We start from the raw sequence: 41,414 nt of genomic DNA on the forward strand, positions 1-41,414 counted from the left end.
ATTGGGTATTTATCAGAAGACCGTAAACGCTTTGGATTAATGGTCGATATGGATGTGAAATCCAACATTGCAATCGCGACAATGGATTCCTTTTTAGGCGCGATTGGTTGGATGAAGGATAAAAAGATTAAAACTGTTTCTGAGGAAATGGTTGAAAAGCTAAAGGTTAAAACACCGAGTGTGCATCAAAATGTTCGAAACCTTTCTGGTGGGAATCAGCAAAAGGTGGTTATCGCCAAATGGTTAACTCGAGATTGTGACATTTTAATCTTTGACGAGCCTACAAGAGGGATTGATGTTGGGGCAAAGGGTGAAATTTATAAGCTGTTAAATGAGCTAGCTGCGGAAGGAAAGTCGATCATCATGATTTCATCGGAGCTACCAGAGGTACTTCGGATGAGTCATCGGGTGATGGTGATGTGTGAAGGAAGAATTACTGGTGAGCTTTCCGCTGAAAACGCTTCCCAGGAATCAATAATGACATATGCAACGCAACGAATTGGATAGACGAAATAGAGGGGGTTAAACGAATGAAACCAGAAGTAAACAATCCTGAAATCGGGGAAAAACGAAAATCACCGTTCAAATCTGGTGCATTACAACAAATTTTAGCTTTTGCGAGTTTAATTGTTTTATTACTATTTTTCTCAATCGCTTCACCGAACTTCTTTGAATGGTCCAACCTAATGAACATCTTGCTTTCCACTTCTGTCATTGGAATTCTAGCATTAGGTACAACCTTTGTCATTATTACTGGCGGGATTGACTTATCTGTTGGTACGGCGATGACATTAACTTCTGTTATGACTGGTGTATTTATTACCTTCTGGGGTGTACCAACATTGCTTGGTGTATTCTTAGGGATTTTATCAGGTGGGGTTGCTGGGCTATTAGTAGGTTCAGCCGTTGCCAAGATGAAAATTCCACCGTTTATTGCAACACTTGCGATGATGATGATAGCGAAAGGTTTAGCGCTTGTCATCTCTGGAACGAAACCAATTTACTTTACGGACTCACCAGGTTTTACAGATATTGCATTAGGCACCATGATCCCAGGAGTAGACATTCCAAATGCGGTCCTAATCTTCTTCTTAATGGCGATTGTCGGCTACATCATTTTGAACAAAACAGCTGTAGGTCGTTACACATTCGCTATTGGAAGTAATGAGGAAGCAACAAGACTTTCAGGAGTAAACGTCGATCGTTGGAAAATCATTATTTACTCGATTGCTGGTTTATTTACAGGTATTGCAGGGGTGCTAATGGCTGCTCGCCTAAATTCCGCACAGCCTGCACTTGGTATGGGGTATGAGTTAGAAGCAATTGCGGCAGTTGTAATTGGTGGAACGAGCTTAAGTGGTGGTAAAGGTACGATGGTAGGTACTGTGATTGGGGCACTAATTATGAGTGTTTTAACAAACGGTCTTCGTATTCTTTCCGTACCGCAGGAGTGGCAAACAGTTGTTGTAGGCTTTGTTGTAATTCTAGCGGTTTACGCAGACATTTTACGCCGTAGTAAAGCGAAATAAAGCGAGCTACATCATTTTCGAATGGTATTAACTCCAATAATAGGAGTCTTATACAAACAAAATAAAGGGGAGATCAATGTGAAAAAGTTCTTAATGTCATTGGTTGTATTGTTTTTCGCTTCCGTCGTACTAGCTGCATGTGGGGATGACGAAGCAGGCGGTTCCAACGAAGGAGGCGGCGATAGCGGTAAGCCGTATATCGCGATCGTATCGAAAGGATTCCAGCACCAATTCTGGCAAGCTGTTAAATCTGGTGCAGAACAAGCTGCTGAAGAATTTGACGTGGAAATTACATTTGAAGGTCCTGAAACAGAGCAGCAAGTAGATAAACAAATCGAAATGCTTCAATCGGCTCTAGATAAAAAGCCGGATGCAATCGGATTTGCTGCCCTAGATAGTCAAGCTTCTATTCCTTTACTACAGCAAGCAGATTCTGCAGGAATTCCTATCATTGCCTTTGACTCAGGGGTTGAAAGTGACATTCCATTAGCAACAGCATCTACAGATAACTATGCGGCGGCTGCATTAGCTGCTGACAAGATGGCAGAGCTAATTGGAGAAGAAGGAAAAGTTGCCTTAGTGGTGCATGACCAAACAAGTGTTACTGGTATTGATCGTCGTGATGGTTTTGTTGAGACAATTGAAGAAAAATATCCAAATATTGAAATTGTAGACATTCAGTATGGTGGTGGGGACCATCTTAAATCGACAGATGCGGCAAAAGCAATTATGCAAGCACATCCAGATTTAAAAGGTATTTATGGCTCGAACGAAGGATCTGCAATTGGTGTTGTGAACGCCGTTAAAGAAATGGGGAAAGAAGGCGAGCTTACCATCATCGGTTTTGACTCTAGTAAACCACAAATTGACGCGATTAAAGACGGCACAATGGCTGGAGCAATTACTCAGAACCCAGTTGGAATTGGGTATGAAACAGTAAAAGCTGCTGTTGCGGCAATGAATGGCGAAGAGGTTGAAGAAGTAATCGATACTGGATTCTATTGGTACGACAAAAACAATATTGAAGACGAAGAGATACAAGCAGTCATTTACGAATAAGAAGATGTTGGAGGCATATGCCTCCAACCATTCTATTGTTTTTTCTTCTTTCATTTGAATCAAGGAAAAATAATAGAATGGTGCACATGCACATTTCATAGCATGACTGTTAAAGAAAGGGGACTACAAAATGGGGCTTAATGGTCAAGTAGCTGTTGTTACCGGTGCAGGTAAAGGTGTTGGGAAAGAGACAGTAAAAGCATTTTTAAAAGAAAGCGTACATGTTATTGCTGTTACGAGAAATGGGGATGACTTAGAGCAGCTAACGGAAGAAACGAAGGAAATCCAGGAAACCAATCAAGTCAAACTGATTCCTGTTGCAGGAGATGTTTCCAAGGAGGAAACTGTGGAGAAAGTGATTGCCATTGTGAAGGAATCCTTTACCAAAGTAGATATGTTAATTAATAACGCTGGCATCGGCCGTTATGGCAAGCTCGATGATTTAACGATTGACGATTATGATGCCATGATGAATAGCAATATGCGAAGTACCTTCCTCTTTACGAAAGCGATTCTTCCTTTCATGAAGGAACAAAAGTACGGTCATATTGTAAACATTGCTTCAGTTGCTGGGAAGAAGGGGTTACCGAATGAGACGATTTATTGTGCCACGAAATTTGCTCAAGTCGGTTTTGCTCAAGCGTTGGACGCAGAGGTGCGAGAGTTTGGAATAAAAGTAAGCAGCTTATGTCCTGGGGGAATTCATACAAACTTTGCGATGGGTACTGGTAGAACACCAGAGGATCCTAGCCTAGAAAACTTCTTAGACGCTAGTGATGTGGTGGATGCCATTCTGTTTATCGTGAACCAGTCCCCTAAGAGCAGAGTGATTGAAATCTTTATGCGACCAATTTCAGAACCAATTTAAGGATAGGAGGGATACCGTTGTCACAGGTAATAGAACAGTTAAAGCAATATGCGAACAAGATAGTCGATACGGGTCTAGTCGTAGGAGCAGGTGGAAACCTCAGTATGCGAGATGGAAACATTATGTACCTGTCTCCAAGCGGTTTCGACTTAAAAGAAATAGAAGATCATCAATGGGTTCGAGTCCATATTGAGACTGGTGAAGTGTTGGATGACTTAAAACCATCCTCGGAAATTTTGATGCACCTGGAATGCTTTCGAAAAAGACCGGACATAACAGCAGTACTTCATGCTCACCCTAGCTACTCTGTAGGGGTGTCCTCAACAGGTCAAACCATTCCACCATTATTTCCAGATTATCCGGCGATGGTGAAGAGTGTTGCGTATTTAGAATATATGATTCCAACCACACACGTCCTAGCAGATGCAGTGGCAGAGGTTATTGAAGAGAACGATGTGGTCGTGATGCGCAATCATGGGGTATTAACAGTCGGGAAAACAATGAAGGAAGCCTTCTTCTTTATGCAGCTAGTCGAAGAGTCTGCCAAAGTATTCACGATTAGTCGTACAGTTGGAAATCCACGGATATTAACAGATGAAGAAGTGGAGGATTTGCGTAATCTATCATCCGAAAAGTATCGCCAAAAGCTTTTAAAGGATGCAAAATAACGGGGTGTGTGAAGCATGAAAAAAGTATGGGCCTTTGACTTAGGGGCATCGAATGGACGATTGATGTTAAGTACCTTTGATGGTGAAAAATTACATATTGAAGAAACCCATCGTTTTTCGAATCACCCAGTATTTTTAACGAACCACTTTTACTGGGATCTATTACGTATTTTTCAAGAGATGAAGGTTGGAATTGCGAAAAGTATAAAAAGTGGTCACACCGATGTAGCAAGTCTAGCGGTTGATACATGGGGAGTAGATTTTGGTCTGCTGTCCAAGAGTGGTGAGTTGCTTAGTAATCCGTATTCCTATCGTGACAATCAAACCTTTCGAGGAATGGAGCTTGTTTTAGAAAAAACAACCAAACAAGATTGGTTTCGACGCTCTGGAGTGGAGCCGTCTCCGATCAATACCATCTGCCAGCTGCTTGCTATACAAGAAAGACAGCCTGAGCTACTAGAAAAAGCCGAGTCCTTACTTTTGACACCAAATCTAGTAAGCTACTTATTTTCAGGCGTCAAGGCAAATGAGTATACGATCAGCACCACGACATCCCTATTTAACGTAGAAAAGCAAGATTGGGATAAGGAGCTAATGGAGCTTTATCCGTTACCTACGAACCTAATGGCACCAGTAGTAAAGCCAAGAACGATTCTTGGACCAACAGTAGGTGCTATTAATAAAGAATTGAATATGAATCCGGTTCAAGTGATTGCAAGTGCTGGGCATGATACAGCGTGTGCATTAGCAGCCCTACCAATCAAGCAGGAAAACGCAGCATTTATGAGCTGTGGAACATGGATTTTAGTAGGCGTACAAGTGAAGGAGCCGGTTGTTTCGGAGGAAGCGTTCGAATGGGGCTTTACCAATGAAGGCACCATGGACGGGGAATATCGACTGTTGAAAAATAGTATGGGATTATGGCTCATTCAACAATGTAAACAAATTTGGGAGCGCGAGGGTAGAGCCATTACCTATGCGGAGGAAGCGGAGCTGGTTCAAGGAGCAAAACCGTTCCAAAGCTTTATCGACCCAGACAAAAAGGAGTTTTTAAATCCAGAAAACATGCCCCAGCAAATCCAGTCCTATTGTGACCGTACTGGCCAAACGATTCCAGAAACAAAAGGGGCCATACTCCGAACGATTTTGGAAAGCTTAGCCTTGAAATATCGTTGGGTGATGGAGCGATTAGAGCATTTAACCAATAAGCCAATTGAAGTAATCAACATGGGCGGTGGGGGCATCCAAAATGAATGGTTATGCCAATTCACTGCGAATGCTACACAGCGGACAGTAGTAGCCGGCCCGATTGAAGTGAGCTCGATTGGAAATGCAATTGGACAGTTCATGGCTTTAGGAGAAATAAAAGATTTACAAGAGGCAAGACAAATTGTGGAGCATTCCTTTACTACGAAAATTTACGAGCCACAAAGCCAATCCGAATGGGAAGCGGCTTATGAACGGTTCGTGAAATACATTTAAAACATGATACTATAGGAGGAATAAATGATGACAAAAGAAAACAGATATTATAGCGAGTATCCGAAAATAGGTATCCGCCCTGCAATTGATGGAAGAAGAAGAGGGGTACGGGAATCCTTAGAGGAAACAACAATGGGACTTGCAAAATTAACTGCAGAATTTTTAACGAAAAACTTACGTTATAACAATGGCGAACCTGTGGAATGCGTCATTGCGGATACAACAATTGGTGGTGTGGCAGAAGCTGCAAAAGCTGCAGAAAAGTTTAAACGAGAAGGCGTTGGCGTATCGATTACAGTAACTCCTTGCTGGTGCTATGGATCTGAAACGATGGATATGGATCCTACAACACCAAAAGCAGTATGGGGATTCAACGGTACAGACCGTCCTGGAGCAGTATACTTAGCAGCTGTACTTGCGGCGCATAACCAAAAAGGAATTCCTGCCTTTGGCATTTACGGAGAAGATGTTCAAGATTTAGACGATTTAACCATTCCAAGCGATGTTCAAGAAAAGCTATTACGCTTTGCTAAGGCTGGTATTGCTGCCGCAACGATGAAGGATAAATCCTATTTAGCAATGGGGAACATTTCAATGGGGATCGTCGGAAGCTTATCGGATGTGGATTTCTTCCAAGAATATTTAGGCATGCGTAACGAATTTGTCGATATGACGGAATTTGTTCGCCGAATGAATGAAGAAATTTACGATAAAGAAGAATTCGAAAAAGCATTAAAATGGGTAAAGGAAAACTGTAAAGAAGGATCAGATAACAACCCTGAAGGCTTTGTTCGTACAAGAGAACAAAAGGATCAAGACTGGGAAACAAGTGTAAAAATGACCTTAATTGCTCGTGATCTAATGGTGGGCAATCCGAAGCTTGCAGAAATGGGCTATGAAGAGGAAGCTGGTGGTCGCAATGCAATCGTTGGCGGATTCCAAGGTCAACGTCAATGGACGGACCACTTCCCGAACGGAGACTTTATGGAAACGATTTTAAATAGCTCCTTTGACTGGAACGGCATTCGTGCACCATACATTGTCGCAACAGAAAACGATACACTGAACGGTGTCTCCATGTTATTTGGACATTTGCTTACAAACACTGCTCAAGTATTCGCAGATGTTCGTACATTCTGGAGCCCGAATGCGGTGAAGCGCGTAACAGGACATACGTTAACAGGTAAAGCAGAGCACGGCATCATCCATCTATTAAACTCTGGTGCAGCTGCACTAGACGGAACTGGGGAGCAAACGAAGGATGGCAAGCCAGTAATGAAACCATTCTGGGAAATAACAGAAGAAGAAGTAGGAAAGATGCTAGATTCAACCCTATTCCGACCAGCTTCTACTGAGTACTTCCGTGGAGGCGGCTGGTCTACGGATATGCTCACAAAAGGAGATATGCCTGTTACCATAGCACGACTAAATCTAGTAAAAGGTCTAGGGCCAGTTTTACAAATCGCAGAAGGCTATACAGTAGAAATTCCTGAAGAAGTACATGACAAATTAGACCAACGCACAGACCCAACTTGGCCAACGACATGGTTTGCACCACGTGTTACAGGAGAAGGTGTATTTAAAGATACGTACTCAGTAATGAACGCTTGGGGCTCCAACCACTGCTCCATGAGCTACGGCCACATCGGTGCGGATTTGATTACCCTTGCATCCATTTTACGTATTCCAGTAAACATGCATAACGTTCCAGAAGATAAAATCTTCCGTCCAAGTGCATGGGATATGTTTGGTACCGCTGATTTGGAAAGCGCAGACTACCGCGCATGCCAAACGTTTGGACCTTTGTATAAATAAATGAAGAAACTTTAAAACTGCACCCCAATTGTCAAACAGTTGGGGTGCAATTTTTTTGATGTTAAGTTACATATAGTTAAATGGAGAAAAGCAAGGCCCGAGGGCGCACGTTGAAACTTTTTTGGCTTACCAAACGTAGAAAATAAAAAAAGGAGGAGATAGATATGGCAGAAAAACAATTCTGTAAAGCATGTGGTAGCGCGTCCTTTGTTCAAGGAGAAATCGGTCATGGCTACGCCAATGTTCGTCCAGTTGGGAAAGTATTTACAAACGGCATTCCATTACTACTTGAGATTTGTACGCAATGCGGAGAAGTTGCTTCCTTTAAAGTCAAAGACATAAACAAGCTAGAAAAGTTCAAATAAAAAAGGCTTCTTAAAGCGAACGGTTTGTTTTAAGAAGCTCTCTCAAGAATTAAGTTTTTACGTGGTATGTCGCCATCTCAAGAATTAAGTTTTTACGTGGTATGTCGCCATCTCAAGAATTAAGTTTTTACACAGAATATCGCCATCTCATGGATTAAGCCTTTTCGTTGAATGACGAATAATCATTTCTGGAGTATAAACAATGGTATTCGGTTTCGATGTTTTGCTGCCCTCAATTCGATCAATAAGAATTTCCATCCCCACATAACCATATTCATAAGGCTGCTGCCGAACTACGGTTAAAATGGAATCGGGCATTGGAATCGGTTGCGGGTCATCAAAACAAACGACCGATACATCCTCAGGCACCTTAATTCCAAACTCGTTGAGGCTGTTTAATAAATCGACCGCTAAAAAGTTGTTGTTGCTGAAAAAAGCTGTCGGTCGCTCTTCAGCAGGTAAGGCTAACAGCTGGGCGATATAGGCAGACGTACGTCTTTTCGTTAAATCCGTCCGGAATATCCACCGTTCATCGCTAGGCAACCCTTTTTCCTTAATAAAATTATTGTAGCCCTCGTCACGTTCTCGCGTTGTCGACACAACCGATGGACCAGTTACCAAACCAATTCGAGTATGACCTAATTCATAAAGGTGATTCATAAGCATTTTCGTTCCATTAATATTATCCCCAACAACCATATCAAGCTCCAAATCTAACCTTCTATCTACTAATACGACGGGAATATGATGTTTGGATAATAGATTGATATTTTGAACCGAACTATCTCCTGACGGGGTAAATAACATACCATCAATTCCCCTTGAAATGGCGGAGCGAATATAGGAAGACTCTTTATCAAAGCTTTCATCGGAATTGCTAAATACGAGCTGGTATCCTCTTTCGTGCGCTTTATCCTCTGCCCCTCTTGCAACACTCGTGTAAAAGGGATTCGCCACATCGGTAATCAGCAAGGATAACAGCTTCGAATCTTTCGATGTTAACGTTTGTGCCGATCGATTTGGAATATAGTCCAATTCTTCAATCGCTTTTAAAACCTTTTGCCTCGTTGCCTCTTTTATATTTGTTGCATTATTAATCACTCTAGAAACCGTCATTGCAGAAACATTCGCCCGTTTCGCAACGTCATAAATAGTTGCCAAATCCACTCGTCCTCTCCGTAACAATTCTAGGTAAATTGTATCACATATTTCATTCAAATCTTCGATGAAAAAGTATAGTAATATATGTTACTTCTATTTTATGTTATCGGTAACAATAAGTCCACTCAAATACGCTCGCTGTTTGGGTTTTTGGAGAAAACTTTATGTGATGGATTGGAGTTGTTGAATCATATGCTTTAAAGGGATGAATTTTGGTTTGAATTGTTGAATTATATGCTTTAGTTGAGGGAATCTCAAGGTTAGTTGTTGAATTAATTGCCTTAGTTGAGGAAATATTTATCCGAATTGTAGAATTCTCGCTCTGAGTTGAAGGAATATCCATCCCAATTGTGGAATTCCCGCCCCGTGTTGAGGAATTCACCAATCCAATTGAATTAACCCCACGCATTGAGGAATAAACGCTCCTAATTGAATGAATATCAGCACATATTGTTGAATTCTCAAGCGATCTTGGAGGAATATCACCTCAAGTTGTGGAATTATCTCCATAATTACTCGAATCCGCCGCACCCGCACTCGAATCCACTACGCCCACCCTCGAATCCGCCCCCACACCCTCCACCCACAAAAACCAAACACAAACAACAAAACAAAAATACAAAAACAAAAATAAAATAAAAGTATTCAAAAATAAACAAAACTGTGTTATCATGAAAACACAGAAGAAAAGGGAGGAATTTATGTGGTTCAAAATCGATGGAATGAAAATGACGCAAAGAATCTTGAAAGCGGTTTATCGGAATTAGTATACAGATCTAATCTCTTAGGTTCTGATCGTGCAGTTGCAAACTATGGTGGAGGAAATACGTCGACGAAAACGGTTATCAAAGATTTCAAAGGTGACGATGTTGAGGTAATGTGGGTGAAAGGAAGTGGTTCTGACCTTGCGACGATGAAGGCAGAAAACTTTACTGGCTTACGATTGGAAGATATTCGCCCTTTACTAGAAAGAGACGAAATGTCAGATGAAGAAATGGTGGAATACTTATCTCACACCATGATTGATTCGAAGCACCCTCGTTCTTCAATTGAAACGTTATTACACGCATTTTTACCATTCAAACATGTAGACCATACACATCCAGATGCAATTATTAGCATTGCATGTGCTGATAACGGTAAAGAAATTGCTGAAGAAATTTTTGGGGATCGTTTTGTTTGGGTTCCTTACATTCGTCCAGGATTTACATTGTCGAAAATGATTGCGGAAGGTGTTCAAAACCACCCAAATCCAGAACTTGTCATTATGGAAAAGCATGGTCTAGTTACTTGGGGGGAAACGTCTGAGGAAAGCTATCATAATACGATTTCCATTATTAATGAAGCAGAAGCATACATCGAAGAAAAAGCAAAAAGCGCTAAAGCCTTTGGTGGAGCAAAATATACGGCTTTATCAGCGGAAGAGCGTAAAGAGATTTTTGCAAAGGTACTACCAATTGTACGTGGTCAAGTAAGTCAGAATAAGAGAATGCTCACGACTTATGATGAGAGTGAAGCCGTGTTGGAATTTGTCAATAGTGTGGATGCGGAAGAGCTTGCTCAAGTTGGTGCCGCTTGCCCAGACCACTTAGTGCATACGAAGCGTGTTCCACTATTCATTAACTGGGACCCAAGCACAAAAGACGTAGATAGCCTTATAGAAGCAATTAAATCCGGGGTTCAAGATTATGAAAAAGAATACGAAGCATACTTCAATCGCAACAAATCGGAAGGCGACGAAATGAGTGAGCCTGCACCTCGTGTTATTTTAATTCCTGGTGTTGGGATGATTAATACAGGTAAGACTTGGTTCGCAGCAAAAATCAGTGAAGGCTTGTATCATCGTGCAATTTCTGTAATGAGAGGTTCTACGGCTCTAGGAAACTTTGTATCTCTTAATGAAGCAGAATCCTTTGCAGTAGAATATTGGCCACTTGAGCTTTACAAATTAAGCCTTGCACCAGCGGAAGCAGACTTCTCTCGTCAGGTTGCATTCGTAACTGGTGGTGCTGGCGGTATTGGTACAGCTACTGTTTATCGTCTTGTATCACAAGGTGCACACGTTGCCATTGCCGATATTAACTTAGAAGGCGCTCAAAAACTAGCAGAAGAAGTAAACGCAAAGTATGGTGAAAATCGTACCATTGCAGTAAAAGTAGACGTGACAAAAGAAGAAGCGGTTCAAGAAGCGATAAAAGAAACGGTATTAACGTATGGTGGTATCGATATTCTCGTGAATAACGCAGGTCTAGCAAGCTCTAGCCCATTTGAAGAAACAACAATGGATGCATGGAACTTAAACATCAACGTTCTAGTAACTGGTTATTTCCTAGTAGCTCGTGAGGCATTCAAGCTTATGAAGGAGCAAGAAATTGGCGGAAACATGGTGTTCGTTGGTTCGAAAAACTCTATCTATGCTGGGAAGAATGCAGCGGCATACTCCACTGCGAAAGCAGCAGAAACACACCTTGCACGTACAATCGCAGCAGATGGTGGACAATACGGAATCCGCGTAAACTCTGTATTGCCGGATGCAGTAATTCGTGGCTCTAAAATTTGGGATTCTAGCTGGAAGAAGGAAAGAGCTTCTTCTTACGGAATTGGAACAGATGATTTAGAAGCGCATTACCGTAAACGTACGATTTTAAATGTAAACATTTTACCAGAGGACATTGCGGAATCCATTGCGTTCTTAGCATCCTCTCGATCTGCAAAAACAACTGGATGTATGGTTACCGTTGACGGTGGGGTAGCAGCAGCGTTTACACGATAAGAGTTCTTATTCGGAAGCCCCGTTTTTCGGGGTTTCTTTATAAACAATACTCGTGTTTTAAAAAATATGAATCGGGCGGTGAATAAAATGACAGATCAACGTTACGTATTATTTGAACAAGACCAACAAGCACGTGGCATTAACCTAGAAGAAGTAAAGGCAAAATTAAAAGCATTAAAGGTAGAAACGCCATCATGGGGTTACGGAGATTCAGGAACACGCTTTAAAGTATTCCAACAAGAAGGAGTACCTCGTGATCCGTTCGAAAAACTAGAGGATGCAGCACAAGTACAAAAATATACTGGGGTTAGTCCAAGCGTAGCAATCCATATTCCGTGGGATAAAGTAGACGATTACGGGAAATTAAAGCAGCATGCAGAAGGCTTAGGCGTAAAACTAGGGGCAGTGAATCCAAACCTTTTCCAAGAAGATGACTACAAATTTGGAAGCGTTACAAATTCAGATCCAGCTGTTCGACGTAAAGCAACCGAACATTTAATTGAGTGTGTAAACATTGCAAAGGAAATCGGTTCAAAGGATTTAAGCCTTTGGTTTGCAGATGGTACGAACTATCCAGGCCAAGCAGATTTCCGCAAAAGAAAACGTTGGATGTATGAGTGTCTTCAAGAAATGTACGATGCATTAGATGACAATCAACGTATGCTAATTGAATACAAGTTCTTTGAGCCTGCCTTTTATCACACGGACTTAGCGGATTGGGGTATGTCCTTTAATATGGCACAAAAGCTTGGTCCAAAAGCAGAAGTGCTCGTTGATACAGGGCATCATCCACAAGGAACGAACATTGAACACATTGTAGCTTATCTATTAGATGAGAAACGCCTTGGTGGCTTTCACTTTAATAGTAGAAAATACGCAGATGATGACTTATTTGCTGGAGCATTAAATCCGTATGAGCTATTCTTAACATTCTTCCAAATCGTCTCTGCTCTTAACGATGAGGATGCAGGCGTACGTCAAAATGCAGAAAACATTGCGTACATGCTAGACCAATGTCATAATTTAGAACCAAAAATTCCAGCAATGATTCGCTCAATTACAAACGTACAAACGATGTATGCGAAAGCATTATTAATCAACTTAGATGAAGTTCAAAAAGCACAAGAAAAGCAAGACGTATTAGCTGCAGAGCATGCAGTACGTCAAGCATTTGAAATAGATGTAACACCACTACTTCATGTAGTTCGAGAAGAAATGGGCGTTCCACGTGATCCAATGGCGGCGTTTTTAAAGAGTGGTTATCAAGACAAGATCTTAGCTCGTGGAAAAGGTGGGGCGAGCTGGTGACCGTATTAGCTTTTGATCTAGGAGCAAGTAGCGGTAGAGCGGTTATTGGACAGCTAGAAAACGACCATTTAACGATCAAGGAAATTCACCGATTCAAAAATCAACCAGTGCAGGTGGGAAACCACATGCACTGGGATATTCTCCGATTATTTTATGAAATCAAGCAAGGAATTTTAAAAGCTCACAATGCTGGTTATGAAATCGAAAGCATAGCAATTGATTCATGGGCAGTGGATTTTGGATTGCTTGATAAAAATGGCGAGCTATTAGCGAACCCATATCATTACCGAGATCGTCACACTGAAAACATGATGGATGAAGTGTTTGCGAAAGTGAGTAAGGAAGAAATTTTTGCGAAAACAGGCATCCAGTTTATGGACATCAATACGATTTATCATTTATATGCGATGAAGAAGGCTGGAAGTGTGGCGTTAGAGCAAGCAGACACCTTTCTAATGATTCCAGATTTACTTCGTTACTTTTTAACAGGGAAGAAAACGAGTGAATTTACGAATGCGACTACAACGCAAGTGTTTAATACAAAAACGAAAACATGGGATGAAGAGATTCTAAATGCCTTAGGAATCCCTAGCCACATCTTTAACGAACCAGTAAAACCAGGTACAATAATAGGAGACTTGCTGCCATCCATTTGTGATGAGATTGGACTTGAAAAACCAATTCCCGTAATGGCAGTTGGGGATCATGATACGGCCTCTGCTGTAGCAGCCGTTCCAAATACAGAAAACCAACACTTTGCGTACCTTAGCTGTGGAACGTGGTCTCTCTTAGGAACAGAAGTTGAGGATGCCATCATTAATGAAAAAGCGTTACAATGGAATATGACGAATGAAGGTGGCGTTGGCGATACGTATCGTCTATTGAAAAATATAATGGGCTTATGGTTATTACAGGAGAGTAACCGTATTTGGGAAATGGAAGGCGAGGCATTAAGCTTTGAAGAACAACGAGCGCTTATTGAATCCGCAAAGCCTTTTCAAGCATTTGTAGATCCAGACCATCCAATGTTTATTAAACCAGCCCATATGCCAAAGCAAATTCAAGCGTACTGCAGACAAACAAACCAATTTGTTCCTGAAACAAAAGGGGAAATTTTGCGTTGTATTTTAGAGAGCCTTGCAATGAAATATCGCTATGTTTTAGAGAAGTTAGAACAATTAGTTGGTAGTTCTTTTTCTCGTTTGCACATGGTCGGTGGTGGTATCCAAAATAGTCTACTATGCCAATTTACTGCCGATGCGATTAAGCGACCTGTATATGCAGGGCCAATTGAAGCAAGCTCCATCGGAAACATCCTAATCCAATATCAAGGATTAGGAAAAATTGATAATGTAACAGAAGCAAGAGAGATTGTGAAGCAATCCTTCCCGATTCAAAAATACGAGCAACAAAATAGTGGAGAATGGGAAGAGGCGTATATCACCTTTCGTCAGTTGATTGGTGATTAGAAAGTGGGGAGTTAGGCATGCTGGTTGCTGAGCGACACCAGAAAATCGTTGAAATCGTAAATGAAAGAAAAAGCATACGTGTTTCCGAATTAAGTAAGCTATTCTCGGTCACCGAGGAAACCATTAGGCGCGACTTAGAGAAGCTCGAGTCTGAAAACAAGCTAGCACGAAGTCATGGTGGAGCGGTTCGGATTGATACGAAGCAGGATTCACCGGAGATTCCTTTTGGCGAAAGAGAAGCAAGAAACGTAAAAGAGAAGCGTGCCATCGCAACAGAAGCGGTAAAGCATGTCCGTGTAGGGGATAAAATCATCCTTGATGCTAGCACAACGGCATGGTATATGGCCAAAATATTACCGAATATGCAAATAACAGTATTAACGAACTCGGTAAAGGTTGCACTAGAATTAAGCGGAAAACCTGATATCACCGTCATCTCTACAGGTGGGATTTTATCCGCAAGATCGTATTCTTATGTGGGACCTTTAGCAGAGGATTCTTTAAAAACCTACCATGTACAAAAAGCTTTTATTTCGTGCAAAGGCTTTGACTTTGATTATGGAATTAGCGAATCCAATGAGGAGCAAGCACGAATCAAGAAAAAGATGTGTGACATTGCGGATAAAGTATATGTCATGATTGATTATGAAAAGTTCGGTGTACGAGCCTTTTCTCATATTAATTCAGTAGAGAAAGTAGATTGTGTCATCACCGATAACGCAGTCACAGATGAGCTGTTAGCTAAATTGCAGGATGTATCTGTTGAAGCCATACGAGTTTAAGAGAAGCATCACAAATGATAACCACATTATCATTTGTGATGCTTTTTTATGTTAGTATAATATTGTATGAGAAGACAAAATAATGTTTGGTATTGTTTCCAATGATAATATTCGATATGATAATGGTACATATGGAATGAAAACGCTTCAAACGGATTTGGACTTCCAAAAGACTACTTAAAACAAACAAAAAGTAAAGATAAAACAACAACAAAATAACAAATAATGTGGTATTACCCACACGTATAATTGGGGATATGCAGATGAATGTTGAAATTGGTTATCGGAAATGGGGAAGAACAAAATGAGTAAGGAATCGGGCCTCTTTTTAAATGATCGACAACGTAAAATCATTGATTTAGTTGAGAAAAACGGAAATGTTCGGGTTGCGGATTTAAGTAAAAGCTTTCGTGTTAGTGAAGAGACAATACGAAGAGACCTAGAAAAATTAGAAGCGGAAAGCTTTTTAAATCGTATTCATGGTGGAGCCGTTAAAATTCCACATAAAGAAGGTATGGAGATTCCAGTTTTAAAAAGACAAGCAACGAATATACAGGAAAAACAAATCATTGCGGAAAAGGCAGCGTCCTTTGTAGAAGATGGCGATATTATTGCAATTGATGCAAGTACAACAGGCTTGCAAATGGCGAAATTTTTAAAGGGAAAGAGCTTAACGATTATTACAAATTCCATCCCAGTGGCATTGGAGCTTGTCAATGAACCGGATATTCAAATTATTTTAATTGGTGGATATGTAATGGAGGAATCCATGTCGTTGGTTGGCAACTTTGCCGAACGAGTCATCTCTGATTATCACGTCGATAAATTCTTCTTCTCCTGTATGGGAGTAGACTTAACAAGAGGTATTAGTGAAATCCACGAAGCGCAGGCATTAGTAAAAAAACAGCTGTTAGGCATATCAGAAAGTCACTATTTACTTGCGGACCATAGTAAATTTGGTGAAAAATCATTAATTCGACTATGCGATCTAAAAGACATTCAATATTTAATTACCGACAATAAAGTATCCATTGAGAAACTAAATGAGTTGAAAAAACGTGGAATAAAGGCAGTTGTAGGAGATTAAATATAGAAGACACCTTTGCAAGAGGCAAAGGTGTCTTTTCTTATGCAGCTTTAGCGTATCTATCCATTAGATAGACATCCTTCTAAAGATATATCCTCATCTACTCCATAAACACAACACAAATCCCAAAGAAAACAACATAATGAAAATGTTGAAAGCATAAAATGAACAAAAAATAGGATAAACGGATTTCCAGCATATTCAAAACGCAGCTTTTATTTACTAGAATTTGGGAACAAAAGCTGTTAATTTGCGTTCATTTACGGTTTCTAGCTATTTCGACACAAAAACAACAAATTTTTGTTGAAAAACACAGATTATGTGTTAAACTATGAATTAAGAAAAGTTTTCAAATTTTTTTGAACGTCAATGATAACGATTTCAACTTGTTGAATTTTAAGAAAACTCTCGTAATCTAGAAAGCTTTTGTTTTGCAAATGAAAGAAAACTATATTTTTTTAAGTTATAAGAAAGCGGTACCAAAATTGTGTTTGTTTTGAAAAGTAAGGAGAGGTTATGCTATGGCAAAAATCGGGCCATCACTAATGTGTGCTGACATGGGGAATTTGGAGGATGCTGTAAAGCGATTGGATCAGGCTGGTGTTGATTTTTTTCATTTTGACATCATGGATGGTAGTTTCGTTCCAAACTTTACAATGGGGCCAGATATGGTAAAAGCATTAAGACCTCATACGAATAAGGTCTTTGATGTGCACTTAATGGTTAAAGAACCAGAACGATATATTGATTTATTTGTAGATGCAGGAGCAGATATGATTAGTGTTCATGCAGAAGCAACTACACATTTACAACGCACGCTGCAAACGATTCGAGCTCGCGGCATAAAGGCAGGAGTTGCTTTGAATCCAGCAACACCACTAAGCTATTTAGATTATGTGTGGGATGTTGTGGATTATGTTGTACTCATGACTGTAAATCCAGGGTTTGCCGGACAAAAATTCATCCCGCTAACCTATAACAAAATTGCAGAGTTGCATCGCATCATTCGCGAAAAACAATTAAATATCGAGATACAAGTAGATGGCAACATAAGCTATGAAACCATTCCGAATGTTTTAGAAAAGGGTGCAGAAATGCTTGTGTGTGGGACGTCTTCTTTATTTAAAAAGGACCGTAGCTTAGAACAAGCAATGGAAGAGCTGCATGCATTTTTGGAAGCGTTACCTTCCAGTAGATTAGTAGAAGCGGGTGATACGAAATGAGCATCACAGTCGTTGGAAGTATAAATATGGACGTTGTTGCTTTAACCGATAACTACCCGGAGCGTGGCCAAACCATTTTTGGTAAAAAGGTAGAGTATTTATCAGGAGGCAAGGGTGCTAACCAGGCTACAGCTGTTGCGAAGCTAGGCAGAGAGGTTCGTTTAATTGGTTCTGTCGGGAAAGATATTTATGGGGATCAATTGATTGCGAGTTTACAAGATGTGAAGGTTGATACACGTTTTGTGAAGCAGTCAACGGATTTTGCTACTGGCACAGCCATTATCACAATTGACCAGACAGCAGAAAATACGATGCTCGTTCTAAAGGGTGCAAATGATGACTTAACTCCAGCTGATGTGGAGAAAGCCTTTGAGCATATGTCGGATAGTAAAGTGCTTTTAGTACAAATGGAAGTGCCACAGGATACGGTCATCCGAGCAATGCAACTCGCAAAGCAAAAAGGAATGTACGTCATCTTAGACCCAGCACCTGCTGAGGGGATTACGGTAAAGGCATTGGATTATGCGGATGTCATCACACCAAACCGACAAGAGACCTATCATTTACTCGGTATTGATGTGCAGGATGTAGAAAGCGCTTTAGAAGCAGCAAAGGGCTTTGAAAAAATGGGTGTACGCAACTCCATTATAAAAATGGGTTCGAAAGGCTCGGTTGTATATCAAGAAGGTAAATGGGAATATGTTGCGTCTATCCCAGTAGAAGCAGTAGATACAGTTGGGGCAGGGGATTCCTTTGCTGGTGCGCTTGCTTGTGGCATTACCGATGGCTTTGACCTGGTGCAAGCAGCAAAATTTGCAACAGCAGTTGGAGCATTAAAGGTAACGAAGCTTGGTGCTCAAGCTGGAATTCCAACACTGGAAGAAGTGAATAGGTTTTGTGAAGAGCGTAAGTTAGCTCAATACGCGTTAGAAAAAATGGCGTGATCGAGGAGGGTCCAAAATGAGTGAATCGATTTTACAAATGACAAACATAAGTAAAACCTTTCCTGGTGTTAAAGCGTTAGACGATGTACAGCTCGATATAAGAAAAGGGGAAGTACATGCGCTAATTGGGGAAAACGGAGCAGGAAAATCAACATTAATTAAAATACTTGCTGGTGTTTATACTCCAGACCCAGGTGCGAAGTTTTTCTTTGAGGGTAAGGAAGCGGAAATTAAGAAACCGTTAGACGCAACGATGAAAGGGATTTCAATCATCTATCAGGATTTAAGCTTATTCCCGAATTTAACAGTTGCAGAAAATATCTACATTGGTCGAGATAGTGACAAAAAAGCTTGGACGAAAGTGAAATGGAAAGAAATTAAAAAAATAGCAGTAAAAGCATTACAAGACATGGAAGTGGACATTGATCCGAACGTTCCAGTTGAGCAATTAAGTATCGCACAACAACAGCTTGTAGAAATAGCACGTGCCATTGCATTCGATGCAAAATTAATCGTAATGGACGAGCCTACATCCTCTCTATCAGAAGGAGAAGTAGAAAAGCTTTATAAAATCATTGAAAAACTAAAAAGTCGCGGTATCTCTGTTATTTTTATCAGTCACAAGCTGAAGGAACTATTTAAAGTTTCCGATCGCTTTACGGTACTACGAGATGGGAAATATATTGGGACCTATGAAGCAGCGGATATGGATGAGCCTAAGCTAATCCAACTAATGGTTGGTCGTAACGTAACCTATGAGAAAAACGAATCCACAGTTCAGGTTGGCGAAACCATTTTTAAAGTAGACAGCCTATCGAAAAAAGGAAACTTCGCTGACATTTCTTTAGAAGTGAAAAAAGGCGAGGTGCTTGGTATTACAGGTCTTGTTGGTTCCGGTCGTACCGAGCTCGCTCAAGCGATTTTCGGTGTGAACAATCCAGATGAAGGCTCTCTAGAATTAAACGGCGAAAAAATCACGGTGAACTCTGCTAGTGATGCCGTGAAAAAAGGTATTGCCTACATTCCAGAAGCAAGACAAACACAAGGACTCGTTTTAGAGCAATCGGTAATCAACAACATGTCCTTACCTGTTTTGAAGAAGCTACGCAATAAACTAAAGCTAATAGATAGCAAGCTGGAAGTAAGTCTAGCAGAGCAATATGTGAAATCACTAGATATTCGCCCAGCATTACCAAAACTACCAGCTTCCAATCTATCAGGTGGTAACCAGCAAAAGATTGTCATTGGGAAATGGTTGGCAACACAGCCAAAGGTAATCATTTTTGATGAACCTACAAACGGGATTGATATTGGTGCGAAAACAGAGATTCACAAGCTTATTCGTAGACTAGCAAACGATGGAATTGGTGTGATAGTTATTTCATCGGAGCTACCAGAAATTTTAGCCGTTAGTGACCGTATTCTCGTAATGCGTCATGGAAGAATTTCCGGAGAGCTAAGTGTTCAAGAAGCGACACAAGAAAAGATTATGAGCTTTGCACTACAAGGCCAAGGCAGTGCGAAGACTCCAGTTGTGAACACAGAGTCTGGCCAAGTCAGTCAGGAGGTATAGGCCATGAAATCACTAATTAAACAAAAGGAATTTAGTATATTTGCGATTATCGTTCTATTATGTATTGTTCTATCCTTTGTAAGTCCGGTGTTTCTAACCGTTGGAAACTTCCTAGATATAATGGAAGGGAACGTTGTAATGGCGATTCTAGCAATTGGTATGACGCTGATCATCATTACAAGTGACATCGATGTATCGGTTGCTGCGGTTACAACTGCGGTGGCGGTTACAATTGGTAGCCTGTTTGGACATTTACCGAACAGCTGGGTTTCTGTATTGCTTATTTTCTTAATCGCACCACTTGTTGGATTAATTATTGGTTGTGTAAATGGTTTACTTGTATCGAGAATTAAGATTCCAGCCATCGTAGTAACACTTGGTACACTTAACATCATTAATGGACTTGTTCTTTACTTTACAAATGGACAATATTTAAACAGCTCGAATTTACCAGCAGCATTTATTTCCTTTGCAAACTACGAACTGCTAGGTATTCCGATCTTAATTTATTTACTAACAGTAGTAGCAGTATTAACTTGGTATATTTTAAAGCACACACTAATTGGTCGATCTGTATTAGCAATCGGTGGTAAGTCTCAGTCGGCTGTACGTGTAGGTATTGATGAAAAGAAAATTAAAATGTTCGTATTCGCATACATGGGCTTTCTTGCTGGTGTTGCTGCAATCGCTCAAACGGCTTATACAAAGGCGGTTGACCCGAATGGGATGTTAGGACTGGAAATGATGGTTATCGCAGCTGTTGTGTTAGGTGGAACGAACATTCAAGGTGGTCGAGGTACGATTCAAGGAACGTTACTTGGGGTGCTTTTACTAGCCATCATTGAAAACGGAATGATCTTGGCACATATTGATACATTCTGGCAAAAGGTTGTAACTGGTGCGATTATCGTATTCGCTATTTCCTACGACCGCATTAGCTATAAGCGTCAACAAGCAAAATTAACGAAAATAGAAGTGGAAGCATAGGGGGGAAAAGCAAATGAAACTATCAAAAGAAAGTCTACTAGGGCTAATCGCGGTAGGAACCATCATTTTGATGAGCTTTATTGCTCCAGGCTTCCTATCTTCAAACAACATTGATAACTTTTTATTCCAGCTTCCAGAATTCGGTCTGCTAGCACTTGGTATGATGGTTGTTATCATTACTGGAGGTATTGACCTCTCCATCACGTATACTGCTGCGCTATCTGGTGTTGGGGTAGCACTAATGCTAACAAATGGCCAACCCATTTTATTAGCCATTGTAGTTGGGATCTCATTTGGTTTATTATGTGGAGCATTTAACGGATTTATCGTTTCTAAAATTGGTGTATCTCCCATATTAGTAACACTTGGTACAATGGTACTTTTTGAAGGAATCATCCTTGCGATTACAAAGGGTCAGTCCATTTCTGGCTTTGGTGAAACATACAACTTAATTGGAAATGGGTATTACATGGGATTATTCCCACTTTCGATCATCATCTTTGTCTTCTTTATTGTTCTAACAGCTATCCTGCTTAATAAAACAAACTGGGGTAGAAGTGTGTATATGTTAGGAAATAACGAAATTGCAACCCTGTTCTCAGGTGTTAAAAATAGTAGAGTTTTAATGAAAGTCTATCTATACGCAGGTCTACTAGCTGCTATTTCAGCGATTATTATGACTTCTCGTTACAATTCCGTAAAAGTAGACCTTGGATCGTCTTATATGCTTCAAAGTGTTGCTGCCGCAGTACTTGGTGGAACGAACATTCAAGGTGGATACGGGAAAGTAATGGGTACCGTATATGCGGTTGTTATTTTCCAAACAATTTCAAACGGTTTGAACTTATTAGGTGTTCACCGTGCGATTGTAGACGTATTTTTCGGGGCAGTATTAATTCTCGTATTAACGGTGAACTTCTTCTCGGATAAATGGAAAAAGAACAAAGAAACAAAAGCAGTAGCTTAAATTAGTTGATAAATATAAAGGACGCACGAAAGAAAGGTGCGTCTCAATTACCACCGCTTAACTTAAGGAGGTGATGCACGTAGTAGGTTGAGATACCGAAAGATTGCTTAACATGTTCTTAAGTTAAGCGAAAAAATGGAAGTCTATGTAAGCGTTATCTAATAATGGTTTTTCCCTAGATATTTGTCTAGGTAAAAATAAATACAAAAAATCCTTAAGGGGGAAAAAGACATGAAAAAGGTTGTCTTAAGTCTAGTATCTGTACTATTTCTAGTCGGTATTCTAGCGGGCTGTGTTTCTGGTGAAAGTAGCTCAGATAAAAAGGATTCAAAGGAATCTGGAAGTGACGATGGCATTTCCATCGCTGTAGTACCTAAGCTAGTTGGTATTCCATACTTCAACGCTTCTGAAACTGGCGCAATCAATGCTGGTGAAGAGCTTGGCGTAGATGTGGAATATACTGGTCCTACACAAGGGGATGCTGCTGCACAGGTTAAAGTTATTGAAGATTTAATTTCTAAAAACGTGGATGTATTAGCAGTAGCACCAAACGATCCAGCTTCTGTTGAGCCTGTACTTAAAAAGGCAAAAGATCAAGGAATCCACATTATGGACTGGGATACTCCAGCTAATAATGTAGACGTATCAGTAAAGCAAGTAGATGACGAAGAATTTGGTCGTCACTTAGCGAAGAAGCTAGTTGAAGCAATGGGCACAGAAGAAGGCGAAATCGCAATTCTAACTGGTGGTCTTTCTGCAGCAAACCTTAACGCATGGATTGACGCTGCAACTGCTGAATTAGAAGAAAACTATCCTGGAATTAAAATCGTAACTGAAAAAGTTCCTACGGATGAAAAACAACAGGTTGCATACCAAAAGACACTTGACTTAATTAAGTCTTATCCAAATCTTAAAGGTATTCTTGCAGTATCCACACCTGCTCCATTAGGGGCTGCTCAAGCTGTTCAAGAAGAAGGACTTCAAGATGAGATTTCAGTAGTAGGTTCTGCTCTACCAACTGACTCTGCTCCATTCTTAGAAGATGGTTCTCTTGACACTGCAGTACTATGGGATCCAGGTAAACTAGGTCACTTAACAGTAGCTATCGGTAAAATGTTAGCTGAAGGTGAATTCCCTGAAGATGGTCAAGAAATTGAAGGTGTAGGTCCAATTACCGTTCTAGAAGATGGTAAAACAGTAATCATGGGTCCTCCACAAGACTTCACAGCAGAAAACGCTGGAGACTTCGATTTCTAAGAATCTCAAGGAACGCATAGAATGAACGTCCCCGCCTTGCGGGACGTTCCATCTATGCACATAGCAAGTGCAGTGGCTGGGGTTTTTTGGTGCCTGTCACTCCCCGAAATTTGTCGAATCACGACATGATACCTACGCCCCGCAATAAATACAATTATCATCCCCACCACCATTTCTCCACCAAAATCAAAAACTAGGAGGCTCTTACGAAATGAAGCTACAAAACTTTCAATTAAAAAATGAAAAAATAAAAGAAGCATTTTTGAAATTAAAGCAAGAACATCCAGAACGGTTCGAAAAGCGATTGAAATTGTCCTGGAGCAATTGGGGCTTTGGTTTGGAATCTTTGGAGGAATCTGTGGCACGGTTAAAAAATGCAGGAATTGATTACATCGAGCTCCATGGGAATCATTACGGAGAAGACCTAGGCTACGATGTAAACGAGACAGTAGCAATTTTAAACAAATTTAATATGAAGGTTTCCGGTGTATGCGGTATGTTTTCTGCGGAAAATGACTTAGCTAGCAATCTCCCAAGTAAACGTCAAGCCGCTATAAGCTATATTAAACGTGAAATCGCGTTTACAAAGGCTGTTGGGGGAGAGTATTTGCTTGTTGTACCTGGTGCAGTTGGCCGCCCAGATGCGTATGACGATACAGAATTCGAACGCAGTGTTCAAACCTTACGTCCATTAGGAAACTTATTTTTAGAAAGTGGTGTAAAAGCGGCAATTGAGCCAGTCCGTGCTGCAGAAGTGAGCTTTGTCCATACAGTAGCAGATGCGAAAAAGTATATTAAAGCTGTAAACCATAAAGGTATCAACCATATAAACGGAGACATTTATCATATGCAGTCCGAAGAAGCTCATATCGGAGAGGCTATCCTAGAAGCAGGTGATCAACTCGTCAACCTGCACCTTGCTGACAGCAACCGTGGCGCACTTGGGGAAGGCTTTATGGATATCGATACGATTATTATGGCACTTTATGTAATCGGTTATAACGAAGGAAATAAATTTTTATCACCAGAGCCACTTGGGCCAGGTGGAGATCCATATCCCGCGATGAATGCAGTGCCGGATAAAGCAAAGCTCGATCATTTAGTAAAACAAACCGCAACATACTTCAGAGAACGTGAAGAGGAATTACTGAAGCTTTAAAACGGGAGGGGACTACAATGACAAAATACGCATTAGGTGTGGACTATGGAACAGAATCAGGTCGTGCTGTACTTGTTTCGTTAGAGGATGGAACAGAAATTGCAGAGCATGTGACACCGTATCCGCATGGAGTAATTGATGAAAAATTACCAGTTTCGAATGTGGAGCTTGGCTATGAATGGGCATTACAACATCCAGGAGATTATTTAGAAGTCCTAAAAAACTCAGTACCAGCAGTAGTAAAACAATCGCAAATAAATCCAGAAGATATTATTGGGATTGGTATCGACTTTACTGCATGTACAATTCTACCGATAGATGAAAAAGGGCAGCCATTAAGCTTCCATCCGAAATGGACAGAAAATCCGCACAGCTGGGTAAAGCTTTGGAAGCATCACGCTGCACAGGATGAAGCAAACAAAATTAACAAAATTGCTGCAGAGCGTGGCGAAAAGTTTCTACCACGTTACGGCGGAAAGTTATCTTCCGAATGGATGCTTGCAAAGGTTTGGCAAATTCTAGACGAAGCTCCTGAAGTATATGAGGAAGCAGACCAATTCGTAGAAGCGACAGACTGGGTCATTTCTCAAATGACAGGTACCCTAGCGAAAAACAGCTGTACGGCAGGCTATAAAGCCGTTTGGCATAAACAAGATGGCTATCCATCCAAGGACTTTTTTAAAGCATTAGACCCTAGATTAGAAAATGTTACCGAAACAAAGCTTCGCGGAGAGATTTATCCACTTGGAACAAAAGCTGGGGAGCTATCCGAGGAAATGGCAGCGTTAATGGGCTTAAAGCCAGGAACTGCAGTAGCTGTAGGAAACGTCGATGCGCATGCAGCAGTACCAGCAGTTGGAGTTGTGACACCAGGTAAGCTAGTCATGGCCATGGGGACATCGATTTGTCACATGCTTTTAGGGGAAGAAGAGCAAGACGTAGAAGGGATGTGTGGTGTTGTAGAAGACGGCATTATCCCGGGACTTTATGGCTATGAAGCCGGCCAATCTGCAGTGGGAGACATCTTTGCTTGGTATGTGGATCAAGCAGTGCCTGCATACGTGGAAAAAGCGGCAGCAAAAGAAGGTAAAAATGTTCACCAATACTTAGAAGAAAAAGCCTCCGAGTATAAGCCAGGTGAATCAGGGGTGCTTGCACTGGATTGGTGGAATGGAAACCGCTCGGTGTTAGTGGATACAGAGCTTAGTGGACTGCTTATCGGTGCAACCTTACAAACGAAGCCGGAAGAGATTTATCGTGCTTTATTAGAGGCAACTGCATTTGGAACACGTAAAATCGTCGATGCTTTCCGTCAAAATGGCATTCGCGTGGATGAGCTTTATGCTTGTGGCGGATTACCACAAAAAAATCGTCTACTCATGCAAATTTATTCAGATGTAACGAACCTACCAATTAAGATTGCAGCATCGAAGCAAACACCAGCATTAGGTGCTGCCATGTTTGGAGCGGTAGCAGCAGGATCAGCAAATGGTGGATATGACAGCATTATCGATGCAGCTGAAAAAATGGCTCGAGTAAAAGATGAGGTAATCCAACCGATTCCTGAAAATGTAGCGATTTACGAAAAGCTGTACGAAGAATACAGTAAACTTCATGATTATTTTGGTCGTGGAGAAAATAATGTAATGAAGCGGTTAAAAGCAATTCGTTCCGAAGTAAGTGAATAAACACAATTTCGAACATGCATAATAAAGGACAAGGCATTGGAGATAATCCAATGCCTTTCCTTTTCCTCCGCCCTAAACGTCCTACATTCGACAAAATAAAGTATTTATCTTTTCCAGATAGTTCTATTCACGAATTCATGTTAAATTCCGATTACAAAAAAAATATTTTGTTGCAGAATCTCTTAAAAAGTGGCAACATATGTAGAGTGAATAACGTCTAATATAATAGCTGCATTTATATATGTAGTTTTTTGTCATATATTCTTAGATAGAGGTGCGAAAATTGGAGAAACGTACAGAGAGAAGAAGAGCAAAAAAGAAAAAAAGAAAAGGCTTGAAAATATTTTTAACCGTAGTAGCTGTTCTCGTTTTAAGTGTAGTAGGATATGGACTTTATGTCTATAGCCAGGTAAAAGACACTGTTAATAATGAAATTCATGAAAAAATCGATAGTATTGAGTCCCAACCAGACAAAGCAAAAGAAGGAAAAGAATCCCTTAATATTTTGCTAATGGGTGTTGATGAACGGGAAAATGATACAGGTCGTGCCGATACATTAATTTTACTATCCTTAAATCCGAAAACAAACAGCATGCAGCAAATAAGCATACCACGTGATACGTATACCGATATTATTGGTTATGGTACAACAGATAAAATTAACCACTCCTATGCGTATGGTGGAACGGATATGACGGTTGCTACAGTAGAAAACTTCTTAGATGTGGAACTAGATTATTACGTGAAGATCAACATGGAAGGCCTTAGCCAGCTTGTGGATGCTGTTGGTGGTGTTACAGTGAACAACCCGATTGAGTGGACTGATTCAGGTAAAGATGGCTATAAAGCAGGCTACCATTATGCCCAAGGTGAAATCGAACTAAATGGGGAGCAGGCAATGGGATTTGTTCGTATGCGTAAGCAGGACCCAGCTGGGGATGCAGGTCGTAACGAACGCCAGCAAATCTTAATCAATGCAATCGTGAAAAAGGGTGCTAGTGTTGGGTCTGTCACAAGAATCGGTGACATTTTAGATGTTCTAGGTAATAACGTAAATACAAACATGTCCTTTGATGAAATGAAGAGCATTTTTAAAAACTACCGTGATACTATATCTAACTCAGAGTCCTACAAAATTGAAGGCTATGGAGAATATATCGGTACTACATGGTATTACATGGTGCCTGAGGAAGAACGCCAAAAGGTACATGATTTAATTGTTGATTTTAATGCAGAGAAATAATCTATTACGAGCTCAACTACTGAGCTCGTTTTTTTATACTTCAAACTTATCCAACACCTTGTCCATCATTACAGAACGGGTTTCCTTTTTCATTGCTTCGTATTGGTCCTTTAAATCATCCGCAAGAACTGGATTGTGCCCATTTTCCTTAAGCTCGGCTTGCATTTGCTCGTACACCTCGTTGAAGGATTCATCTGTATTGTTCTCTAATTCGGTGATTGCTTTTTGGTACTTTAAATAAAGCGTCATTACATTGGCTTCTCCATCATCATTCTTGTCAGCAGTATACTCATCGTACGCATGGTTCATTAATTCATTTAGCTTATGCTCCACCTGTTCCTGAAGGCTGTTTAATGAGGCTTCGTATTTACGTACAATCGTGTCCTCGGTTAAGGTTTCTGTATCTTTATTTGGAGCTGGAATAGTACGTTTTGCTGTAGCTGGGTCCAAGGCACCCATTTGGGGAACACCATGGTTTAAGTCCTGCGCTCCTCCTTCCTGCTCCTTCGTCTCCTCACTATCACCTATATCTAACTTATAATCAGAATCAATTAATTCTTGAATTTTAGCATCTTCAATCGTAAACATTTTGAGTGGATCTATATAGTAAAATACAGCACCACAGATAAACAATAAGATTATTGAGAATAGCAGTTTTCTCATTTGTTCCACCGTCCTACCGTTACTTTAAAAACATTATGGACAGCAAACAACGGGGCTATTCAATCAAAAATAAAAATGTTTAAGAAAAATGTAATAATTTATCAGATTATGTCACAAACTAACAGGTTCGCTATTCATGAAATTGTGAAAATGTTATAATAAAACTAGTTTTGCTAAGCTAAGTGAGGGACATTATGAAAAAGAAATGGTATTTTTGGTTATTTCCGATATTGTGGATGGGTATTATCTTTTACTCCTCTGCTCAACCTTATGAAAAACAAGATATAAAACCGTTTTTTAATAAATATATAGATTTTAGCTTTCTTGAACCGCTCGTAAAGCATATTGAGTTTACCTATCATCATAGTCAAGTAAGTGTGGAAGCGCTTGGAATAAATGGATTTGTAGAGTTTTTTATTCGGAAAGGTGCACATTTCACTGTTTATCTAATCTTATTTTTGTTGTTCGTAGTAGCATTTCACAAAACGACAAATATAAAAAAGCTGCAAAAAGTGTCACTTTCCCTGTTGTTCACAGTGTTCTATGCAATTTTTGACGAAATCCACCAAGGATGGACGCCGAATCGAACCCCGTTTTATGGAGATGTGATCATTGATACAATAGGCGCAATCGTTGGGGCAGGGCTATTTCTTCTTATTAGTAATTCCCTACAAAATAGGAAAAAAGGGATGTAAGACAGTCCTTAATACTGGTTTTATTGGGAATAAAAGGGAAAAGTTGAGAAAATTGAATGTGAAAACGTAAATAAAGCGCATTTTTTTGGTTAATTTTCTCAACCTGGAAACCATTGATAAATAATGATATACGGTTTATAATATAAACATCCTCGATCATTTTTTGAATAAATAGACGCTACTGTATTGGCCGTTCCATTCAATGGAGCGGCACTTTTTTTGTAGAAAAAACGAAATGTAACCACTACGTACATACACAAAAAAATCGAAAGCGCTCGAACTAGCACCTTCGATTTTTGTCATTTCCCGGGGAATACTCTAGTTTAAAATATGTATTTATGATACATCAATTTCGATATAATCCTCTTCTAGTGCCTCAATTTGGGCTTGCGCATTTGTGAGTTCCACAATCCAGTCCTTGAACGCTTCGACCTGATCCATCTCTACATGCACATGAAAAGCTACATTTTCCAGATAATCTATATTGGAAAGTAAATAATCGGAAGATCGCAGCTCGTTTTCTAGCTTACCAAGCAACGTGTAGTCTATTGTCACTTTCAAATGCTTCATCAATAAGCGTTCGACAACCCCAATATGATCAATTGCCTCTGAAGTTGACTTCGAATAAGCACGAATTAATCCACCAGCACCTAATTTAATACCTCCAAAGTATCTCGTAACGACTACAGTTGTATCTTTTAGGTCCTTTTTCTTTAACACCTCTAAAATTGGAACACCTGCAGTACCGCTTGGCTCCCCATCATCATTCGCTTTTTGAATTTGATTCCGTTCACCAATCATATAAGCAGAGCAATTGTGCGTAGCGTTGTAGTGCTCCTTTTTAATTTGCTGAATAAACTGCTGCGCCTCCTCTTCTGTTTCCGTTCTTTTAACGTGACCAATGAAGCGCGACTTCTGAATGACAATTTCATGTGAACCACTTTGTTTTATTGTGAAATATTTTTTTAACATATTGTAAAAGCCTCCTATATCCTCCATTATAAAAAGAGAATGTAATTATTAGCAAACAGGTTATCATATGCATTAAAATGGGAATAATAATAAAATTAATATTAAATAACATTTAAATGTAGAAAAATAATCGAAAACCCCTCGAAATCATAATATAATCCGTAGTGTATAGGTAGGAAGTTGGAGGAGATCGAAAATGTCTCATAATCAAACGGAACGAAAAATGCTTAATAAAATATTGGAAGACATGCTTGCTGTTGTTTCCAATAGTAAAGATGAAGTGTTTGAAATCGGCGAACAATCCCGTAAAGAATATGAGGAAGTAGAATTAGAGCTTCAATTAGTAAAAGAAAAAGTGGTGCAGATCATTGAAGAAGGCGATCGACTAGAGCGACGTGTCAAGCAGTTTCGGATTAGACTCTCGGAGGTAAGTAAAAACTTTAAAAATTACTCAGAAGAAGAAGTGAAAAATGTATATAACGAAACACACATGCTTCAGTCCGAGTTACTAGTGCTTCGAGAAAAAGAGGACCAACTGAGAAGCCGCCGCAATGAGTTAGAACGGCGATTGTTAAGCTTATCCGAAACGGTCGAACGAGCTGAAAATCTAATTGGAAAAATATCGGTTGTCCTTACTTACTTAACGGATGATTTAAAAGGGGTATATGACACATTAGAATCGGCTAGGGAAAAAGAAGAGTTTGGCCTAAAAATTATAGATGCACAGGAAGAAGAACGCCGAAAGCTTTCAAGAGAAATACATGATGGTCCAGCCCAAAGCCTTGCTAATGTAATGCTACGTTCAGAGCTAATTGAAAGAACCTTCCGTGAGCGCGGAATTGAAGAAGCCATTCAAGAGGTAAGATCCGTTAAACAAATGGTCAAATCGGCACTGTTTGAAGTGAGACGTATTATTTATGACTTACGACCAATGGCCTTGGATGATATTGGTGTTATTCCAACGTTAAGAAGATACTTGAAAACAGTAGAAGAGTACAGTAAAAACGAGATTAAGTTCGTGGCAATTGGTGAAGAAAGACGTTTGGATCCAAAATATGAAACAGCTTTATTTCGTCTCGTTCAAGAGGCAGTACAAAATGCAGTGAAGCACGCAAATGCTACCCTCATTCAAGTCAACTTTGAATTAACTCCACGATGTGTCAACATTATTGTAGTGGATAATGGTGTTGGGTTTAATACGGATGAAAAAACGCGATCTTCCTTTGGGTTAATTGGAATGAAAGAAAGAGTAGAAATTCTTAATGGAGAATTGGAAATTTCATCAAAAGAAAAGGAAGGCACTAAAATTGCGATAAAAGTCCCATTACTTTAGTAGGAAGGAATAATGGCACAAAATCTAGTAATTGTTGTATAATGGAATAATAGAGAGAGAAATTTGGTAAAGTTTATCCACTTATAAATGACTAATAACAGTAGACTATTTAATTGAACGATTCACTAAACTATACAGGAGGTCGAGGATAATGGGCGCAAGAATAGTTTTAATTGATGATCATAAACTATTTCGAGAGGGTATTAAACGTATCCTAGATTTTGAGGAAGATTTTGAAGTTGTTGCTGAAGGCGATGACGGAAATCAAGCAATCGAATTAGTTCGCACGTATCACCCAGACGTCGTGTTAATGGATATTAACATGCCGACGATTAACGGTGTCGAAGCAACAAAAAATCTAATGATGCAATTTCCAGATGTGAAAATAATCATACTTTCTATACATGACGATGAAACATATGTCACACATGCTCTTAAAACAGGGGCTCAAGGATACTTACTTAAAGAAATGGATACAGATGAACTAATTGATGCAATCAAAGTGGTGAAAAACGGAGGTTCGTATTTACACCCGAAAGTAACCCATAATCTAGTTCGGGAGTATCAAAGACTAGCAAATGGTACCTCACACATTTCAGGAACGAAAATCGTAGAGTACCGCAAACCACTTCACCTATTAACAAGACGTGAATGTGAAGTTTTACAGCTATTAGTGGACGGAAAAAGTAATAGAGGTATAGCTGAAGCACTTTATATTAGTGAAAAAACAGTTAAAAACCACGTATCAAACATATTACAAAAAATGAATGTAAACGATCGGACGCAAGCTGTAGTACTAGCAATTAAGAACGGCTGGGTAGAAGTTTCGTAAGCAAATAGAATGGAAAAGGAAACAGATTCTAGTGAGGACTAGGTCTGTTTTTTTGTGGAGTGATATTTGGGGATTATTTGATGGTGTAGTTGAATAAATGTGCTGTGCTGGATGATTATTCGGTGAAGTTGCTGAAATACTGTGCTATGTTGGATGAATATTTGGTGGAGTTGTTGAAATTGTGTGTTTTGCTGGATGATTATTCAATGGAGTTGTTGAAATCGCGAGCTGTGCAGGATGATTATTCAGTGGAGTTGATGAAATCGCGAGCTGTGCAGGATGATAATTCAATGGAGTTGATGAAATCGTGAGCTATGCAGGATGATTATTCGGTGAAGTTGATGAATTAATGTGCTGTGCTGGATGATTATTCGGAGGAGTTGTAGTAATCTTGTGCTGTGCAGGATGATTATTCGATGGAGTTGTTGAAATCGTGAGCTGAGTTGGATGATAATTCGATGGAGTTGTTGAAATCGTGTGCTATGCTGGATGATAATTCGGAGGAGTTGTTGAAATCGTGTGCTGTGCTGGATGATTATTCGGAGGAGTTGATGAAATCGTGAGCTGTGCAGGATGATTATTCGATGGAGTTGTTGAAATCGTGTGCTGTGCTGGATGATAATTCGATGGAGTTGTTGAATACGCATGCTGTGCAGGATGAAAATCCAGAGAAGATGTTGAAATAATGCGCTGTATTGGATGAAAATTCAATGATGTTGTTGAATTCCTGTGCTATGTTGGATGAATATTCTCCGAAGTTGCTGAAATCCCGCCCCGTCCTGGATGAAAATTCCCCGCACTTGCTGAAATCCCGCCCCGTCCTGGATGAAAATCCCGCGCACTTGCTGAAACCCCGCCCCGTCCTGGATGAAAATCCCCCGCACTTGCTGAGATCCCGCACCATCCAAGTAGAAAATCCCCCCAAACCACGCATAAACCCACCCATCTATCATAACATGACTAAAGACATCCCCAATAAATTACAAATAAGAGAATAATAAATGCATTTTATTTTGTTTTTGTGTAAAATATGAAGAAGATATCTCGTGCTTATTTTCTATCAAATTATAAGGGAGAAGGGATGGAATAGTATGAAGACGGCTGTGCTTACGGATAGTACCGCTTACATACCGAAAGATCTTCGCGAAAAATGGGACATCCATATGGTTCCTTTAAATGTTATATTTGGATCGGAATCTTTTCAGGAAGAAGTAGACATAACAGCGGATGAGTTTTATACAAAAATGAAGGAACAGGAGGAACTACCAAAAACCTCTCAGCCATCTATTGGTCATATGACTGAAAAGCTAAAAGAGCTTGGTCAGGAATTTGACGCAGTTGTTGCTGTTCATTTATCGAGTGGTATTAGTGGAACACTGCAAGGGACGATTACGGCGGGGGACCTTGCTGAAAATATTAAAGTTTATGCTTTTGATTCTGAGCTTAGCTGTATGGCACAAGGTTTCTATGTGTTAGAAGCAGCTAAATTGGCGAAAGAAGGCGTGGAGCCGGATGCGATCATTGCACGTTTAAATGAAATGAAGCAATCGATGCGTGCGTATTTCATGGTCGATGATTTAACGAACTTACATAAAGGCGGCCGCTTAAACGGTGCGCAGGCAATGATTGGAAGTCTGCTTCAAGTAAAACCAATCCTGCACTTTGTTGATAAAAAAATCGAGCCATTTGAAAAGATTCGTACACGTAAAAAGGCGTTAAATCGTGTGCGGGAGCTGTTTGATGAAGATGCTCGTACAGGTAAACCGATTCGGGCTTGTGTTATTCATTCCCAACGTGAGGAAGAAGCACAACAGTGGAAAGTCGACCTTGAAGCAAAATATGAAAATGTTGAAGTAATGATAAGTTATTTTGGACCTGTTATCGGTACCCATTTAGGGGAAGGTGCAATTGGTCTTACATGGTATGAAAAGTAAAAAGCAATTATATGATAATTATCTTCTAGGAGCAGACTTGAATCGTTAAGTCTGCTTTTCTATAAACTCTATCAAAAGGAAGTGGAAATATTGAATTCATCTCCAACAAACCTCCTCTCTGGAAAACTCCTCCTCCAGCAAGAGCTCCCTTTTTCAGAAAAAGAAATCCAAAGCTTTATCCATACAGGTGTCCTTCAAGAAGTGCCGGGCATAAAAGAACATATTTTTGGATTTGTTTGCATTCGGTGTGGAAATCAAAAAAGCCATTTGTTTGGTGCAATACCACGAGATGATGAGGAAATTGTATATTGCAGGAAGTGTATTGAAATGGGGCGAGTTAGTACGTGTGAGCCTTTGTATCGCTGGACTGGTGCAAAGCTACAAATGCCTCAAGCTACTGAAGCCTTAAAGTGGAAAGGGAAACTAACCCAATTCCAACAGGACGCTGCTAATCAAATTGAGACGGCAATGTTGAATAGAGCGAGACTACTTGTCTGGGCAGTATGTGGCGCAGGAAAAACGGAGATGCTGTTTCAAGGCTTAGCAGCGGCAATGGGACGGGGTGACCGCATTTGTCTCGCTACACCCCGTGCAGATGTGGTTCGAGAGCTCGAACCAAGATTTCGAGAAGCTTTCCCAAATATTACGATTTCTGCATTATATGGAGGTTCACCAGACCGTGATGAAGGAAGTCCGTTCGTCCTCTCCACCACCCACCAGCTCCTTCGCTATGAAAAGGCCTTTGATGTAATGATTATTGATGAAGTGGATGCTTTCCCCTATCACGCAGATCAATCCCTATCCTATGCCGCAAAAAGAGCACGAAAAGACCAATCAAGCCTCATCTTCTTAACCGCAACTCCACGAACGAAATTAAAGCTCCAATCCAATCTAAACCTTATCCCAACCGTATTTGTCCCCGCACGTTACCATGGACATCCCCTACCAGTTCCACGATTTGTCCCATGCTATAATTTGAAAAAGTCCTTAAAAAAAGAAACACTCCCCAGCAAAATCACCAATTGGATCGCTGAAAAAAGAAACGCCAACCGTCGATTTCTGTTATTTGCGTCATCCATAGCTGCAGCAGAAAAAATAGCCAAGCTTACTGGAATGGAATGTGTCCATGCGAGTGATCCAGAACGAGTGGAAAAAGTAGAACGCTATCGTAATCAAGAAATGGACGCACTAATCACAACAACTATCCTGGAACGAGGGGTTACCTTTCCATCGATTGATGTCGCTGTAATCGAAGCGGATCATCAAGTGTTTGATGAAGCGGCATTAGTACAAATTGCCGGTCGTGCAGGACGGAATGCAAAGGATCCTTATGGAGATGTTGTCTTTTTTCACCAAGGAAAGACAAACGGTATGGTTGGTGCGAAACGGATGATTGAAATGATGAATGATTTGGCAAAAAGGAGGTAGTCATATGTATTGCTTATGGTGTCAGGAAGAAATTGTCCCGGAAGTCACGTGGACAACGATATTCAAAATACAAGGAGATCAAAAAGACTTCTGCGAACAATGTAAGTCCAAGCTACCCTTCATCCAGTCCCCAACATGTCCAAAATGCTGCCGTCCCTCTCCACAGGAACAAATCTGTCCAGACTGCTTAAGGTGGGAAAAGCATCCCCTCGCAAACACCCTTCACCAAAACATCTCCATTTTCACCTACTCGCTTTTTATGAAAGAAGTAATGAGCAAATGGAAATATCGTGGAGATTATGAAATTATTTATGCCTTTAAAAAAGAAATGAAGCAAAAATTACATCAAGCATTTCAACATAAAGAACTCACAATCGTACCCATTCCATTGAGTAAAGCTCGTTACAAGGAACGTGGATTTAACCAAGCTGAGGCAATTGCAAATTTTATGGAGAAACCAATCGTTCATGCACTCGAACGAATTCATAACGAAAAACAAGCGAAGAAATCAAGAAGGGAAAGACTACAATCAGAAAATCCTTTTCGAGTAGTAAAGGACGTTTTTGGGCATGTTGTGATTATAGACGATTTATATACAACCGGTGCAACGCTTCATTGGGCAGCCTCGTTGTTAAAGCAGCATGGAGCAGCACAAGTGGACAGTTTTACCCTGATCCGAAGTTAATTGTTAATATTTGGTCAAACATTTCACATGTAGAATATTTCGAATGGTGTCGATATAATAAAAGAAAAACGAAATGGTTCGAGGGGGATATAAAATGGGCGAATTAGCAAACTGTCCAAGATGTAATGCATTATTTGTTAAAAGTGTACGAGATGTATGCAACAATTGCTTCAAAGAGGAAGAAGCACAATTTGAAAAGGTTTATACATACGTAAAAAAGAAAGAAAATCGTAAAGCGAGTGTATCTGAGGTTTCCGAAGCTACAGGTGTGGAAGAGCGTTTAATTATGAAATTTATTAAACAAAAGCGATTATCTACCGTCCAGTTTCCAAACCTAAGCTATGGCTGTGAGCGTTGCGGCTCGCCCATTCAAGAAGGAAAGCTCTGCTCCAATTGCCGTGGTGAGCTATACGATGATCTAACAAGAGACCAAAAGCAAGCAGAACTGCGGGCGAGTGTCGAAAAAGAACGAAATCGCACATATTTCGCTGTCGATAAAAAATTTGGCCGGGACAGTTAAACATTTAACATCCATAACCGATATAGATAACAAGGAATGTTTTGTATCGTTTAAGTAGGTACAAATAGATAGAACGTGAGGTGAAGGATATGAAAATTCAAGGATCAAATTTTAATAATATCAACCCATATCAAAAACAAATTCAAAAGCAAGCTGCTATCCAACAAGGGAATCGTACGGATAAGGTAGAGATTTCAAGTAAGGCGCAGGAATTGCTAAAGGGAAATCCTGTAGAAGAAGCTCGTAAAACAAGAGTGGAGCAGCTGAAGCAAGATGTTCAAAGTGGGAATTATAAAGTGAACTACGAAGAAACTGCGAAAAAGATGATTGCTTTTTATACTGGAAAATAATGTAGAGGAGGTTAGCGATTATGGCACTACAAGAGATTACAGCATTAATGTCGAAGCTAGCCACACTTCATGAAAGCTTGCTGGAGCTATCCAAACAGAAAACCGAATTTCTAAAGGATGGCGATACAGACGGTATTCAAAAAACGTTAGTCAATGAAAAAAAACATATCCAAGCAATTCAGCAGCTGGAAGAAAAGCGAGCTACCTTAACAGAGCAATGGTTTAAGCAAGTCGCTCCAGCTGTTTCTGATTATACAATTACAGCAATGATTGATCATGTTGAGAATGCAGCCGATAAAGAAAAGCTAAACGGGATTTATGAGCGACTCATTATGGCAATTGCTTCGTTAAAACAGCAGGAGCAATTAAATGCAGACCTCACAAAGCAATCGCTTCAATTTGTGGAGCTAACGATGGAGTTGCTTGAGCCAACGATTAAAAATATGAACTATGGAGATCAACATACAGGAAAGTCTTCTCATAGCCGATCCATATTTGATTCCAAAGCATAGAAAGGAAAACGATTATGTCTTCTACCTTTAGTGGATTAGAAATTGCAAAACGCGCCCTATATACACAGCAAAGCGCTTTATATACAACAAGTCATAATATTGCAAATGCCAATACACCTGGCTACTCTCGTCAACGTGTTAACTTCGAGCAAGTAAGTCCATACCCTGCACCAGGACGCAACAGACCGGAAATCCCTGGACAAATTGGACAAGGTGTTCAAGCAGGCTCGGTACAACGTGTACGTGATGAATTCGTAGACCTACAGTTTCGTACTGAACACAACAAAGCTGGTTATTGGGAATCAAAAGCAAACGCCCTTAGCCAAATGGAGCAGATTTTAAACGAGCCAAGTGACACAGGCTTGTCTTCTGTTATGAACCAGTTCTGGCAATCCTTAAATGACCTATCTGTTAATCCAGAGGATGCTGGTGCTCGTTCCGTTGTTCAACAACGTGGAATTGCAGTTGCAGAAACGTTTAACTATATCTCGGATTCCTTAACAGCCATTCAAAAGGATTTGCAGGACGAAATTAATGTAACATCGAAGGACATTAATTCCCTGTTAAACCAAATCAAAGGAATCAACGAGCAAATAAAAGCAGTTGAGCCACATGGTTACCTGCCAAATGATTTGTATGACGAACGGGATCGCCTAATTGATGACCTATCGCAAATGGTGAACATTGATGTGGAATACCAATCAAGCGGCGGACAGTCCATGGAAATTGCGGAAGGCATTGCTTCTATTAAACTAGTAGATGCTGAAGGAAATGTAGTTCAAGGTGTTCCAAGTTTAATCGATACGGATAATAACGTGAATGAAATCTCCGTAACTGTTGCAGAAAACAACAAAGGTCAAAGCCTTGTTACAGGTGTGAAGGTTGGAGAAAATACGGTAAATCCTGAAGAATTCACTTCTGTTGGTAAATTAAAAGGTCTAATGGAATCACATGGCTACCAAAATGCAGCTGGTGAAGCGGTAGGGCTTTATACAACAATGTTAGCAGACATCGATAAAATGGCGTTTGCATTTGCAACGGCGTTTAACGAAGTGCATGGAGCGGGATATACATTAAACAATGAAACTGGTGTGAAATTCTTTGAACTAGGAACTGCAACACAGGATGATTACATCGGTTACGCTGGAAAAATGGATATTACAGCTGAAATAAAAGCAGATGAAGATAATATCGCAGCATCTACTGCACCAGATGCTTTCGGGAATGGGGAAAATGCCATCAATCTAGCAAATGTAAAGGATAAAGTATTTGCTTCTGGCGATGACCTAGGGAATTTCCTTGGTGAAAATACATCAGTAGAAAGCTTCTATGAATCTATTATTGGCGATATGGGTGTACAAGCCCAAGAAGCATATCGCATGCATACAAACGCCATAACACTAGAACAATCCGTGGAAACACGTAGACAATCCATTAGCGGCGTTTCCTTAGACGAAGAAATGTCCAATATTATAAAATTCCAGCACGCATACAACGCAGCAGCGCGTAGCATGACTGCAGTAGATGAAATGCTGGATCGGATTATTAACCAAATGGGCTTAGTAGGAAGGTAGGTGACAGGTAATGCGCGTAACACAGAATATGATTTCCAATAACTTTTTAAATAACCTAAGCAATAGCTACAATCGTTTAGATAAATTAATGGAACAAGCATACACAGGTAAAAAAGTAAGCCGACCATCAGACGACCCAGTCGTTGCGATGAAAGGGATGAATTATCGTACAGAATTAACGGAGATTCAACAATTTCAGCGTAATACAGCAGAAATGCATAGCTGGATGGATAATTCGGATGATGCGTTGGATAAAGCAACAAGTGCCCTACAAAGATTACGTGAACTAGCAGTACAAGCTAGTAATGATACGTATGAAGAAGGGCAAAGGGCGAATATTGCAGAAGAGGTTAAACAGCTTAGAGAGCATCTTATTGAAATTTCGAATACAAAGGTAAATGATAAGTATATTTTTAACGGTACTGATACTACAAACCCGAGATTTGGAGACGATGGTAAGTTACTTAATGGCACACCAAATGATGAGGCGGTTAATATAACGGTGTCTGATGGGATAACTTTACAAGCCAATATCACTCCTTCAAATGTATTTAACGAAGATCTATTTGATGGACTCCAAGCCTTCGCAGATAGTCTAGAGGCTGGAGAAACAAATGATGAATTAGGTGACTATATTGAACAAATAGACGGATTTATTAACAATGTAGTAGATGAAAGAGCAAACCTTGGAGCTAGAATGAATCGATTAGATATGGTGGAGGACAGACTTTCTTCCCAAGAAATTGTAGCTTCGCAAATCTTATCAGATAATGAAGATGTTGATTTTGAAAAAGTAATTATGGATTTAAAGACACAGGAAAGCATCCACCGCGCTGCATTATCGGTAGGGGCACAAGTAATACAACCATCCTTAATAGACTTTTTACGATAATTTATAGAACTCTTATCTTGCAAGTACTATCAGAATTAATAACTTTTTTGGATGATAGTATAAGAAAAAAATTAAGCTAACGCAATCTGGCGACAAGCTTTGTTTTCTAGTGCAGGATAAAGAGTTTTTCTTTTACATATATATGATAGGAGTTTTTCAAAATGCAATTACCTCAAATTCGACTAACTTCTCAAGCAGCAAAAATAGACTTAAATATCACAAAAGGAAAACAATCGTTACAGCAACCAAAAGCAGAGATGCAACTAGAACAACCAAAAGCAGATGTCCGGGTTGAAACGAGACCGAGCAAATTAACGATAGATCAAACTCAAGCATGGAGAGAACTTGGTTTTAAAACACCACTTGCAGCAACTTTAGAAAACGCACAATTAGGAAGACAAGCAGTACTTGAAGGAACTGGACGAGCTGCAAGTGAGGGAAATCAACTTATGAAAATTGAAAATGGTGGTAATCCTATAGTAAGTCAAGCATTTCAAAATGCATATGATCCAATGAAGGAATTTAATATAGGTTGGATACCTTCTCATGGGTCTGTGAAAATTAATTATCAACCATCTGATGTAATAATTGATATTCGTGCCAATAAACCTCTAATTAATATACAAGCACAAAAACCAATTCATTATTATCAACCAGGCCAAGTGGATATTACAATGCAACAGTATTCAAGCCTAAATATTGATTTTGTCGGTGTAAATTGGAAGGAAATGAGAATTTAACTAAAAGAAGAAAAGAAGGATGTACTATGAAGATTAAAACATTATACTATGGTGAAATTGAAATAAAAGAAGAAAGTATTTTAACTTTTGAATCAGGAGTCCCAGGATTTCAGGATGAAAAGAGATTTACATTAATAAAATTACCTGAAAATTCAACGTTTCAAATTTTACAGTCCATAAAAACACCAGAGCTTTCATTCGCTATAACAAATCCTTATATTTTTTATAGAGAATATGAATTTCAGTTGGATGAAGGTACCAAAGAACAACTAGGTATAGATCATAATGAGGATGTATCTGTATTTTGTATTGTTACTTTGCAAGAAACCATTGAGAAATCCTCATTGAATTTACAAGCGCCAGTAGTATCTAATATGAAAAATAATAAAGCAAAACAGATAATTCTAAATGACAAACGATACAAGACAAAGCACCCACTTTATCAAGAAAGTGAGGGTAAAGTACATGTTAGTACTAACGAGAAAAATAGGTGAATCTATTCGTGTTGGAGATGATATAGAAGTTAAGGTAATAAGTGTAGATGGTGATCAGATAAAAATCGGTATAGATGCTCCCAAAAGTGTAGATATTCATAGAGAAGAAATATTTCAATTAATACAAGAAGAGAATAAACGAGCTAGTAAGTTTAATGAAAATGCTTTACATTTACTATCCGGGAAGTGAGAAGTGCTTGGTGCAAAAGACTGTACCAAGCACTTTTTTATTTATGTCTATTATTCTTTAAAAAAATGGCTCTAAAATATTTGTTGGGGTACAGATAAAATTCAGAAAAAATAAACACGCAATCTCCTAATTTTGTTAGACTTTGTTTAGACCAATAAACAAAACAAAAGGGAGATGCGTGTAATTGAATTTT

The 41,414-nt window shown here is 39.8% G+C and carries 40 protein-coding genes (1 of these 40 cut by a window edge); 36 read left to right on the plus strand and 4 right to left on the minus strand.

What is annotated here, in order from left to right:
* From C1A05_RS02820 to C1A05_RS02855, 8 genes are all read left to right on the plus strand, one after another.
* Nucleotides 1-507 carry the 3' portion of a sugar ABC transporter ATP-binding protein gene (locus C1A05_RS02820; protein WP_102026650.1) on the plus strand. Its footprint begins 996 nt before the window's first position, so 507 of the gene's 1,503 nt are visible here — the last part of the coding sequence; its start codon lies off the left edge, out of view; the stop codon is at nucleotides 505-507.
* A gap of 23 nt (nucleotides 508-530) precedes the next feature.
* Nucleotides 531-1,529, plus strand: a complete 999-nt coding sequence (locus tag C1A05_RS02825; RefSeq protein ID WP_102026651.1) for an ABC transporter permease — start codon at nucleotides 531-533, stop codon at nucleotides 1,527-1,529.
* Nucleotides 1,530-1,607: 78 nt separating this feature from the next.
* Complete coding sequence (locus C1A05_RS02830; protein ID WP_102026652.1) at nucleotides 1,608-2,588, plus strand: ABC transporter substrate-binding protein; 981 nt, start codon at nucleotides 1,608-1,610, stop codon at nucleotides 2,586-2,588.
* A 130-nt stretch (nucleotides 2,589-2,718) separates the two neighbouring features.
* Nucleotides 2,719-3,456, plus strand: a complete 738-nt coding sequence (locus tag C1A05_RS02835) for an SDR family oxidoreductase (RefSeq protein ID WP_102026653.1) — start codon at nucleotides 2,719-2,721, stop codon at nucleotides 3,454-3,456.
* Nucleotides 3,457-3,473: 17 nt separating this feature from the next.
* Nucleotides 3,474-4,124, plus strand: a complete 651-nt coding sequence (locus C1A05_RS02840) for a class II aldolase/adducin family protein (RefSeq protein ID WP_102026654.1) — start codon at nucleotides 3,474-3,476, stop codon at nucleotides 4,122-4,124.
* 15 nt (nucleotides 4,125-4,139) lie between these two features.
* Entirely contained in the window at nucleotides 4,140-5,606 is a 1,467-nt protein-coding gene (locus C1A05_RS02845) for a rhamnulokinase (protein WP_102026655.1), read from the plus strand.
* 24 nt (nucleotides 5,607-5,630) lie between these two features.
* Nucleotides 5,631-7,421 (plus strand): L-fucose isomerase, encoded by a 1,791-nt coding sequence (locus C1A05_RS02850; RefSeq protein ID WP_200816462.1) that lies wholly within the window; start codon nucleotides 5,631-5,633, stop codon nucleotides 7,419-7,421.
* 164 nt (nucleotides 7,422-7,585) lie between these two features.
* Nucleotides 7,586-7,786: a hypothetical protein gene (locus C1A05_RS02855; protein ID WP_102026657.1), complete on the plus strand. Its 201-nt coding sequence runs from the start codon at nucleotides 7,586-7,588 to the stop codon at nucleotides 7,784-7,786.
* A gap of 147 nt (nucleotides 7,787-7,933) precedes the next feature.
* Here the strand turns inward: C1A05_RS02855 and C1A05_RS02860 are convergent, their stop codons facing one another.
* Nucleotides 7,934-8,947, minus strand: coding sequence for a LacI family DNA-binding transcriptional regulator (locus tag C1A05_RS02860; protein ID WP_102026722.1), 1,014 nt, complete (start codon nucleotides 8,945-8,947; stop codon nucleotides 7,934-7,936).
* Between the two features lie 703 nt (nucleotides 8,948-9,650).
* On the opposite strand from C1A05_RS02860, the gene C1A05_RS02870 reads away from it, so the two are divergent.
* The 14 genes from C1A05_RS02870 to C1A05_RS02935 all read left to right on the plus strand — a co-directional run bounded on the left by C1A05_RS02870 (nucleotide 9,651) and on the right by C1A05_RS02935 (nucleotide 27,407).
* The gene (locus tag C1A05_RS02870; RefSeq protein ID WP_102026659.1) at nucleotides 9,651-11,720 is read left to right on the plus strand and encodes a bifunctional aldolase/short-chain dehydrogenase; all 2,070 of its coding nucleotides are present in this window, start codon (nucleotides 9,651-9,653) and stop codon (nucleotides 11,718-11,720) included.
* A gap of 87 nt (nucleotides 11,721-11,807) precedes the next feature.
* Nucleotides 11,808-13,028 (plus strand): L-rhamnose isomerase, encoded by a 1,221-nt coding sequence (gene rhaI, locus C1A05_RS02875; RefSeq protein ID WP_102026660.1) that lies wholly within the window; start codon nucleotides 11,808-11,810, stop codon nucleotides 13,026-13,028.
* Nucleotides 13,025-14,497 carry a rhamnulokinase gene (gene rhaB / locus C1A05_RS02880; protein ID WP_102026661.1) on the plus strand — a complete coding sequence of 491 codons (1,473 nt, stop codon included), beginning with the start codon at nucleotides 13,025-13,027 and terminating at the stop codon, nucleotides 14,495-14,497. Before rhaI ends, rhaB begins: the two co-directional genes overlap by 4 nt.
* A 17-nt stretch (nucleotides 14,498-14,514) precedes the next feature.
* Complete coding sequence (locus C1A05_RS02885; RefSeq protein ID WP_102026662.1) at nucleotides 14,515-15,279, plus strand: DeoR/GlpR family DNA-binding transcription regulator; 765 nt, start codon at nucleotides 14,515-14,517, stop codon at nucleotides 15,277-15,279.
* A 304-nt stretch (nucleotides 15,280-15,583) separates the two neighbouring features.
* Nucleotides 15,584-16,366, plus strand: coding sequence for a DeoR/GlpR family DNA-binding transcription regulator (locus tag C1A05_RS02890; RefSeq protein WP_234998284.1), 783 nt, complete (start codon nucleotides 15,584-15,586; stop codon nucleotides 16,364-16,366).
* A 521-nt stretch (nucleotides 16,367-16,887) separates the two neighbouring features.
* Nucleotides 16,888-17,589 (plus strand): ribulose-phosphate 3-epimerase, encoded by a 702-nt coding sequence (gene rpe / locus C1A05_RS02895; protein ID WP_102026664.1) that lies wholly within the window; start codon nucleotides 16,888-16,890, stop codon nucleotides 17,587-17,589.
* Complete coding sequence (rbsK, locus tag C1A05_RS02900; RefSeq protein ID WP_102026665.1) at nucleotides 17,586-18,533, plus strand: ribokinase; 948 nt, start codon at nucleotides 17,586-17,588, stop codon at nucleotides 18,531-18,533. The genes rpe and rbsK overlap by 4 nt, the downstream gene beginning before the upstream one ends.
* A gap of 16 nt (nucleotides 18,534-18,549) precedes the next feature.
* Nucleotides 18,550-20,106, plus strand: coding sequence for a sugar ABC transporter ATP-binding protein (locus C1A05_RS02905; RefSeq protein ID WP_102026666.1), 1,557 nt, complete (start codon nucleotides 18,550-18,552; stop codon nucleotides 20,104-20,106).
* Nucleotides 20,107-20,109: 3 nt separating this feature from the next.
* Nucleotides 20,110-21,093, plus strand: coding sequence for an ABC transporter permease (locus C1A05_RS02910; RefSeq protein WP_102026667.1), 984 nt, complete (start codon nucleotides 20,110-20,112; stop codon nucleotides 21,091-21,093).
* A 13-nt stretch (nucleotides 21,094-21,106) separates the two neighbouring features.
* Entirely contained in the window at nucleotides 21,107-22,060 is a 954-nt protein-coding gene (locus tag C1A05_RS02915; protein WP_102026668.1) for an ABC transporter permease, read from the plus strand.
* Between the two features lie 231 nt (nucleotides 22,061-22,291).
* Nucleotides 22,292-23,317, plus strand: a complete 1,026-nt coding sequence (locus tag C1A05_RS02920) for an autoinducer 2 ABC transporter substrate-binding protein (protein WP_102026669.1) — start codon at nucleotides 22,292-22,294, stop codon at nucleotides 23,315-23,317.
* 211 nt (nucleotides 23,318-23,528) lie between these two features.
* Nucleotides 23,529-24,476: a sugar phosphate isomerase/epimerase family protein gene (locus C1A05_RS02925; RefSeq protein ID WP_102026670.1), complete on the plus strand. Its 948-nt coding sequence runs from the start codon at nucleotides 23,529-23,531 to the stop codon at nucleotides 24,474-24,476.
* A gap of 17 nt (nucleotides 24,477-24,493) precedes the next feature.
* Nucleotides 24,494-26,164 (plus strand): ribulokinase, encoded by a 1,671-nt coding sequence (locus tag C1A05_RS02930; RefSeq protein ID WP_102026671.1) that lies wholly within the window; start codon nucleotides 24,494-24,496, stop codon nucleotides 26,162-26,164.
* A 283-nt stretch (nucleotides 26,165-26,447) separates the two neighbouring features.
* Nucleotides 26,448-27,407, plus strand: coding sequence for an LCP family glycopolymer transferase (locus C1A05_RS02935; protein ID WP_102026672.1), 960 nt, complete (start codon nucleotides 26,448-26,450; stop codon nucleotides 27,405-27,407).
* A gap of 33 nt (nucleotides 27,408-27,440) precedes the next feature.
* On the opposite strand, the gene C1A05_RS02940 is transcribed toward C1A05_RS02935, so the two are convergent.
* Complete coding sequence (locus C1A05_RS02940; RefSeq protein WP_102026673.1) at nucleotides 27,441-28,070, minus strand: hypothetical protein; 630 nt, start codon at nucleotides 28,068-28,070, stop codon at nucleotides 27,441-27,443.
* Nucleotides 28,071-28,264: 194 nt separating this feature from the next.
* Between C1A05_RS02940 and C1A05_RS02945 the strand changes: the two genes are divergently transcribed.
* The gene (locus C1A05_RS02945) at nucleotides 28,265-28,765 is read left to right on the plus strand and encodes a VanZ family protein (RefSeq protein WP_102026674.1); all 501 of its coding nucleotides are present in this window, start codon (nucleotides 28,265-28,267) and stop codon (nucleotides 28,763-28,765) included.
* Nucleotides 28,766-29,101: 336 nt separating this feature from the next.
* Here the strand turns inward: C1A05_RS02945 and C1A05_RS02950 are convergent, their stop codons facing one another.
* The gene (locus C1A05_RS02950) at nucleotides 29,102-29,737 is read right to left on the minus strand and encodes a YigZ family protein (RefSeq protein WP_102026675.1); all 636 of its coding nucleotides are present in this window, start codon (nucleotides 29,735-29,737) and stop codon (nucleotides 29,102-29,104) included.
* Between the two features lie 196 nt (nucleotides 29,738-29,933).
* On the opposite strand from C1A05_RS02950, the gene C1A05_RS02955 reads away from it, so the two are divergent.
* Nucleotides 29,934-31,070 (plus strand): sensor histidine kinase, encoded by a 1,137-nt coding sequence (locus C1A05_RS02955; RefSeq protein WP_102026676.1) that lies wholly within the window; start codon nucleotides 29,934-29,936, stop codon nucleotides 31,068-31,070.
* Between the two features lie 151 nt (nucleotides 31,071-31,221).
* On the plus strand, nucleotides 31,222-31,902 hold the full coding sequence (locus tag C1A05_RS02960; protein ID WP_102026677.1) for a response regulator: 681 nt from the start codon (nucleotides 31,222-31,224) through the stop codon (nucleotides 31,900-31,902).
* A gap of 480 nt (nucleotides 31,903-32,382) precedes the next feature.
* Here C1A05_RS02960 and C1A05_RS17850 read toward each other — a convergent pair whose 3' ends face one another.
* On the minus strand, nucleotides 32,383-32,613 hold the full coding sequence (locus tag C1A05_RS17850; protein WP_145997282.1) for a hypothetical protein: 231 nt from the start codon (nucleotides 32,611-32,613) through the stop codon (nucleotides 32,383-32,385).
* 380 nt (nucleotides 32,614-32,993) lie between these two features.
* Between C1A05_RS17850 and C1A05_RS02975 the strand changes: the two genes are divergently transcribed.
* The 11 genes from C1A05_RS02975 to csrA all read left to right on the plus strand — a co-directional run bounded on the left by C1A05_RS02975 (nucleotide 32,994) and on the right by csrA (nucleotide 41,221).
* Complete coding sequence (locus C1A05_RS02975) at nucleotides 32,994-33,836, plus strand: DegV family protein (protein ID WP_102026680.1); 843 nt, start codon at nucleotides 32,994-32,996, stop codon at nucleotides 33,834-33,836.
* A gap of 81 nt (nucleotides 33,837-33,917) precedes the next feature.
* On the plus strand, nucleotides 33,918-35,264 hold the full coding sequence (locus C1A05_RS02980; protein WP_102026681.1) for a DEAD/DEAH box helicase: 1,347 nt from the start codon (nucleotides 33,918-33,920) through the stop codon (nucleotides 35,262-35,264).
* A 4-nt stretch (nucleotides 35,265-35,268) separates the two neighbouring features.
* On the plus strand, nucleotides 35,269-35,949 hold the full coding sequence (locus tag C1A05_RS02985) for a ComF family protein (RefSeq protein ID WP_159461981.1): 681 nt from the start codon (nucleotides 35,269-35,271) through the stop codon (nucleotides 35,947-35,949).
* Between the two features lie 94 nt (nucleotides 35,950-36,043).
* The gene (locus C1A05_RS02990; protein WP_102026683.1) at nucleotides 36,044-36,469 is read left to right on the plus strand and encodes a TIGR03826 family flagellar region protein; all 426 of its coding nucleotides are present in this window, start codon (nucleotides 36,044-36,046) and stop codon (nucleotides 36,467-36,469) included.
* An 89-nt stretch (nucleotides 36,470-36,558) separates the two neighbouring features.
* Nucleotides 36,559-36,819 carry a flagellar biosynthesis anti-sigma factor FlgM gene (gene flgM, locus C1A05_RS02995; RefSeq protein WP_102026684.1) on the plus strand — a complete coding sequence of 87 codons (261 nt, stop codon included), beginning with the start codon at nucleotides 36,559-36,561 and terminating at the stop codon, nucleotides 36,817-36,819.
* A 20-nt stretch (nucleotides 36,820-36,839) separates the two neighbouring features.
* Nucleotides 36,840-37,331: a flagellar protein FlgN gene (locus C1A05_RS03000; RefSeq protein WP_102026685.1), complete on the plus strand. Its 492-nt coding sequence runs from the start codon at nucleotides 36,840-36,842 to the stop codon at nucleotides 37,329-37,331.
* A 14-nt stretch (nucleotides 37,332-37,345) separates the two neighbouring features.
* Nucleotides 37,346-38,905, plus strand: a complete 1,560-nt coding sequence (gene flgK, locus C1A05_RS03005; RefSeq protein WP_102026686.1) for a flagellar hook-associated protein FlgK — start codon at nucleotides 37,346-37,348, stop codon at nucleotides 38,903-38,905.
* 10 nt (nucleotides 38,906-38,915) lie between these two features.
* The gene (gene flgL / locus C1A05_RS03010) at nucleotides 38,916-39,797 is read left to right on the plus strand and encodes a flagellar hook-associated protein FlgL (protein WP_102026687.1); all 882 of its coding nucleotides are present in this window, start codon (nucleotides 38,916-38,918) and stop codon (nucleotides 39,795-39,797) included.
* Nucleotides 39,798-39,958: 161 nt separating this feature from the next.
* A complete protein-coding gene (locus C1A05_RS03015) occupies nucleotides 39,959-40,537 on the plus strand; it encodes a DUF6470 family protein (protein ID WP_102026688.1) in 579 nt (192 codons plus the stop codon).
* Between the two features lie 26 nt (nucleotides 40,538-40,563).
* On the plus strand, nucleotides 40,564-41,031 hold the full coding sequence (fliW, locus tag C1A05_RS03020; RefSeq protein ID WP_102026689.1) for a flagellar assembly protein FliW: 468 nt from the start codon (nucleotides 40,564-40,566) through the stop codon (nucleotides 41,029-41,031).
* A complete protein-coding gene (csrA, locus tag C1A05_RS03025) occupies nucleotides 41,003-41,221 on the plus strand; it encodes a carbon storage regulator CsrA (protein ID WP_102026690.1) in 219 nt (72 codons plus the stop codon). The genes fliW and csrA overlap by 29 nt, the downstream gene beginning before the upstream one ends.
* The last annotated feature ends 193 nt before the right edge of the window (nucleotides 41,222-41,414 follow it).

It is taken from the genome of Salirhabdus sp. Marseille-P4669 (assembly GCF_900240405.1).
Lineage (GTDB): Bacteria > Bacillota > Bacilli > Bacillales > Alkalibacillaceae > OEQK01.

Coding starts and splice junctions, on each gene's coding strand:
- C1A05_RS02945 (WP_102026674.1), top strand. CDS start 28,265: ATGAAAAAGAAATGGTATTTTTGGTTATTTCCGATATTGTGGATGGGT.
- rhaI (WP_102026660.1), top strand. CDS start 11,808: ATGACAGATCAACGTTACGTATTATTTGAACAAGACCAACAAGCACGT.
- C1A05_RS02940 (WP_102026673.1), bottom strand. CDS start 28,070: ATGAGAAAACTGCTATTCTCAATAATCTTATTGTTTATCTGTGGTGCT.
- C1A05_RS02890 (WP_234998284.1), top strand. CDS start 15,584: ATGAGTAAGGAATCGGGCCTCTTTTTAAATGATCGACAACGTAAAATC.
- C1A05_RS03000 (WP_102026685.1), top strand. CDS start 36,840: ATGGCACTACAAGAGATTACAGCATTAATGTCGAAGCTAGCCACACTT.
- C1A05_RS02905 (WP_102026666.1), top strand. CDS start 18,550: ATGAGTGAATCGATTTTACAAATGACAAACATAAGTAAAACCTTTCCT.
- C1A05_RS02835 (WP_102026653.1), top strand. CDS start 2,719: ATGGGGCTTAATGGTCAAGTAGCTGTTGTTACCGGTGCAGGTAAAGGT.
- C1A05_RS03015 (WP_102026688.1), top strand. CDS start 39,959: ATGCAATTACCTCAAATTCGACTAACTTCTCAAGCAGCAAAAATAGAC.
- flgM (WP_102026684.1), top strand. CDS start 36,559: ATGAAAATTCAAGGATCAAATTTTAATAATATCAACCCATATCAAAAA.
- C1A05_RS02845 (WP_102026655.1), top strand. CDS start 4,140: ATGAAAAAAGTATGGGCCTTTGACTTAGGGGCATCGAATGGACGATTG.
- C1A05_RS02910 (WP_102026667.1), top strand. CDS start 20,110: ATGAAATCACTAATTAAACAAAAGGAATTTAGTATATTTGCGATTATC.
- rpe (WP_102026664.1), top strand. CDS start 16,888: ATGGCAAAAATCGGGCCATCACTAATGTGTGCTGACATGGGGAATTTG.
- C1A05_RS02925 (WP_102026670.1), top strand. CDS start 23,529: ATGAAGCTACAAAACTTTCAATTAAAAAATGAAAAAATAAAAGAAGCA.
- csrA (WP_102026690.1), top strand. CDS start 41,003: ATGTTAGTACTAACGAGAAAAATAGGTGAATCTATTCGTGTTGGAGAT.
- C1A05_RS02920 (WP_102026669.1), top strand. CDS start 22,292: ATGAAAAAGGTTGTCTTAAGTCTAGTATCTGTACTATTTCTAGTCGGT.
- flgK (WP_102026686.1), top strand. CDS start 37,346: ATGTCTTCTACCTTTAGTGGATTAGAAATTGCAAAACGCGCCCTATAT.
- flgL (WP_102026687.1), top strand. CDS start 38,916: ATGCGCGTAACACAGAATATGATTTCCAATAACTTTTTAAATAACCTA.
- fliW (WP_102026689.1), top strand. CDS start 40,564: ATGAAGATTAAAACATTATACTATGGTGAAATTGAAATAAAAGAAGAA.
- C1A05_RS02950 (WP_102026675.1), bottom strand. CDS start 29,737: ATGTTAAAAAAATATTTCACAATAAAACAAAGTGGTTCACATGAAATT.
- C1A05_RS02850 (WP_200816462.1), top strand. CDS start 5,631: ATGATGACAAAAGAAAACAGATATTATAGCGAGTATCCGAAAATAGGT.
- C1A05_RS02930 (WP_102026671.1), top strand. CDS start 24,494: ATGACAAAATACGCATTAGGTGTGGACTATGGAACAGAATCAGGTCGT.
- C1A05_RS02955 (WP_102026676.1), top strand. CDS start 29,934: ATGTCTCATAATCAAACGGAACGAAAAATGCTTAATAAAATATTGGAA.
- C1A05_RS02975 (WP_102026680.1), top strand. CDS start 32,994: ATGAAGACGGCTGTGCTTACGGATAGTACCGCTTACATACCGAAAGAT.
- C1A05_RS02960 (WP_102026677.1), top strand. CDS start 31,222: ATGGGCGCAAGAATAGTTTTAATTGATGATCATAAACTATTTCGAGAG.
- C1A05_RS02985 (WP_159461981.1), top strand. CDS start 35,269: ATGTATTGCTTATGGTGTCAGGAAGAAATTGTCCCGGAAGTCACGTGG.
- C1A05_RS02855 (WP_102026657.1), top strand. CDS start 7,586: ATGGCAGAAAAACAATTCTGTAAAGCATGTGGTAGCGCGTCCTTTGTT.
- C1A05_RS02915 (WP_102026668.1), top strand. CDS start 21,107: ATGAAACTATCAAAAGAAAGTCTACTAGGGCTAATCGCGGTAGGAACC.
- C1A05_RS02885 (WP_102026662.1), top strand. CDS start 14,515: ATGCTGGTTGCTGAGCGACACCAGAAAATCGTTGAAATCGTAAATGAA.
- C1A05_RS02990 (WP_102026683.1), top strand. CDS start 36,044: ATGGGCGAATTAGCAAACTGTCCAAGATGTAATGCATTATTTGTTAAA.
- C1A05_RS02825 (WP_102026651.1), top strand. CDS start 531: ATGAAACCAGAAGTAAACAATCCTGAAATCGGGGAAAAACGAAAATCA.
- rbsK (WP_102026665.1), top strand. CDS start 17,586: ATGAGCATCACAGTCGTTGGAAGTATAAATATGGACGTTGTTGCTTTA.